Source organism: Nakamurella antarctica (assembly GCF_003860405.1).
GTDB lineage: Bacteria > Actinomycetota > Actinomycetes > Mycobacteriales > Nakamurellaceae > Nakamurella > Nakamurella antarctica.
Map to the genome: position 1 here is coordinate 114,460 of NZ_CP034170.1, position 57,122 is coordinate 171,581.

The window sequence follows — 57,122 nt, forward strand, 5'->3', positions numbered from 1 at the left end:
ACGGTGAGCTCGTCGACAGTGTCCGAAACCGACAAAAGCCAAGGTCGGTTCAATCCGGTGACCAGGTTGCCCTGCGTAAAGCGCTGCAACTGGGATTGGTCATCGACGACGAAGTCGAAAAAATGCGATTCAGGGTAGCGGGACACGTTGCCGTCTACGACGGTTCCCTGCCGCATCGAATGTGTAGCGCGAAAGTCGAGGTGTCGGCGGTCACACCCCAAGTATGTCGATCCCGGCCACATGTCGAGACCGAGCCGCGGCTAGGCCGTCCCGGGTTCCCTCTGACATCAGGGCATGTTCGAACTCGGCTATCGAGCCCAGTATTTGGAAGAACATTCGGCCGACGGAGGTGGAGGTGTCGATGCCTTGGTCCAGAACGACCAGGTCGATTCCGCGATTCTGGAGTTGTTTGGACAGTTCGAGCAAATGGTCTAGGGATCGGCCGAGCCGGTCGGGTTTGGTGATGACGATCTAGTCGCCGGCGCGATTGGCCGGCAGCAATGCTCTGTCCAAGTGCGGTCGGCGGGCGAGTTTACCGCTGGCTTTGTCGAGGTAGATCTCATTACAGCCGGCCGCGGAGAGGGCGTCATGTGGGGCTTCTGGGTGTTGGTCGCGGGTGGGAGACCCGTCCGTAGCCGATTCGCGGCTGTTTGATGTATCGCAGACGGGGGAGTGCGTGGCATAGGCGCGGACACGGGTTGGGTTACAACATCGACCTGCGGCGATGGCATGGCTTGAATGTTGTAACGGTAACGATCCAGTGCTTGCCAGTGTCCGCATGCCGTGTACGAATGGTCAAAAGTGGGGTCATGCGGACACGGGTTGTGAGACAACAATGGGCTGTCTGTTACGGCGTTGGGCAGGCCAGTAGTCCGAGCGGGGCTTGACCCCGGAAACCGAAGTGGCATGCTCTTGGGCATGATCAGACTTAGCTGGCCGCCACCAACGCTTGCCCCAGGCGAGACAGTCATGCTGCGCGTGCCAGCGAATTTTGTCCACCGCGGGATTGCGCGAGGGGGCAATCTGTTTCTGACCAACGGTCGCGTCGTGTTCCAGCCGAATAGTGTCGAGTCTTGGTTTGGCTTGAAAGCCCACTCATGGAGCTGCGACTCGGTCATGTCGGTGGGAGTTGCCAGACGGGGCGCAAACCTCTTTGGGGGCGCCGTCAGGTGTAGATTGCGGCTTGTCATGGCAGACGGCACCGTACTGCGCTTCGTAGTCCCGAAGGTCGATAAGGTCGCGGGCCAGGTAGCTTCCATGCTGCGTTTAGCAGGCGGGTAACTATGTGCTGCAGTCTCGCACGATCAGCCCGCTAGTTTCGACCATCGACGTGTGCAGGTCGCGTTCCTGAGCTGAATGGCTGCGGTGCGCAGGGTTGATGATCACGCCCCGAACAGTGGATGAGACATTGTTGGCTGACCGGGTGATCTGCGAGTTGAGAACTTCTCTGTAACGCCAGCGCTCCGAATATGCTGGATGTTCGTCTTAAGTTGTGATTTGTTCGGCGAGTGCTTCGGCTCCGACTCAGTGCTGCACTTTCGGGCCTGTTCCCTGGGCATCTCGCCTGGTCAAACTATCTCAGGTACTTCGGCCCGTTTTTATAGAAGGCAATCCAAAAACTAGCAAGTAGCGACGGAGAACTGAAGAGCTGTGGCGGAGATTTGTTCGGCCGTAGGTGGTTAATCAACGACCTCTTAGCAAGTGCTGCACAGAGGGGTTCGGTCATCCAATGCAAGGGGTCGGGTCGCGGGCTGACAGGGGGATAGCCACTTGCGGCGGTGGCTTCGTAACGTTGTACCTGCGCACCCGCGGGCTCGGGTGGTGTACCTGGTTGGCCTCGTTGCGTTTGTGCTGGGCCTGGTCAGTTCGATCATGGGTAACTGGCTTGTGTTCAGCTTTTTGGTAGCTGTCTCGATGCTTCTGGTTCTGACTGCGCGAAATATTGATCAGCACCAGAGGCTGAAGCAGAGGATGGGATCTAATCCTGTCTTGGGCACTGGAGCAGACGAGTAAGCGTGAAGAAGCCGGCCGCGTTGATAGTTGGTTTGGCCGCTGCGGCGGGTGTTGCGGTGGCTGCGGGTCCGCGAGAGCATGTCAAGTTGTTTGTGTAAGTGGTGGTGGGTTAGGTGGTTATAGGTAGGGGTTGATGCGGTCGGGGTAGGCGATGGCGAGTTGGGCCAGTGCCTGTTTCCAGTTGGTGGTTAGTTGTCCTTCGACGATGCGTCCTTCAGCTTTGCGTTTCTCTCCTCTCTTTCGTCCCTTCTCCTTTTGGCGGTCGCGGGCCCGTTTGTCTTCGATGTCGCAGATCGCTAGCCAGAGCAGTTTCACGGCGGCGTCATCGGAGGGGAAATGGCCACGGTTCTTAGTCACTTTCCGCAGTTGATAGTTCAATGACTCGATGGCGTTGGTGGTGTAAACGACGCGACGCAGCATCGGCGGGAACGCAAGGAATGGAATGAACTTTTCCCACGCATCGCTGAACACCCGAACCGTGTGCGGATTTGCCCGGCCCAGTTCAGAGGACCCGAATTCCTGTAACGCCAGCTTGGCGGCGTCGGCGTCGGCGGCTTGGTAGATCGGTTTCAAAGCGGCAGCGACGCTTTTGCGGTCTTTGTAGTTAACGAACCGCATTGCGGCCCTAATCAGGTGCACCACGCAGGTTTGGACCAGCGAATCCGGCCAGGTCGCCTCGATGGCCTCGGGGAAACCGGTGAGGCCATCGCAGCACACAATGAGGACATCACGAACACCGCGATTAGCCAGTTGTGCGCATACCCCGGCCCAGAACTTCGCGCCCTCGGTGGCTTGGACCCAAATCCCGAGGACGTGTTTCACCCCGTCCATGTCGACGCCGACCGCGATATGGGCCGCTTTGTTCCGGACGTGGGCGCCGTCGCGGATCTTCACTTGCAGGGCGTCGAGGTAGATCACTGGGTAGAACGAATCCAACGGCCGTTGCTGCCAGGCCAACACCTCGTCCAGGACCTCGTCGGTGATTTTGCTGATCGTTTCCCGGCTGATCTCAGTGCCAATCGTGGACACCAGGTGATGTTCAATGTCCCGCACCGTCATCCCGCCGGCATACAGGCTCACGATCATGTCATCGAGGCCCCCCACCCGGCGGGACCCTTTCGGGACCAACATCGGGGTGAATGTGCCGTCCCGGTCCCTCGGAATTGACAGCTCCACATCGCCGACGCTGGTAGCGACCGTTTTAGGGAAAGAGCCGTTACGTGAATTGGGGAACAAGCTGGCATCGGGATCACCCTTGTCATAGCCGACATGGCCACTGAGCTCCGCCTCCAACCCGCGTTCCAACCCAGCCTTAATCAGCTGCTGAATCAAACCATCGCGGCCATCAAATTGGACATCACCAGCATCGATGCGCGCATACAAGTCATCCAACGCGCCAGTGGCCTCCAAAGCAGCCACACCCTCACGCTGAGAACGCCGCCGGGACTCGCGTACTTCCTTGTCAATCATGGTCATCAGTGTCACCGCTTTCGATCAGGAACCCCACCCCCTTACACAAACCATCTGACACCCTCGTCCGCGATGATGAACCAGGTTTATCAACATGAAGAACGAACCGTCAATCGAATCGACTGCCCTCTTCTTTCTCATTTCTATCTTCCATCGAACTTCGGTTCTTCCACTTCCAAACAAATAAGACGCCGATACCGACGGACCACATAATTGCAAAGCTGATTACAGCTCCAGTTGTTTTATGTTGCAAAAAAAATGCAAAGGCCGCCGAAACAATAAGTCCTGCCGCCCATGCGGCTACTGCTCGGGCCCAGAACCTGGCGTTCGATTCATACATTTTCACCTTATTCTTGGAGGTAGTTATGGGCGCCTTCTGCTACCCGGCAAGAATACCCCCGGTAAATTCAGCGGCGCCACCCAGCAGGCAGCCGACCTCTACGGACGCAGGGCATCCGGTAACCGCTCCTCGTTTTGACCAGTCAATGGCTGAATCTATTACTTGGCCACTCGAGTCCAGAGAAGCATCCCGCGCATCGCTGGCTAGGTCGAAACACCCGTTAAATCCATAGACCCAATGAGACCCGAGCGCTCTGCAGTACGTTTCGCTTCTGCGAGGTGTGGTGGAATCGCAGTCTGGTCAGTCACAGGATGTAGCGAACCATATGAGTAGCCTTTTCGCTTGGTTCGGTTGAAAATCGGCTTCTGATGTTCTGTCCGAGTGCTATACGTGGCGGACCGCACCGAGCTCGCTCTACGAGACCTACTGGTTCCTGGCCAGACACGCCGAACGCCGTGACACGGTGTAAAGGAACTCGTGTCACGCGGACACTGTAACGAAACCTCCGGTGTCATGCGGACATGAGTTGTGTTACATCACAACGTGAATGGAACGTTTACGATCTTTTACGGACGATTTCACGGGGGTCAGGTGACTGTGCCAAATGTGGCCGAGCGGGGCCGGGTATCGGCGAGATTGACGAATCCCTGGCTCGCCAGGCCCTGCCCTTGACCGCCATCTGCCACATGGGGTGGGTGGGCGGGTTCTTTGATAATTAGTACGAGGCCCGTCCCATTCTCCGTGTTCAAGCTGGGACCCTTTCTGCCCGGGAGTTGCGGGTCAATGTTGGTCGTGAACGTGGTTAGGGGTTGAGGGCAATACATAGGTATGGGAGTTCGGGTGGAAAAGGGATTAGTGAATGGCGGTTCGCTGGTGGATGTGAGGGGCGGCGACCCGGTGGTGGTTTTTGCTGGCTTGTTCGATGCGTACGCGGAGGGGGTGCATCGATACTTATTTAGGCGGGTGGGTGCTGTTGCTGATGATTTGCTGTCTGAAACTTTTGCCGCTGCGATCGCTGGTCGTGCTGGTTATGACCCTGATTTGGCTGATCCACGGGCCTGGCTGTTCGGAATCGCATCGAACTTGTTGCGTAGGCATTGGCGCCAGGAGCAGCGCGAGTTGTCAGCGTTCGCCAGGGTCGCCTTCTTTGAGCGCGAGTTAGGTCCAGACCTGGGAGATGAGGCCGTTTCGCGGGTGGAGGCGGATCGACGTTGTCGTGAGCTGGCGGGGTCGTTGCTTGACCTTTCAGAAGGTGACCGGGATGTGTTGTTGCTGACCGCTTGGGCCGGTTTGGACAGCAACCAGGTAGCTGCAGCGCTGGATATTCCAGTGGGCACTGTTCGATCCAGGATGCATCGGGTACGGCGGCAACTCCGATCCGGGCATCACTTTGAAAAGTCACAAACATCAGTAGGGGAGAAGTCATGAGTCAGGATAATTCGGTCACCATGATTTGGAGTGAGTCGGAGTTGGATGAAGCTCTTCAGGATCTGAGCGCAGACAGAGTCCCGGATCGGCAAGTATTGGTTGCCGTCCGCGCCGCGGTGCTTCAAACCGCCCGGGATGCTTCGGTGGGATATTCGGCAGGAGGTCGGCTTACTGCAACTGAGCTCACGGAAACGGTGAGTCGCCGCCGGGCGAGCCGCGGTTGGCTTGTAGCGGCGGCAGCGGTGATTCTTGCGGTGGGGGGCGTGTTGGCTCCTGCTGTCAATTGGGGTGGCAGTTCGTTCGCAGCAAGCGCAGAAGCGCAGCAGGCTTTGAGTCAGACCAGTGATGCTGTGCTTCGTTCGGCCACCGAACCTGCTGCTGGACAGTTCAAACTTGTGCAGCAACGTGTGTGGTGGTCAGCGTTCAATGGTGCCTTTATCTTCCTCAATGAGAACCTTGAGCAGACGTGGATTCCGGCCGACACAAACGTGGAGTGGTTGCAAATCCGTCAGCAGACCAATAATCGAACGTGGCTGGTCGGCACCGAGGATGAGGCCAAAGCCGCGGGTGTGCCAGTGGACGGCACCTGGCCGACATCCACTATGCGGGCCCGTTGCGGTGATTTCGCCGCTGAAGGCGAAGGCCGCGCCGAGTGTACTGCGCCAGGGAGCTGGGCTAACCCGACCCAGGAGTTCATTGACTCACTGCCCTCCGATGCGGCAGCGATGTTTGCCCGGTTAAAAGCTGACATCCCGGACAACGGCAAGTCGTCGGGAACGATGTTGGCGTATGCAGCCGATGCTCTCGGGTCCGGGGCACTGCCTTCGAAAGTACAATCAGTGCTGTTTGAGGCCATGGCGATGATCCCGGGACTAGCAATAACAGAGCGCACGGCCAACTTGGACGGCCAGATCGGGACCGCACTCGGATATGACGACGGCGACGTTCGCCAAGACGTCATCGTCGACGTGGCATCTGGAACCTACATCGGCCAACGGCAAGTTCTAACCCAGGACCGAGACGGAGTGCCGGCCGGTTCCACCATCACTTACTCATCGGTCACAGCGCAGGTCGTCGGTAGCTCCGGGCAGGTACCGAATTGATCGAATATGCGAGGCCAACACGAATTGAGCCATACGCACCTAGCCCAGCGATCGTCCCTGCAACAGTTTCCAGGGCATGGCGCCCTACCCGCGGCGATGTCTTTGCCATGGCGATTGCAATTCTGGTTGGAGTGTTCGGGGCTATCAGCTATTACTCAACGGTGTTGCGGCCGCTTGCCCACACTCTCCAGCTGTGGACCTTGATGGTGGCACTGGTTTCGGCACGCCAATCTTTCAGGGCCGGTGCGATACGAGGCGCAGTGGCACTAACGCTGAGCGTTGTAGCGTTCTACGTGAGCAAAGTCGTAGTTTATCACCTGCTCTATCCCGGCACCAATGACGATTTCAGCCTGCTGGAAGTGTTGATGTGGTGCAGTGTCGGCGTAGTCGGAGGATTCTTCCTCGGCGCCGCCGGATCGCGTTTGGGCAGCGGTGGATGGCTGGCGGCGACGGCGGGGACACTCTTCATCTGCCTGCAAATAGTGGATGGTGTGCATCGACTCGACGAGTACTCCGATCAACTACCAATCATATTCGCCGCCGCCGCCGCGGTCCTTCTCGTTGCTCTCAACTGCCGAACCTGGAAGCAGTTGTCACAGACTCTGATCACCGCCGCCCCAATGGCACTCCTAGCGATTCTCATACTTGGCGTGTCAGACCAACTAACCAAATAATCACCTAACCGCAACGACAAGGGAAATGCGCATGGGCTTCATTTGTGCGCCGCCCGTTGGGGTTGTAGCGGGCGGCGACGTTCCAGGTGTTGGTGATCGTTTCGTATGCCTTTGCCTCAAACGTGCCCGTGGCGTCGGGGTGGTCTCGGTTCGCGTGGCGGCGGGACCGGAGAGTCAGCCAGACTTCTATGTCCCTTTCCCACCGGGTGTCCGCGTGCCGAGTCCCCGAGCTTTTCAACGTCACACCCGCCGCATGACCAAACGCCGCATCACGTGACCGATAGGTAAACCCCTTCCCGGAGAAACCTCGGCACCAACGGCTGAAGCAGAAGATGGCATCTAATCCTGCCTAGCGTGCAGGAGCGAACGAGTGGGTGTAAGCAAGCAGCGGTCCGGCCGCTGTGGTGCATGTTGCGATGGCGGCCAGTTGGTCCTCGGTCTGGTCTTCAACATCTAGTTTGCCCACAGGGCCGGGTTTCAGATCCAGCGACCAGCTAATTTTCGGAGACCCTTGGGACCGGGGAAGTTGACCCGCCGGCCGCTACGACACGACTTCCTTTACACCGTGTCGCCGGGCTTGGCGTGTCGGGCCGCGATCACTGGACCTAGTAGGTCTGGCCGAACGAGCGGAGCGCGGCCCCTCAGATATAGCAGCCGACGGAGTATCAGGAGCGGATTATCAGGCGAACCAAGTGAAAATCCTAAATATGTAGATCGCTCAGTGTTGTGCCTAACCAGCCGGCGGTTCCACCAGTTCTCACCAAATAGACACGGACCGCCACTGCGTCAGCGGCCCTCCCTGCAGCTCAATCAGACCGACCTTCCGCCCGCCTCGTCGGGATGAATGCCAAACAACCCCTCAGCGATCCCCTCGAACAATGCGGTCGTTGCGGGCACCGATGCCAGCCAGTTGCACACCGGCCATCGTCAAGGCAGCCAGACCACCAACACCAGCGGCAAGAACGAGCCGGCCAAGAACGATCAGCCCGGTCATGCCAACAACGGCCACTAGCAGGGCACCGCCGAAAATTGTCCACTGAACCGCCGTCAGCGGTAGCCCGCGTCCGACGGAATACCTGCGCTTCTCGCTCATCTGTCCAGCATCCTCCATCGGCCGCCTGAGCCGCTGTCCGGGTAGAGCCACTGTTTGGCAGGCTTGCTGGCAGACCGGCGTATTGCTTTCGAGCGTGGGAAGCTGTGCAAATGAAAACGTATCCCTCGCCACGGCGGTCTCCGCTACAAAGATGGATAGTTCGCTGGAACGGCCCAATCTGCGTAGCGCTCGGACTGATCTGGCTTGCTGTCACCCCGCTGACTGACGGCGCGAAACCCATACGCTGGGTTATCGGGGTCTTGTGGGTCGTTACTGGAGCAGCGATGTGGATCATGGCTTGGCGAAGCAAATCAGAAAATTGAACGTTGACGCGGTGGCGTCAAAGCTGAAATTTCGACGTGAAGGGAAATGCTGACGTGAACACCGAAGCCGGTGCGATTGGCCGGCGATCGTGGTGGCCGTGGTGGCTGGGATTGGGGATAGCAACTGCGAGCGGTCTGTGTGCATTGACAACCCAGACCACGCCAGATGCGTTACTGCTATCCCTCTGTGGAGCCCTCGGCGCAGGGATTTGGGCTATCGCAGCGTGGCCGCGAGAGGCCCGTCAATCGATGGAAGCCAGGTTCGCGCAGCCAAGGTCCTTTCGCTACCGCTTGCTCGTTATGGTGCCCGGCTTTTTGGCGTTAGCCCTGTCTGCCGTGCTGTTCTCGGATCAGGGGTTCCAACCGAGGTTCGGTGCGTTCTTCAGCATGTATGTAGCGTTCGGAGCTCTCGGGTTAATGATCGCCAGGGCGGTTGCAAAGAAGCAACGGCACGCCACCTTGCCGGCTGACCAATCGTGTTCAAGGGCTCTGGCTAACGTCACTCATCGGCACCAAAAGATGACAAGTACTGGATCGTTACCGTTCCATTCACGTTGTGATGTACAGGAACTCGTGTCCGCATGACTCCAGAGGTTCCTTTACAGTGTCCGCGAGACACGACTTCCTTTACAGGGTGTCGAACCCATCCCGCGTGTCGGCCCCTAGCGATAGCCGCAGCAATTTATCGGCTAGTCCCAGGGGCGAAGCTACGCACATGAGGGCTTTCGCGGCCAATCGTTTCCAGGAGCCTAGTTCCTGCGGTTGCGCTAGTCGCTTGAGTAGCTGACATCAATATCAGGGTGCAGACTGTCGCGGATCAGACCAACCTTTCGACCGTTATGAACACTTGCGCTTCAAGACCCCTCTTCGGGATCGTCCACGAGCGCGACCGGACGCTATACCTCTCACCTCGCAATTCAACTGTCTCACCCACTTCCGGGGCAGCGGGTATGCCAAATATTTGAATGGGCTTGCTCCCGGAAGAGGCATCGACGAAGTGCACTGCCAGACTCATGGTGTCAGTCTTCCATGGCACGCACCTGGGCTTCGAGCTCAACATCACCTGCGCCGAGCATTCGCAACGGGTTACCCCAAGGCGATTACACCACCGTGGTCATCACGCTCCACCACAACAACGACGACTGGTGCGGACGCGACAGCTTCAGACAACAGTGGAAGGGGCGACCCGGGGTACTACAACGATTACTACCGTTTCCAGCTCTGGCCACAACCCCATGCAATCAATGCTCGACGAATCAACCAGCGGGACCACCCACCAACCTTCTGACACATCCCGCCGCACAGCCTGATTGGTAGTGCCGACGGCACCTTGGGTAGGACTCCAGGGGACTAACCGCGGTTTCCTTGACCGGCTGACCAGGCAGCGTATGCGGTCCCAACGATTTCCTCTACTCCGATCGAAGTAACGTTTCCAGGCGGCGTCGGCAGCGCTTGGGGTGGCAGGCCCAATCAGGAGTCCTAAATGTTGTATGAAAACCCGTGTCCGCATGACCGTCTGTTTGAGCATCCGTACACGGCACGCGGACATAGACACGCATTGGATCCTTTGCTCGTCAATGCCCGTATGCCGTCTATGCATGAGCGTAGGGGGGCTCATGCGGGCAAAGGTCATGAGACAACAATCAGGGCCGGCATCTCAAAGTGCTGTTCACTTGCTATCTCAAGGACGTAGGAGAGATTTATCACGACAGTCTCCGCTAAATGCGGTCCTGAAACAGCCAGGTTCTCCAGGCGTTAACGAGTCCGGCAGCACCGGCTATCAGCATCAGGATGGGTGCGAATAGTGCAGTTGTGCCCCTACTCAGCCCGACGACGCCACCAAAAAGGAAGACAAGACCCGAGATCAGGAAGCATGCCGAGGCGAACTTGATTGTGTTGCAGGTGCGAATCGTGGTCTTTGAACCGCCTAGAACACCCCCGGCGATCAGGAATAGCGGTCCAAATATGTAAGCCACCAGCATTCTGTTGCCTCCGACAGTTTCCCAATGAAAACCCAAGATATAAACCAATTCTAAGGGCCAGCGCTGCGAGTCACGTCGTTCGACTGGCCATTCAATCGTTCTGCGCAAGGGTTTGAAGCTGCGGCGTCAATTCCTAGATGGCTACTGGCGTGGGGTCCAACCGATGATCCAGAAATGAGAATTTGAATCCGATTCGCCCACCTCCGGCTTTCAATGCGGAATCGCCGTGACAGGTGCTCGCCTCCTGGGGGGCAGTGTCGTCGCCTTGGGCGAGAAGCCCATTCCCTGGGACTAGCCGCGTAACCTGCGACGACATCTGCTGTCGAAGCACTATCGGACGCAGTGGTGATGGGGGTGGCGCTGAATTTCTTGAGCCGTTGGGAGCATCCCCGGCCGTTGCTAGTGTGAACAAGGTGAAGAGCCTCAGCCCGCACCTTTGTTCGCTTAAGTGGTGGATGCGCCTGCGGTTCAGCCGGCCGGGCCGACCTCTAGTAGCAGGCGATTCCGTGGGCTTGCCTGATGGCAGTCGGGTTGTCCTGGCAAAGGACTGGGATCAGATGACCATCCAGGACCTGCGTGAGTTAGGTGCGGGACCGGGGAGCCAGCCAGACTTCTATGTCCCATTCCCACCGGGTATCCGCGCGCCGAGTCGTCGAGCTTTTCAACGTCGCACCCGCCGCACGGCCAAACGCCGTACTACGTAACCGATAGGTAAAACCCGTTCCGGCGTAACCTCGGCACCAACGGCTGAAGCAGAAGATGGAAACTAATCCCGCCTAGCGTTCAGGAGCGAACGAGTGAGTGCGAGGCAGGGGAGGTCCGTCCGCTGTGGTGGGTGTTGTGATGGTGGCCAGTTGGTCCTCGGTCCGGTCTTCAACGTCTGATTTGCCCACAGGCCCGGGTTGCAGGTCCAGCGACCAGATAATTTTTGGAGACCCTTAGGTCCGGGGAAATCGACACGTAGAACGCGGCGGCACGGTGTAAAGGAAGTCGTGTCACGCGGACACTGTAAAGAAACCTCCAACATCATCCGGACACGAGTTCCCTTACAACACAAAGCGAATGGAACGGTAACGATTGTTCGAGGTCGTTATGCCCGGACACGGAGCAACTGGTCGCATGGTCCAGACTAGGTTTCGCCGGTTCGAATGGGCCTGCAGCAGCTTGTCGTTCTATGAATCGACACGCGTACCGTGGCTGTCGATGCTCGGGGTTGGCCGCACGGTGTTCGAAGTCGTATGCGCGGTGACCTACGCGTCCGGCAGCTGGCTTCGGATTAGCCGCGCTGCCACCGCTGATTCGTCAGCAGCGAACAGGATGGTGCGTACCTCTCCAACGACTTTCCCCGCGCGAATGGGGAATGGCGCCGAGAGGTTCAGTGCGACATGGACGCTACCGGCGACACCCAGGGTGAGGGTGTCGCCGACGATGATTGGTCCGTATCCAGCCCTTCGCAGACCGACGGACACCGACGTGACCTGATTGATCGGGACTGCTACATCTGCCAGTAATCCGCAGCGTAGGAGCAGTGAATCGCTGGTCAGGATATGTGGCCTGGTTCTGTTAGCGGCGACGAACCCGGCCATGATCAGGAGGCCGTAGACCCCTAGTACCAGCAGAATCATGCGCAGCGCAGTCCACGGCACGATGATCTCGACGACAGCGATTTCCAACACCGTCAGTGCCATGAAGATCCATACGAAAGCGACTTGATCCCGTCCGTAGGGAATTATGGTGATTGGCGCAGTATTCCCCGAGCCCGATGCGGCAGGTCGGATTGGGACACGCAGTAGCCACCTCACGACTGCCGCCATCAACTGAGCTTCTCGTGCCACCAATCGAAAAATCGGGCCTGGCAGAACCGCAGTCGCGGCATCCGCGGCCGAGGTCGACGATCTTTGGCCTGACCGTCGAGAACGACGGTACCGGGTGCTGGCCACACTCAGAACCGCTAGTGCGCAAATAATCTCAACGCACACCAGCATGAGAATCGCGTGACCGAGTGCGAGCCGGCCGGTGACCAGTAATGCCGCCTCGACCACCACGAGCACGACCGTGCACCACCGAATTCCTCTCATCACGACCATTTCCCAGCTGCGGCGGTCACCGCATGCTGTTGGGCCATGGTCAGTGATTGCAGGAAAAGCTCCCATCCAGCCGTGTTTTCGCCGCCGTCAGCGGTGTTGGAGGGAGTGAACGCTGCGCCTTGGCTGGCTATGAGCTCGGCGACTTCCAGGACCTCTGGGTGTTCCGGGCCCTGGTCGATCAAACGCTCGAACCGGGCGGCCAAGTCCCTGGACGTGGCGATAACCTGCGGGTCGGCAAGAAGGACGGCATACTTTTCGGCGAGTTCAGCGAACCGCTCGACGGGCATCGTGGCTTCAGCCACTTCCAAAAGCTCCTGCTCCCTGCGAACCAGGTCCTGATCGCCGACGACCCCACGCAAACGATCCAGCAAGCTGGCCATGGCTGGTGACGACACCAAGTCAACATCCCTGCTCAGGACCTCGGCGATAGACCGCCGTCGTCGCGTCAACTCGTTGATTTGCGCGTCGAGATCAGTCACGATCTCGATGAAGATATTGCGTATCTCATGCCCGGTCTGTTCGTCGAGCGCGTCGCGGATCTGGTCGAGCGTCAGCCCAAGCTGGGCGAGACGAACCAATCGGACGAGCGACAGCAGGTCCTTAGAGCCGTATTCGCGGTAGCCGTTCGAGCGTCGGGCCGGTTCCGGTAGTACCCCGACAGAGTGGTAGTGCCTGATCGCCCTCGTAGAAACGCCCGCGATCTTAGCCAACTCCCCGATGCGCAACATGCACAAATCATGAACCTTGACGCTGCGACAATGTCAACCGCCCAGCGCTGGGTCGCTCAGAGGTCGGCTGAAGCGGGTGCCGGCAGCGCGGGGTGTACCGATGCCGGCGTTGACCCGCTCCGCGATGAGCTCAGGTTCGTTTCCCGCGAGGTTGGCCAGCGTGTTCAGCATCCGCATCCCGTCGAGGTTGCTGGATCGATGCCGTCCGAGATAGACCGCACCGAGATCCCCGAGACCCGGGGGCTGCGCACCGTGTTGAACACGTCGATCGACGACCGGCCGAGACGGTCGATCTACCGGACCACGACGGTGTCATCAGCCTCGGCGTAGTCGAGCAGCCGCCGCATTCCCGGCCGGGTCGCGGCCGCCCCGCTACCGGAGGTGACGTCGGCGCTTCTGGGGTCTGCTGCACGGCGCGTTCCCGACTGCAGAAGTTCAAGCACAACGAAGACCCAGCTGACGAGCAGCGGCGTGAAGTAAGCGAGATCGTGCAAGGAAGTGGAAGGCGCCGGTCCTAACAGACAGTCAGTTCCTCTCCTGCCTGCGCGGACTCCATCTGCCATGGTTCGAGGAGATTTGCTGATGCAACCAACAATGGTCTGCGTAACGTCTATCGGGTCCGAGCAGGGTTAAACACTGGGGAATGCAGATGAACCGGATCTACCGTCTTGTGGGCACATCTCTTATCTGCTTTGGGTTGTGCGCTTTCACCGGATGCGCCAGAATTTCGTCGGCCAGCACCGCGCCTACGCCGGGAGATGCATCCGCCGGCGTGTCGGTGGAGCCGCTGCAGCCAATGATTCTGAGCGAGTCGATGCCCGTTGTCGCCGACCAGGCCTGCGCCGGGAACGCTGCCGGACCTGCTGTTCCGCTCCCGCCGGGAACTACGGCTACGGCGGTAACGATCTGTTCGCAGGGGTCGGGATACCTGAGGGGAAGCGGGTACTGGGGTACTGTTGAAACCCGGGTCGTGCCTGCTGAGAACTTGTCCGCGTTTGTCGCCGCGCTGGCGACTCCGCTTCCCCCCTTCCCTCCCGGAGCTATGTGCGCCGGGGTCGGTTGGCTTTTTCCCACCATCAAGGTTTCCCTCGCAGACGAGACCACTACGTGGGCGGAGGTCCCTTCAGACGGTTGCTCACCGTCGCAGCCCGTGCTGCAGCAACTTGACGACTTCAATAACACCGTGACGCCAACGATTGCGCGGACCGTCCTGCAAACCTCCGAAAAAACCTTGCTCTCAGGCTGCACAGGGGCGAAGCCGCGGCATCCCACCCGAGCGCCTGCCGGGAACGCAGCCATGCCCGCGCTCGAGGGCCCGGAGTTTTCGGTCTGCGTATATACGACGGACGCCGCTATGAGTACCACTCTGAGTGCATCCGGCACTGTCGCTCCATTCGGCCTGGAAAAGCTGACCGCCGACCTGACCCCCGACCCGCCCACCGGGTGCGCTTGGCCCAACGGGTCGGATACCGACATTGGATCATTCCTGACGCTGGTACCCCGACCTGCGTTCCCGGATCCATTGACCCAAGCGGACCCACAGCCGCTGCTCAACATCGCCAGCATCGGCTGCCACGTCGTGATCGACGACGCCTGGGAAATCGTAGGGTGGATCGACGACCCGACGTATTTGGTACTGGTCACATCGGTCGGGTGACGGGCACCTTGCCAATCTCACTGGAGCATGGTGAGGGAACCTGGTTACCTATTCCGCCCGGCCGTTCAGGCCCTTGGCTGGCAGCTGGAATGGAAGTACCCCGTCTATCCCGATGGGGACTACTTCGCGTGCTTGACACCGGATCTCACCCAAGGCATCCGGTCGGCGCCCTCCCGGGCTTCCAGAGACATCGTCTTCGGCGTTCAGTAGGGCCTGGTCCGGGCGCGGCACCGCCGGCAGGATCGGCATCAGCAGCGATCGAATATTCACCCGTCCGCATGCCGACCATCTGCGCTGAGGTTGAGGGTGCCTCGATGTGGCTGCAGCGCGAAATCGAGGTCCACCCTCCTCGACCCGGTCGATCCCGACCAGTTCAGCGCGGGCGGCGCGGTCTTGGCCCGGCTACAGGACGCGCTGGCGGCATACCCCGACGCCGATTGTTTCGCTGGCGCGCCGCTCGGTTCTGCGGGCATCCGTTGCAACAAAGAAGATCGGTCACCAATAGTTGACTCCCGCAGACTTCAGTTCGCGAACAGCTTGGTTAGCTGGAACCCGTCGGCGGTGATCGTGCCGCTAGCTACGACCTGGGTGGCGTCGGGGTTCGGGTAGTACTTCAGCAGCAGCGGGAAGTACGAGGCGTTGTCAACGCCGATCAGCTTGGATGTCTCTCCCGTGTAGTAGGGGAACGTCTGGGGTTTCAGAGTCCACTCGGCTGCCTTCGCGAACGCTTCCTGCAGTAGCTTCCCGCCGGGGGTGGCCCACACGGGGTATCCTGCGTCGGCGAGCAGCTTCGCCGTCATGCTCGCCGGCAGCAGCGTGTAATGGGTGTAGTCGATGCCCTTGATGCCCGTGTCCGGGCCACCCCGGTAGTCACTGGTGTCGCTACGCTCGGCCTCCTGTGGCATCGACCCATCGGCCGTGACCTCACCCTGCAGGATCTGACCCCACCGGTTCTCCGCTGACATCAGTTGGCTGCTGTCAGCGGTGAACGTCGCGGCGCTGGCCACCATCAGCACCGCCCACATCCCGTGGTTGTTTGGGTTGCTGGTCTCGGCGTTGGGCAGCACCACCGACTGCAGGAACGACGTGAACGGAGCATCGTTCCAGCCGTTGACCGCGCGTACCCAGGACGCGGCGTGGATCATGTACGGCATGTCGAAGTTGACCGCGTCCTTGCCTTGCAGGGTCGGCACACTCCCCAGCGTCTTGGCCCACGCATCGATGATCAACTGGGCGTGCGTGGCGTACCTAGGGTCACCCGTGACCAGATAGCAGAGCCCATCTGCGTAGGCCATCTGCGCGTCCGAGGCAAGAGTGTTGGATTTCACCGAATATGAAGCTTCGATGGTTCACCGGTCTGAGGGGACTCGGCGGGAAGGCCTGTGGCTGCTCGAATTCGTCTTCTCGTATTCGCGATCATGGATCGAACGATATGAGCGCTGTTCCCGATCTCGGACTCGCTTGGTGAATTGGTGTTCCGGTCTGCTAGTGATCTCGGCGGGTGCCTACCTGCAGAAGGTAACGACCCCAAATCATGGCTTTGCGGTACGGCCCATCGCCGTCTCGATCTAATTCAGGCTCGTTAAACCTCACGAAGTATGTGAACTCGCCAGGCTGGGCCTTCGGGCTAGCAATGAGCTCAGGTGGGGCCGTGTCATCAATTACTCCGAAAAATTCACGGGCCCAAGGTCCACCCCACTCGGGGTCCTGAATCACTCTGACCGGTGTGCCTAACGCCATCGCCTCCGATGGCCATAGACGGTCAGCCAGTGAGTGGCCGAGGATCTGCTCCAACGCAGCCCGGTCAGCTAGAGTCTTGCTCCGCGTCTTATCCGTTGAATCTGGGTCATCCACTAGGTAATTATGCCCAGCTATCACGTTGACGATCAGGGCGACTTCAACGGGCGCCGCTACGACCACAAGAAATAGGCCTTTCTCAACCTTTTGGCTCGTCGTTGTAGAAATCAAGCATCCGTTCTTCGGGAACAGCTAGGAGTCGGCCCATCAGAGCGCGGCTGACCTCGACAGCGTGCTCAGCGGCGTATGAACCGGCGTAACACCACCACCGAGCCCTGTACCCCAGGGCTGAGAGCTCCCACAGCTCATTCGAACGCGACTCAAGAATGCCCAGCAGCGTTTCTAGCTGAGTTGACAGTTCGACGTCGTCCTCGGGCTCCCCCGTGGGCAGAGACCAACTCGAACTGCGGGCAGTTTGCCTGGTGGTAGTCGGCTCACCCGACTCGCGGCTCTTAGTCGGAGCTATCCCATGAGCTCTGCTCACCCGATCAGCGGCGAGAGACGTTTGATCGCCGAAGATTTGATAAGTTACTCTCGTCCGCATTGGTGCCCATCTCGTGGCCGCTGTGTTTGTCTCCAGGCTCGCCGCTGGCGTGCCAACACAATGGCCACTACTACACACGTCGACAATACGAGCCCGACGGGCCGTCCCCCTCTGCACAAGCACAGTTTCGGCACAGCCACTGTTCCGGAAAAGGCCTGCATCACAACACTTGTCGGAGGCTGAGCGATGGTGATTGATCGGCAACGGGTTCCCGGTGCTTTACCGGTAGGAAAAGTCTGGACCCGCGATGAGGTTTCAGCTCAGCTTGCCAAGGCTGGTCTGCGTCGTGATTACGTGGTTCCGGTTCCGGTTTCTTTCGCTGATCTGGATCCGGTTGCAGCCCGCGGGCGGCAGAAACAGCGTCGTTGGATTGGCGTCGTGATGCTCGTTCTGGCATGCGCAGCATTGCTTGTCATCCTGCGCCCGGGTGGCGCGGGTTGGTCTGCACTCGTTGCGCCGCTTGGGTTCGGGGCGGTATGCGGCTCCCTGTCTTACTATTCGCAGCGTGAGCGAATCGCGTCGGCGGTGGCGCAGAACTCGCAAGCAGAGGGTTTCGTGCGGGCTCTGACGAATGCATCCACACAGCTCCGAGGGGTACGTCAGCGCTGGCTGGCTTTCAACGACCTCGGCGACGCAATCGTGGCGACTCAAGAGGAGCGATGGGGTTATCAGGGCGCCGCCCCGGTGCTGGAGGTCCCCTGGGATAGTGAATCTGGACCAATCGTATCGGTAATGGGAAAGTCAGGTCGCTTCAGGAGCCTTGTGACGCTGACGTTTGAAGACGGATCTACGGTGCGTCTTGATCTGGGGCGACGCAACAGCACTGCACTAACTGACTCGATAGGAAAACCGCGGTAGCTGTCCTCACCGGCGAGGCTGCCGAAGCGTTCGCTGATCGGGCTAAGGCCCTGCTGGTCACCACCCCATCGCCACGATGTCCGCGCCCGCCGGGTCTCATCAATGAAGAACGTCCGGAAGGACGTCTGGGGTAACCCAAGAACTCTCGGCTCCATCCTGGGCAACCGGGGACCTCCGCTCCACACCCAATCCTGGGCAGTCAACCCGCCCATGGTGAGGGGCCTTGCACCACTGGCTGTCGTCCCCACGGCTGAGGATGTGTCATTCCGGGTCGCTTCGTCAGGACGGCCTTGTCACATGCAGCTGCAGTCCGGGCGGGCCTCCTGCACGATCAGCAACTGTGCGCGGGTGACGTCGTCGCAGGACCACCCCACAGCCCGACATCCGCCTCAGCCTTGATTCTGGCGACCTCTGGGAGGAGCAGGTCACCCATCCCGGACCTGGGGGAACACGCACGCGTCGCTCGCCCGGCGCACAGCACGGCATCGGCGTGCACCACTTGCCTAACGGCACCGTCTCTGCGGCTTGCAAGGTTTCAAAGGATGGGAGCGCTGCCACTAAGAAACTCCTCGGGATCTGTCAGCTCTGAGCGTCCTCGCGCAGCTGGTCCGTCATGACGCGAAGCGACTTCGTGAGATCGGAAGGCTCTCGCAGCGACCGGCGAGCGTCACCGACCGCTCGCCGAGTGGCATCCCGCGCATCGCCGCGGTCGATGAGCGCAAGCGCAGGCGTGGTGGCGTCGGCGAGCGCGTCAGCCCAGTCCGCAGGTCGGACCTTCGTTCGCGAGACACGACGGAGCGCCCGAAATGCCGGAGCTACCTGCTCCACCAGCGCGACGGCGTCCACGAATTCCGCTGCGGTTCGAGAGGTAGGCGCCAGCTCGAGCGCGCGGGAGAGGGCGGCGAGAGCATCCGCGAGGCGCCTGCGCAGCACCGCGCGCGACCGGACAGGAAATACGAGCCACGCGGAGGCAACAGCGAGCGCCGCACCGATCACGATTTCTTCCAGGCGCGGTAGCAAGATGAGCGTGGCCGAAGTCCCTGCATACCCCTGTAGGAGTGCGAGCGCGAGCGTCACAAACAGCGCCCACCAGGCATAGCTGAGCGGGCGGAACCAGATTCCGAAAAAGACGGCTACCAGGATCAGCGCGACAGTGGCCGCGTCGTGTTTGCCCAGGTGGACGGCGAAGAGCAGCGCGATGGTTGTGCCCGCAGCAGCACCGCCGATGCGGAGCACGCTCTTGTACGCAACATCTAGCCTGCCTCGGTTGCCGGTGCCAACGATGAAGGCGGTGAGAACTATCCATGCCCACCGCTCCGGGAAGAGGAGATATCCGAGCACGAACGAGGCGATCAGCGCGGCAGCCATTTGCAGCGCCATCCGCGTGCTGGCGACGGGCCTGAGCGAACTCTGCTCAGGTGCTGATGCGGCGGGTACTTCGGGCTTCGCCTGCGGCGAAGGCGGCAGGATCCGCGTCCACCGCCCGATCTGATGAAACACCGTCACCCACACCAGCGCGAGCACAGCGATGATCAGCGGTATTAGGAGTTCCGGTACCGCAGTGGGACTGGGAGTCGGGACCCGCGGTGTCACCAGGATCGCGACAAACGGTAGGCCGATCAACGAGCCGACGCGGCTGGCGGTTGCCCCAAAACGCCGGACCCAAATCGAGACGAACATCCCGATGATGAAGGCAGCAGCGCCGAGCCATCGCGTGTGGGCGAGTAGGAAACTGACGCCAAACGCGGCCAGACCGACCGGCGGCAGCACGAAGAATGACTCGAGGCGTCCCCGCAGGTCGCGGTCTAAGTGAGTGCGCGAAAGCGACATGCACAGCACCACAGCCAGTACAGCGGACCCAGGTTGCGGATCGATCGCGCTCGCGCAGAACAAAGTCGCGAGAGCGGCGAGCATCGTCACCACTGCTTCTGCGAGTGAACGGACGATGCGCGCGCGGGTCACGCGATCATTCTGCCCGCGCCGGCAGCGCAACGGCGGCGTGGGGGAGAGGGAGGGGAAACGGCGGTCCGTGTGGGAACAGCGAGCAGCAGGATCGGCCATCTCGTTTGCACGGCCCACTGGGTCAAGTGATGTCCGATGTGATGAGATATGTCCGATACTCAAGCGGTGATGCATTCCTGTGTGGTCTTAATAGCTGGCGCTGAGCTTGCAGCCCAGAGAGCTGTACGGGGTCCCCGGGGCGACCTCGGCATCGCAGATGTCCGGCTCGAAGAGAGAAGAATGCGGCGATGACTGTTTTCCTACCGCGCGAGATGGAGCCCGGGAATGACGTCGTGGATTTCCTCGCGCTGGACGAAAGCGCCGACCTGACGACGTGCGACAGGGAGCCGATTCACCTGCCGGGAGCGATTCAGCCCCACGGTGTGCTGTTGGCCGTCAGCGAAGCTGACTTCACCGTCCGCCAGGCGAGCGCGAACACGATGACGCACATCGGAATCGAAGCGCGCACCTTGATCGGGGAGCACTTGTCCCGGGCGCTTGGCGCTGAACCGGTCGAACGGCTGCGCGCAGCGCTGGCACACCCTCGCGCCGATGGAAGCGATCCGCTCGTGGTCCACATGCCATCCGGCGGCGCTTTCGAGGTGACCTGGCATCGGGTCCAACGGATCGTCATCGTTGAGCTAGAGCCTGCAGACCAAGCGGCTTCCGTAGCGATGTCGACGCTGTTCGAGGACGTGCGGCATGCGCTGGAAGCGTTGCAGAGCTCCCATGGTGTCCAGCAGTTGTGTGAATCCGCGGCGCGGGAGATCAAGCTCCTCACAGGCTACGACCGCGTCATGGTCTATCGCTTCCATTCCGACGAGCACGGCGAAGTGGTTGCCGAGGAGCGCGAGCCCGGCCTGGAGCCCTTCCTCGGTTTGCACTACCCCGCGTCCGATATCCCGCGTCAGGCGCGCAAGCTTTACCTCCTCAACCACTTGCGCGTCATTGTCGACGTCGACTATCAGCCGGTCCCGCTGCTCGGCCGCGCACAGGACGCCGATGCCGCGCCGCTGGATTTGAGCCTCGCCGGGTTGCGCAGCGTCTCGCCATTCCATCTGGCCTACCTGCGCAACATGGGCGTACGGGCCACACTGACCATCTCGCTGCTCCGCGGCACCCGGTTGTGGGGGATGATCGCCTGCCACCACCATCAACCCAAGCGGATTGGTGCGCAGCAACGCGCCGCAGGTCGGTTGCTGGGGAAGATGTTCTCGCTACTCGCCGTGGCCGAGGAGAGCCACGAACGGGATCGTGAGCAAATGCGCCTCACGCAGCTTCAGTCCCGGCTGGTAACCCACATGTCCGGCAGCGACAGCCTGGCTGATGCGCTCATCGACGGAGCGGTCTGCCCGCTGGACCTGACCGCGGCAGACGGCTTAGTCGCCCGGATAGACGGACGAACTGTCACTCTGGGCGCCGTACCGCCGGCCGAATCAGTCGACGTGCTGCTGGCTCGCCTCCGCTCGCGCGATGATGACGCGGACTACTTCGTCAGCGACGCCCTGCACGGGGAGATTCCGGATTTGGCGCCCTACCCAGAGCTCGCCGCAGGCGTGCTGGCAGTGCCACTATCTGCGGGCTACCAAGACTTCGTCATGTGGTTTCGCGGTGAACTGAGACACACCACGACCTGGGGTGGAAACCCGGACAAGCCGATGGTCGGCGATCCCACCGCGGCGCCCGACCAGGCCGGGTTAGCGCGACTCGGCCCTCGTGAGTCGTTCGCTGCTTGGACGCAGGAGGTTCGCGGCCGCTGCGGCCCCTGGCGCAAAGCGGAGATAGCAACGGCGCGAACTTTTGGGCGGGCAGTCCCAGAGTTATTGCTGGCCAGCGCCCGCGACCGGCTCGCGCACTTTGCGCTGCACGACGAGCTGACCGGCCTGCCCAACCGTGCCCTGTTGACCAACCGCCTGGAGCAGGCCCTCGCTCGGCCGCGTGAACAGGGTGAACAGGTCGCGCTGCTATTCGTCGACCTCGACCACTTTAAGCTGGTGAACGACTCGCTCGGGCACGCCACCGGCGACTCCCTCCTGCGCCAAGCTGCGCAGAGGCTGGGCGCAGCCACCCGTGGCACGGACACTGTCGCCCGCATCGGGGGTGACGAGTTCGTCGTGCTCTGCGAGAGCATCAGCGGCCCCTTGGCCGAGCAGCTTGCCGAACGCGTAGTTCTCGCTTTCCGCGTTCCGTTTTCGCTCGCTGGCACCGAAGCACTGATCACCGCAAGTGTGGGGGTCGCCGTTGCTGATTCGGATACAACGCCGGCTGAATTACTGCGAGACGCCGACACGGCGATGTACCGCGCGAAAAATGCTGGCCGCAATGCTGCCGCCGCCTTCACACCCGAGCTACGCGCCATCAACCTGCGACGTGTGGAGATCGAGACCCGACTGCGGCCAGCGCTGGAACGCGGTGAGCTGGAATTACACTTCCAGCCTATTCACACGATCGCGGGGGAGCTCTGCGGATTCGAAGCACTGTCCCGGTGGCCACTTGCCGGACGCGGTCTGGTCCCCCCCTCTGAGTTCATCCCGGTCGCTGAGGCTACGGGGCTCCTGAGTACCCTCACCGACTGGGCGCTGGACACCGGGCTCGCCGCGCTTGCTCGTTGGCGGGCGCTCCGCCCGGACCTCGATCTCACTCTCTCCGTCAACATCGCGCCCACTCGGGGCACCACTACCTACCTGCAACAAGCGATCGCCTCAGCGCTCGCCCGGCACCACATCCCCGCCCACGCACTGTGTTTGGAAATTACGGAGAGTGCCCTGATTGTCGACGATGCCCCCGCCCGGCATTTCTTCATGGCACTGCGCGATCTCGGAGTCCGACTTTCGATCGATGATTTTGGCACCGGCTATTCATCCTTCGCCTACCTCACCCAGCTGCCCGTCGATGAAGTCAAGATCGATCAGACATTCATCAGTGCGCTTGCCGACCGCACCGCGTCCGCCACCGTGGTGGCTTCCATTGTGGGTTTAGCTCACCAGCTCGGGCTGCAAGCGCTCGCCGAGGGCGTCGAGACCGCCGAGCAGCTCGCGGCAGTCCGCCGCTTGGGCTGCGACCTGGTGCAGGGCTATCTGTTGGGACGCCCGATGCCAGCCCAGGAAGTAGATCGCCTGATCGGCCGCGAGGCTTTCGCCGACGCGGACTGAGATCGTTTCGTTCTTGCCTCAGCCCTCGAGCAGGCCGAATTGTTCCGCCCGCTCTAGTCCCGGGGGCAGTGGTGCGGGGCCGAGTAGATCCGAAAAGGTCGTGGGAGCAGCCGATTTACTGACAGCCGGATCGTATATTCCTGGTATGTACGTTTCAATGTCGCGACTTCGCGTTGATGCCGACCGTTCCAACGAGTTGGTTGCTGCTTTCGCCGACCGCATGACCCTGGTGGACTCGCATGAGGGTTTCATCGACTTGCAGGTATGGCGATCAGACAGCGACCACACCGAAGTCATCATGGTCAGCCGATGGCGCGACCGGGAGACCTTTAAGGCCTACATGCGAAGTAGCGACCATCGCGCTTCGCACGACAGGTTAGATCCGTCGCTGCGGTCGGCCATCAAGATGGAGAAATTGGAGCACCTGCACAGCACCTATGACGTGGTTTCTGACTGACGGCGCGGGACCGATCAGCCCGGGACTGCCATCGCGGCGTCTGAATCAGCGGGGGAGCTGGTTTCGGCGGCGCCGTTTCTGCTCGTACATTGCGGCGTCGGCGTCGCGCCATGCTCCGGGGAATCCGGAGATAATGGTGAAGGGGGCGTGCCCGATGGATCCGGGTGTGCCAGCCTGGGACAGATGCTGGGACAACCGATCGACGAGATGCTCGGCCTGCGCGGAGGCGACCTGAACGGCCGATGCGCCACCGAACCCCGAATGGGTTTCTGAGAGGTGTTCGCGACAGTGAATATCTCGGATGGTAGCTCGGCAGCGACCACAATGAGCCTGAACTCAGACAGGGAGGCCCACTCCCCCCCACCAGAAACCGGTTGTACTATCAGCCGGTGAATTTGCTCCCCAGCCTGCCGTTCTGGGCGGATCTGTTGATCTTCATCGCGAGCGCTGCCGTCATCTGGGTAGCGGGGAGCTCGCTGGCCAACTACACGGACATCTTGTCCGATCGGTTGCATCTGGGACAGGCCCTGGGCGGACTGATACTGCTTGCAGTTGCCACGAATCTTCCAGAAATAGCGATCACTTATAGCGCGGCGTCCAGCGGCCACCTGGACGTTGCAGTCAGCAACATCCTGGGCGGCATCGCCATCCAGACGGTCGTCCTCGTGGCTCTGGACGCCTTCGGTGTGCGAGAAAGACGCCCGCTGACCTACCAAGCCGCGAGCTTGGTGCTGGTGATCGAGGGCGCTGTTGTCCTCGCCGTTCTGGTTGTAGTAGTGATGGGTACTCAATTGCCTGAAAACCTGGTCTTCGCCCGGCTCAGCCCGGATGTCGTCCTTATCGCCGTGGTGTGGGTGGCCGGGTTGCTCCTGACGCAGCGGGCGGCCAAAAAGCTGCCGTGGACAGACAGCGGGGAAGCCCCCGACTCCCAACCGAAACCGCGCGGCCACTCCCAGAAGACCCGCGCTGTCGAAGCCACCCGCCGCGGCGTGAGCACTGCCCGCGCGGTATTGATCTTCTCTGCGGCCGCCGCCGCGACACTGGTGGCCGGCGCACTGGCCGAAGAGAGCGGGACCGCCGCCGCAGACCACATCGGTCTGTCCGGAGTGTTGTTCGGGGCGACGGTCCTGGCCGCAGCAACGTCTCTGCCGGAGCTGTCGTCGGGCCTGACCTCGGTCAAGCAGGGCGATTACAAGCTGGCATTCGGCGACATCTTCGGTGGCAACGCGTTTCTGCCGGTCCTCTTCCTGCTCGCCGCAGTGGTATCGGGCCAGGCGGTCCTACCGAACGCCCACGCCTCCGACATCTATCTCACTGGCCTGGGCGGCCTGTTGACAATCGTCTATATGGCCGGTTTGTTGTTCCGACCCGCCAAGCAGCACGCCCGCCTGGGTATCGACAGCATCGCGGTGCTCGTCTTGTACGTCATCGGAGTTGTCGGCCTGGTAGCTCTGCCGCAGTAGTCCACCTGTCGGACCTTGAGGATTGTGAAGCAGCCTGGCCACTAGCGATATTTACCGATCCAGGCCCGACCGGATTGCCCACGACCGGATTGCCCACGACCGTTGCGCCGCCCGTGGACAGCGGTCGGCCCTGCTCCGAATTCGTCGGCCAAGTCGTGAAGTTGAGATGCACAAAGCCTCAATGAGGATTAGAAGGAACGAATTCTCGCGCAATAGTCGATGGGATTTTCCTCACCCCGGTGTAGCGGTCACCCTGAATTGTTGTATATTCCTTGCGATATCTAGAAATGAGCCGTTGAAGGCTTCATAAGGTTTTTATCTGGGGGGGGGGGGGTGTGGAATGCAGAGTTTTATCATCTTTGTCCTAATTGCGTCGATTGTTGCATTTATCCTGTTCAAGGGTGGGGAAACGCTGCGTTTCGAAACTCGTGCGAGCGCACGACAAATATTGATGCAGGCTAATTCCGAGGTGGGAACCAAGAAGAGGTGGACAATAGTGGCTCATCTCGTCAGTGCTAGTCAGAGCTAGCGGCGCTTTTCGGTTGGCACCACTGGGGATTTTTATTGGTTGATTGGTTCTCATTCTCGCCGTCGGCCTGGCTAAGATCTGAGGATCATAAGTTGCTGTGAGTGATGAGAGAGAAGGGGCGGTTCCTCTAGTGCAGAGAAACACCCGCCTAGAGTGTCTCAAAATCTCGGCAGGCATGTGGACGAATGTACGGCGCAACAATTCGAAGTGGTAGCCTCGCCCCTGGCGTGGCTTTGAAGGTCTCACTCCCATACCCTGAAAGGCTGAACATGGCTCGTTTGAATGCTGCCCCCGGAGAAAACAATGTGGTTACAGAAAGGTTCAGTCCTTCTCTGCTCTTATTTTGGCTTCGCACGGAGGTGAGTGTGTCAAGTATGCGCATTGTCGGTAGCTCACCGAACACGGTACTTGGACTAATTCCATTGGGGTCCGACGACTTTCAAGTGCCTCTAAATAACGTGGCTAATGTTGGCGTCAACTCGCGATGGAGTATTTTTCGAGCACTGTTTGGAATTATTTTCATGGTAGCAGGACTGCAGATCGGCGATGCGGGATTAATCCTTGCTCTCTTAGGCTTGAGTATGCTGCTAAATTCGGCAAGCGCTGCTTTGACTATTGATAATAATGGTGGTGGTAGGTCGACTGTCACAGTTTCGTTTCTGGAAAAGAAAAAGTTAGAGAAGTTTCGCGAAACGGTCAATCAGCGACTATTCAACGACCACCAGCTGGGGCGTCACGAGGACGTCATGAAAATTCAGCACAGTCAGCTCATGATGCAAACCATGCAACTCGAGGCTCAACTGCGTGCTGCTCCGCAGTCGGGGAGCTATGTCCCGGCAGGTTTGAGCCATCAGTCGCCTCAAGCTAATCCGAGTAACCAAGTGTTCCAAGGAGCCGACGCAGAAACCTCACCGCCCGTTCCATCTGCGCAGTCGGGAATGTGGGCCAAAGACCCCGCCGAACGATACGAAATGCGTTATTTTGATGGTTCGAAGTGGACTCATCACGTATCGACCAATGGCAGTACTAGTATCGACCCACTATAGCCCCCGGTGGTGCTCAGGTCAGGAATGCCACGGGTTATTCGGAGGCAACGGAACACCACATGGCAGTGAAGCGGACAACTCATCCACCGTTTTGTTGGAGAACGTGGAGCCTCCGGACTTCATAAACTTTGGCAATCCTGGTCAATGGTTCTGTGGCCGATCACACCGCGTTCGGGGAAACGATCGCGGTGTGATCGGCTACGGTGACGGTTCGACTCAGGAATGTGGCGGTGCGCGCTCTGCGGCGGATGGCTCCGTACGTTATTTGCGGTATCCATGGGGAGTCGACGGTGGAAAACTTGAATACATCCCACATTATCTTTTTGGACGGCAGAGGTGATGAGGGTATCGAAAAGGGCGCGAGATCCGCCAAGCCAACCTGGGCGGCTGTCTATCCAGGCTCCGGCATGCACCGGTATTAGTCGAACGGGCGGTGCCATGGCTGTATTAGGTAGGTGTCGCGCGGAGGGTCGATAAGTGGCGTAAGAAAAAGGATAGCGGGTGACGAGAATCAAACTCGCGCTATCAGCTTGGGAAGCTGAAGTTCTGCCACTGAAATACACCCGCATGGTGTGCAACATCGGTGACTATTCCTGCAGTGGCCCGCCGGGAGTGTTGCCGCGGAAAGGGGCTCTTCGCAAAGCAGGGTGTAGGTGGGGCGGGTCGGTGCTGGGGTGAGGACATGGCTGACTCTACTTTAGTTGACCCCGATCTGACTAAGTTTTGCCGGCTCGATGAGCTTGGTTTGCGGGTGGTACGCCAGTTCGTGGAACCCGACCGGGCGATCCTTGCGAGGCAAACTCGCCGGACGTTCCCTCAGGACGGCGATTGCGGGCGGATACGGCGTGGTAACCGTAGAGCAATCAGCACCAACGCAAATGCCGCCAACATGGTCGGCACCGATTTCGGGAAGTCCACACTCCGGCCAGCAGTGGCTGACGACCGATAGTCCAGCGCAACTTGAGTCCGACCGCTCCATGCCCCACACCGGGATGGACACCACACCTTCAGCAGATTATGCGGGCATGGCAGCGCCGGCGGCATCGTCAGGGGTGTGGCAACCGGGTTGGTATCCCGATAGTGAAAATTCCGGCTATCAAAGATATTTCGATGGTTCACAATGGACTGAGCACCGATCTCCCGTTCAGTAACGTGCGGCAGTTAGGTCCCACCTAGTGGGCGCGCCACGACTCCTGCAGCTTCCCGGTTCTGTGCCGCCGCCGAAGGGATGCCAGGCCGCTGGAGGGGCGGGTCGGATCTGACCCCCTGCTTCGGTCTTGTGGACCGTCATCAATCTCGCCTCCGGCGCCTGACCATCGCCCACGCTGGTTAACTGGAAACATGCCGGCGAAGACGACGTACCTTCAACAGACGGATTCGCTCGCCCTGAAGTTTTCCAAAGCTCCGCAGAAACCGGTGCGCATCGAGCGCGTCATTTGTATGACACCCGAGTTCGGGGCCTACCTCTACACCGCCGTGGGTGGTGCGTGGCAGTGGACAGAGCGGCAAAGCTGGACCGACGATAAGTGGCGCGATTGGTATGGCATGCCCGGGTCCGAGACATGGGTCGCCTACGCCGACGGTGCCCCGACCGGATTCCTGGAGTTGGCGCCGCAGCCCTGCGACGGCGGCACACTCGTAGAGATCGCCAACTTCGGTCTGGTGCCAGGGTTTATCGGCCAAGGAATCGGCGGACATCTACTGTCAGTGGGAATCCACAAAGCGTGGTCATTTCGCCGCCGCTGGCCCGAATTCCCTGCGGTGCAACGGGTGTGGCTGCACACCAGCACTGACGACAGCCCCGTCGCGCTGCCAAACTTCGAGGCCCGCGGGTTTCAGATCTACCACACCGAAGAACCGGGGCGCGGCCGCTAATGTTCGGCTGCGACACTGGGCTCGCACTGAAAACAGAGCGGCATCGGGGAGAGCGCGGATGACGAAGAACGACCGCCCCGTTCCGCCGCCACCGGGGCTGGCTCTTGCTGGGATTGTTCTTGGCCTGTTCCTCCTGGGGTTTTTCGGTATGCAACTGGTCCGCTCCACGCCGACCCAGTGGTCGGCCCTGGCGGGCATTGTCTTCGGCGTGGTGCTGATCGTCGTGGCACTGCGGCGCATTGTTGCCAGGCACCCGCGGCGGTAGGAACCCGGTCCGAAGTAGGACGCCACGGAAGCACCAGGGGCCAGACGAGATAAAGGAGTGGATCATGGTTATTGCATTCATCGCGAAGAGAGCTATCGGGGCAGCGCTCACGGGCGCCGTCGGTCTTGCTCTTGTCGAAGCTGCCAAGGGCGCGAATGTGGGCGCGATCGCCAAGCAAGCCGCGGTGGGCGTCACAGAGGCAGGGCTGCGGGGCTACAAGTTCGCCGAGGCCGGGGTCGAGAAGGTATGGGCCACAGCGACGGACGTGTTCCACGAGGCGAAGCAGAACACTGATGACGCCGGGACAGCAGGTGCACCCGAAGACCGTGCTGGTGCGGCCGCCGGCGATCAGCCAGTCGTCATTCCCGTCGTTGTTGCTGGGCCGGATGTTGTTGCTGGGCCGGATGTTGTTGCTGGGCCGGCGTCTACTCGCGAAGATAACGCCAACGAGAACTGAACCGAAAGCCGATTTTCGGTCCTGCTGATTCAGGGACTGGGGAGGTTTACTAGGATACAGTGACGACTTAGATTCCACAATCGATGGGTGCGTAATGAGCGCAGAATCAGCACTTGCCGGTGGCCCGCGATCGAAAGACACCGGGCCACCTGCTGTCCGATTGTCCGGCGTGCACAAGCACTTTGGCCAAGTCCACGCGGTCCGTGGCATCGATCTCGAGGTCCCCTCCGGTCAGATCGTGGCAGTTCTAGGCCCGAACGGGGCGGGAAAGACGACGACGATCGACATGATCCTGGGTTTGTCGCAGCCGAGCCAAGGCGAGATTTCGGTCTACGGTATGGAACCGCAGCAAGCCATCGCCAAAGGGCTGGTATCTGCTGTGATGCAGACCGGGGGACTGCTGAAAGATCTCACGGTCGCCGAGACCGCCCGCTACATGGCGAGCCTGTTTACCCACTCCAGGCCGGTAGCAGAGGTGCTCGAACGGGCCGGCATCGAGGGGATCGGCGACCGGAAGGTAGGCAAGTGCTCCGGGGGTGAACAGCAGCGGTTGCGGTTTGCGCTGGCGCTGCTGTCCGATCCGGAGTTGTTGATCCTGGACGAGCCCACCACGGGGATGGATGTGGAGGGCCGCCGCGATTTCTGGGCCGCCATCCGGCAGGACGCCGCGCAGGGCCGCACCGTCTTATTCGCGACCCACTACTTGGAGGAAGCGGACGCCTACGCCGAACGCATTGTGTTGGTGCGTCATGGGGAGGTAGTCGCCGACGGCACCGCCGCGCAGATCAAAGCACTGGCATCCGGCCGGATCGTCCGGGCGACACTGCCGGCAGCTGACGCCGACAAACTCCGCGCGATCCCCGGCGTGGAGCGGGTGGAGATCAACGCGAATACCGTGCTGGTCCACTCGAGCGACTCCGACGCGGTGGCCCGCTACCTGTTGAACAACACCCCGGCGCGCGATGTAGAGATCACCGCGCAGGGTCTGGAGGAGGCATTTATCGCGCTCACCGGCGATGCCGGGGCGGACCGTGGTGACCGGGAAGTTCAGCCGAAGGTGGCCTCATGACCAGAGATGACGCTTTGTCGCCCACGATCGCCGCCCGGCGCCCGCCAGGGATGGGTGGGTTCAACTTGACCGTTCTCGGCCTGGAGGTGCGGAGGCTCCTGCGCAACCCGCGGACGCTGATCTTCTCGATGGTGCTGCCCGTGGTCTTCTTCTTGATTTTCGGGCTGAACAGCGACTACGCGAGTCTGAGCAGCGGCAAAGGCAACGTCTCGGCGTTCGTCATGATCAGCATGGCGCTGTACGGCGCGGTGTTGGCGACGACCAGCGGTGGGACCATGGTGTCGATCGAGCGAGCAGCGGGCTGGAGCAGATCCCTTCGACTCACGCCGCTTTCGCCGGCGGCGTATGTGGTGATCAAGATGCTGACAGCGTTGGTGCTCGGCGCCGGTTCGGTGATTGCCGTGTACGCGGTGGGCGCGATCACCAGGACGCCTTCGATGCCCTTGTACCTCTGGGTGCTCACGGGCCTCGCCGTGTGGGCGGGCTCGCTGGTGTTCGCGGCATTCGGACTGTTTATGGGATACCTGCTGCCGACCGAGAACGTCATGCAAATCCTGTCGTTCGCGTTGGTGCTGTTCGCCTTTGGCGGCGGACTGTTCATCCCGTTGAGCCAGATGAGCCAGACCTTCCAAGACATCGCCAGCTACACGCCGCTCTACGGGCTCAACGAGTTGGTGCACGCGCCGCTGGTTGGCGAGGCTCCGAGCTTGGGCGCCGTCGTCAACGTGCTGGCCTGGCTGGCGATCTTCACGGGCGGAGCAGTCTGGCGGTTCCGGCGCGACACGGTTCGGGTGTAGCTGGCTATCCGGGGACGCAGGAGCTGAGTTTTCACGGATGTGGGACCATTTACCCGCTCAGCGCGGGTAAATGGTCCCACATCCTGAAATCGGAGCCGGCTCCAGAACCACGGGGCCCAAATCCACCACCACCCCTAAGCCGCAGCACCCTTCTTGCGAGTGCTGAAGCGGCGCAACACCACCGTGAGGAACGCGTACAGCGTCGCGGTCCGCGGCCACTGGGTGACAACCTTCCCCGATGCAGACTGGAAGTAGTTGTCGGTGGCGGTGAAAGCGGTGCCAATCATCTTTTTCTGCAACCACTCGTTGTAGCGGCGCGTCACGCTGGCACTGACTTCAATTTCCCGAACTCCCGGCTTGCGCAGCCGAGCGATCTCCTTGGCCGCGAAGGCCGCCTGACGTTCCAGGTTGGGAATGATGAAGCCGCCGTTGGTGTTTGGCCCGTACAATATGAAGAAGTTGGGGAACCCGGGCACGGTGATGCCGAGGAATGCCGACGGCTCCCCGTCCCAGAATTCGTGCAGGTCGATGCCGCCGCGGCCTTCGACTTTGAGACCGTTGAGGTAGCTGGCGGCCTGGAAGCCGGTGGCCATTACGAGGACGTCCACGGGGCGCTCTTCGCCCGTGGAGTCGACGACACCGGTTTTGGTGCAGCTCACCACGGGGAACGGGACCAGGTCCACGTCATCGCGCAGCAGGCTTTGATAGAACGCGCTGCTCAACACGGCTCGCTTGCCGCCGAATGGGTAGTTCGGGGTTACCAGCTCCTTGAGGTCGGGGCGGGTGGCAAACACTTCGTCAATCGTCGCCAACGCGGTGGCGTGAGCGCGCTTGTTCGCCGGCGTGCCGGGCCGGAAGAAGGCTCCGCGGAACTCACGCCGCTCCTGACGGAAGTACAGGCGGAGACGGTTGAGGCGCCAGAAGGCTGGCAACCGGTAGATGCGCCGCTCCAGATCCGTGAGGTCGCGGTCGCCCTTGGGCAGCAGCCACCCCGGTTGACGCTGGAAGACGTACACCTGGTCGGCGTGGCCAGCCAGCGTAGAAACGACCTGGGTGGCGCTCGAACCGGTGCCCATCACGGCGACTCGCTTGCCGGGGAAGGTCAAATTGTCGTCCCACGTAGCGGTGTGCACCGCGACGCCGGCGAAGTCGTCAAGGCCGGGCAGGTCGGGCAGACGCGGCGCACTGAACATCCCCACGGCGCTGATCACGGCCTCGAACTGGTGAACCTCCCCGGCGTGCGTGGTGACCACATAGTGCTGCCGCTGCTCGTTCCACACCACGGACTCGATGCTCTGCTTGAGCGAGAAGTGCGGACGCAGCCCGAAGCGGTCGACCACGTGCTCCATGTAATCGCGCAATTCGGAGTGGCCGACGTGGGTGCGGGACCAGTCGTACCGCGCGAAGGAGTAGCAATACATGTGCGAGGCCGCGTCGGTCTCGGCGCCCGGATACCGGTTATCCCACCAGGTGCCACCGATACCAGCGGACCGTTCGAAGATGACGAAATCTTCCTGGCCGCTTTGCTTCAGTTTCACCGCGGCAGCAATCCCGCCAAAACCACCCCCGATGATGGCGACTCGGATCGCGCGTTTGCCGACTTTATGGGCGGGTGGCTCTGCGGCAACGCGAGCATTGGCATTCGAGGGTGAAGAGGTGTTCACGACTTGCCTTTCCAGATCAGAAGCGGCGTGATTGTCGCCGCGGCGACCATAACGACGGGAAGCAGTGCTGCGAAGGAGTTGGCGTGGAACGCGAGTAGCGCTCCGGTCCCGGCTCCGACGATCAAACCAAGCAGAATGGTGATGCTGTGACCGACTTCGCGGACCGGCTCCCGCAACACCAACCGGGAAACCACGGTTGTGAGAGTTCCGGTCAAATAAGTAGTGGAAAGGCCCGAAACGCCGAACTTCTGCATCCCACTGCTCTGCAAGCCCAACGCCAGCGCGTTCGCGCCCAGCATGGCCAGTTTCACCCCGTTCGACCGGTCGGGGCCGCTGATCAACCAGACGATAAGGACAGCGACCACCAGCGCGAGTTCCACGGCCAAGACGCGCCGGATTTCCGTCGGCCAGATGCTGTCGGTGGGCTTCGGCTTACCCACGATGCGGGCCCCGGCGGCGCATCCACACATGAAGCACACCAGGGACAACAGGACGGTAATCGCCAGCGCGCCGTTGGCTTCAGCGGCGGAAATACCGATCAACACCATGTTGCCCGTCATGACGCTGCTGAAAGCGCCGCCGAGGGCGATGAAGCCGATGGCGTCGATGGCGCCGCTGTTCACCGCCAGTAGGACGATCAGCAGCTGACGCACCCAGCGCGTGCTGTCCTCGTGGGTCTGCGCAGCGGACAGCCGGCCGGGCCTAGCGCCTTGGGATGCCGCGCCCTGGGATGCCGCGCCTTGGGATGCCGCGCCTTGGGATGCCGCGCCCCGCGCCGAGGCAGGCCGGCTCACCCCACACTCCAGCCGCCGTCAACGGTGATGTCTTGGCCGGTGACGTAGGCGCTGAGGTCGCTTGCCAGATACAGGAACGTATCGGCCACGTCGCCCGGGCTTCCGAGCCGGCCCACTGGGATGCGGCTCGTGAAGATGTCGCGCTCATGCTCGGGGGTGGTCGAGTTGTCGCGTGCCCGATCGTCAAATAGTTGGCTGAGCATGTCGGAGTCGATCTGGCCGGGGCACACCACGTTGACCCGGATACCTGCGGGCGCCAGCTCGGCGGCCATGCTCTGCGCCAATCCGATCAGGCCGAACTTCGAGGCCGAATAGGCGCCGTTGCCGCGGCCGCCCCTCTTGCCAAACAGCGATGACGTGAAGATGATGCTGCCCGGGCGGTTCGCTTGGACCATCGCCTGGCCGAAAACTTTGGCCGTGAGGAACGACCCGGTCAGGTTGATCCGCAAAACCCTGTCGAACTCTTCAACCGTGATGTCGAGGGCGTCCTTTAACACCAGGATGCCCGCGTTGGGGACCACGATGTCGGATGTCCCCAAGGTTTCCTGCACGAGGGCCAAGGCTCGCTGCATGCTTTTCTCGTCCGAAACATCCGCTGCAATCCCGATGGTGCGTGCGCCCGTGCGCCGCGAGATGCTCTCTGCTGCAGCGGTTGTCCGGTCCTGATTCAGGTCGATCAGAGCGAGGGAGGCGCTCTGTTCTGCATACCGGTTCGCGATGGCGAGCCCGATTCCGGAGGCCGCTCCGGTGATGACGGCGATGCGACCGGCCAATAGGTTTGCCGAAGGGGCGCTCATGACGCGGTACCGGCGGCCAAGACGGCGGCGTAGTTCTCGGGGTCGGTAGCGCCTTCGGTGTTGATCAACAGCACGCGGCTCTCGCCCGTCAATCCAGCGGCAGCGGCGGCGGCCGGATCGCGGGACAACGCCAGCAGGCCAGCCAGTGACGCGGCGCCCGATTCCCCGGACTCGATGCCGATATCGGCGAACAGCCGCATGGCCTCGCTGGCTTCGTCGTCGCTGACGCCGACGAAGGTGTCGGAACCGGCCGCGATAATCGGCCAGACCAGCTCGGACGGCAGCCCGCAGTTGAGCCCCGCCATGGTCGACAGGTGCGGGCCGGGGACCATCGTCATTGCGCCAGCTTCCGCGGATGCCATCAGGCAATTGGCCGACTGGGGTTCCACAATTGCGGTGCGAACGAATTCGGCATCGCCGCGCTCGGAACGGTAGTGGCGCAGGCCCGCGGCGGCGAAGGCGCCGACCCCTGCTTGCAAGGCGATGAAGTTCGGGTCTTGCTCGCCCTGACGGGCCAGCTCGTCATCCACCTCAAAGAACATCGTGGAGTACCCGTCGACCACGGCACGGGGGGTGGCCTCGTAACCGGGCCACGAGGTGTCCGAGACGACCAGCGTGTTATCGCCGGCAAGTAAGGCGGCGGCTGCGACGGCGTCGTCATAGGTGCCTGCGACCACTTCGACCTCAGCTCCTTCGCTGGCGATCGCGCTGATGCGGGCGGCGGCGGTTCCTTCCGGCACCAGGATCTTGCACGTCAAGCCGAGAAGGCGGGCCATCCGGGCGACTCCGCGTCCGTGGTTTCCGTCGGTGGCCGCAGCCAATCCCAATCCGGGCCGTGACGCGAGCAGGGATCGCAGTTGCGCGACGTCGAGTGTCTCAGATTCGGGGTCGAGCCAGTGGGTGCGGATCGATTCGAGTGTGGCCCAAGAGGCTCCGAGGATCTTGAATGACGGCAATTCCATGCGGCTGGACTCGTCCTTGACCCACACACGCGCGACGCCGAGCCGGGAGGCGATGCTGGGGCAATCGTGCAGCGGGGTGGCTTCATACCCGGGGAGGGTTTGGTGAGTCGTCATCGGGCGTCGCGACTCCGGTGAGAAGCCGGCCAACGGTACGACGGGGACAGCTGCGGGATTGTGGAACACCTGCGAAGAGTGAGTTGCTTGAGACATGAGGGAATCTTCCGTTCAGACCGCGGTGTAGCCGCCGTCGATGACCAAGGGTTGACCGGTGATATATGCCGAACCGGGGGAAGCTAAGAACAACAACAAGCCTGTGACATCTGCCGCCTCGGCCTGGCGCCCAAGCGGGATCTGTGCCGTCAATGCTGACAGTGCCGCTGCCGGGTCTGCCTGATGCCCCCAGAAAGCGTCGTTGAATGCGGTGTCGATCCACCCGGGACATAGCGCATTGACCGTGATGCCATCGGGGCCCAGCTCGTCGGCGAGTGAGCGCACCAACCCCAACAACCCGGCTTTGGTGGCGTGATAGGCGGGCATTCCGGCGTGCCCGCGGAAGGCGCCGGTCGACGAGGTCAGGATCACCCGGCCGTGATCTGAGGTGCGCAAATACGGTGCGGCGGCCTGCACCAAGAAGAAGGGTGCCGTCAGGTTTACCGCCAGCGACTTATTCCACTGAGCCGGGGTCCATTCCGCGAGCGGGGATGCCTGCAGGATCCCCGCGTTGTAGAAGACCACGTCTATGCCGCCGCCGAAGCTGGCTGTCGCCTCGACCGCGTCGTGCACTGCAGCTGGATCTGCGAAGTCGCATTGGAAAAACTTTGCGGCGCCGTTGCCTGCTTCGGCTACCAGGGCAGAACCGTGGGGTTCATTGAGATCGGCCAGGAGCACGCGGTCTCCGCGCTCGCGGAATGCCCGTACTGCGGCGGCGCCAATGCCGGTGGCGCCGCCAGCGACCAAAACGGTGCTCACGCTCGCGCCGTGGCCAAACCGAGTGATGTCACGGCATTCTCGGCGCAGGCTTGGTCAACCGATGATGCGGCGCCGCTGACACCGACGGCGCCGATGAGGTCGCTTCCGTGGAAGACGGGAACTCCGCCGGGGAAGACAATGCAGCGGCCTTCGAGCGAGCCGGCCATGCCCCAATCGGCGCCAGCCGGCGCGGAGGATTCCGCCCACTTGGCGGTGGGGTGGCCGAATGCAACTGCGGTGTAAGCCTTGTCGGAGGCAATGGACGTGGCGCCCAACTGGGCGCCGTCCATCCGGCAAGTGGCCACATGTTGGCCACCGCGGTCAACCACCACTACGGATAGCGCGCACCCCGCCGATGTCGCTTCCTTCTTGACGCCATCGAGCAACGCCTCCGCCACGGCTAGGGACATATCCGGCCCCACGATAAATTCCATCTCCGACACCCTTCATCGAACTGCGCTGATTCGTAGAACTGCTCTGAAGTCACATCCCAGCGGTGCGTGACGCATCGCTCGTCTCGGTCGCTGCGTTCTGGACATCCGTGCTGGTAAGTCGTATTCTTTATAAAGAATAGCTGATACGGATGGATTCGGCTACCAGCAATAATCGGGGAAACGAAATGAGAGTGAGCGCCATGACGCTGTCCGCAGATCGAGATACGCACTGCGCGCCCGTTGCCGGGGAATACGGCGCGGTCTCTGCCGGGCATCCGCTCGCGGTTGCCGCCGGTACGTCCGTGCTGGCCGAGGGTGGTAGCGCGGTCGATGCAGCCATCGCCGCCCAAGCCGTGACGTGTGTGTGCATGCCCCATTCCGCGGGACTCGGCGGCGACATGCTCGCCCTGGTCCGTGAAGCCGGTGGCGAGGTGTTCTCCGTCAACGGCACCGGCCGCAGCGGACTGGCAGCGGAAGCCATTACCTCGACAGGCGGCGCATCCGTCACGGTTCCGGGGCTGGTCGCCGGCTGGGTGCACGCCCACCGACGCTGGGGACGCCTGACTCTCGCGCGGGTTTTGAGCGATGCCATTCGGATCGCGAGGCAGGGTTTCGATATCGACAGCTCGCTTGTCCTTGCTCGCGATCAGCAACGGGAACGCCTCGTTGCAGGCGGCGCGGAAAACTGGCCGCTGCTGCGCCTTGACGCAGGGGATCTGTGGCGCCAGGAAGAACTAGCCCGATTTCTGACAGATATCGCAGACTCCAAGGGCGAGAGCTTCTATACCGGCAGCGCCGTGGCGGCCATGACGGACGCGGTGCAACGAAGCGGTGGATCTCTCACCGCGCGGGACTTCGAACTGCACACCACGCAGGCCAGCACACCCGTTACCGTCGACTTCGATGGCGGCCGGCTCTCAGTTCAGCCGCCGTCATCGCAGGGCGTGCTGCTCGCACTCGCCGCTACCGCTGCCGAACGTCTGATACCCACAGTGCCGGAAAACTCCAGGGACCACCTGCTGGTAGAGATTACCGAGGCGGTGTTTGCGCATCGGTCGGAATGCGGGGACGCGGAATCGGTGTTGGCGCAGCAGATTTCGGTTGATCCGGAACGAGCCGCACACCGCGGTGGTCCCCGCGCCTATTTGCACACGGCCGGCGTCGCGGCCGCCGACGCTTCCGGCATGGTTGTCTCGTCGTTGGTGAGTGTGTTCGATGATTTCGGCTCCTGCGTATTCGTCCCCGAATTGGGCATCTCGTTGAATAATCGGGCGGCCGGATTTACCGACGGAGCGAACGCAGCCGGCCCCGGCAAGCGTCCCGTCCACACCCTCGCTCCGGCGCTACTCCAGCGGTCCGACGGGAGCGTACTCGCGATGGCCACTCCCGGCGCCGACGGCCAAGTGCAAACGCTGCTTCAGATTTTGGTGGCGCTCGGCGATGGCGAACCCCTCGGCGCAGCCATTGCGGCGCCCCGCTGGCGCAGCGAAAACAACCAGTTGATGATCGAGCGGGACCACCTGCAGCGCGGTGATCTAGGGAGCCGGGGCCACCACCTGAAAGAGCTACAGCCGGGTAATGACCTGTTCGGCGCCGTCGTAGCCGCCGGTTTCAGCGACGGCAAGCCCTTTGCTGCGGCGGACTGGCGGCGCCAGGTTTCCGCAGCAGGAATTTGACCCTCCAGCACGCCAGTGCCTCAGCGCAGCGCCTCGCGATTACGGCCATTTACGGACAGGAACCGAGCACGATGACAGCATCAGACCTCACCCAGCAAATCCGCACCCGTATTGAGGAGCAGCGAGAGCAGCTCGTCGCGCTCTGCGCCGAGCTGGTCGCCGCGCCGAGCGTCAATCCCGTCGGTGACACCAGGCAGGCGGCGGAAGTGGTCGCGCGCGCACTGACAGTGCGTGGCCTCGACGCCCATATGGAGTTCACCGACCCGACGATGCCGTCGGTGCTTGCCGCCGTCGATTCGGGGCGCCCCGGCCCGCATTTGGTGCTCAACGTGCACCTGGACACCATGCCGCCCGGCGACGAGTCGGACTGGTCGGTCCCGGTGTGGGAGATGACCCGTCGAGACGGACGGCTTTACGGCCTCGGCATGGGCAACATGAAGGGCGCTGTTGCGGCGATGATCACCGCTGTTGCCCTGCTCAACGAATTGCGCGAGACCTGGTGCGGGCGAATCAGTTTCACCGCCGTCAGCGACGAAGTCGTGTTCGGCGACAACGGTGCCGCGTTCCTGCTTCGCGAACATCCGGATCTGTATGGCGACGCGTTGATCTGCGGTGAGGGCCCGGGCTTCAAGCGCCTCGCCGTGGGGGAGAAGGGGGTCCTGTGGCTCAACATCGAGACCTCCGGCATTGCGGGGCACTCGTCCGCAGTGCAGTTGGGCAGCTCGGCCGCGGCTCGTATCGCTGCGGCGGTCGGCCGTATTGACAGGCTTTCCGGTTATCAAGGAACGCTCCCGCCGGAGCTCGCCAGTTTGGGTATCGGGAATGACGACCCCGGGCTGACCCTCACCGCGAACGTGGGCACCATCGCTGCAGGAACCTTTATCGGGCAGATAGCTACAGCTGCCCAAGCGGGAGTTGATCTGCGACTGCCCCCGGGGTTGTCGATGGAAGAGGCCGAATCGATGGTGAACGCCGCTGTGGCAGATATCGACTCGGCGACGGTGTCCCGAATCAAAGGCTGGGACGCGAACTGGACCTCCCCGCACACCCCGCTCGTGCAGGCTTTCGCTGCGGCGTCGGTCGCCGTCACCGGGGCGGACCCGCAGTACGCGGTCCGACTGCCAGCCAGCGATGCGAGCCGGTGGCGCCGGGAAGGAATCCCCGCCCTGTGTTACGGCCCGCAACCCACGCTGTCGGCGGGGATTGACGACTATGCGGAGGAGCAAGAGGTGCTGGACTGCGCCGCCCTCTATGCGGTTGCCGCGCTGAATTATCTGGTTCAGGAGTAACAGCCGCCGACGCTAGACTCCGTACAAAATATATGTTATACAAAACACAAGAGTGGTCATGTGGACCACGCGTCGAGGAGTGAAAACACTATGGCTGGTACGCACGAGATCGCGCCCTTCCTGGGCACTCCAATGCCCGTGGAATTCGTGGCCAAGCTGGCGTCTTTCGAGGTCGTCGGGTCCAGCGTCATCATCGCCTGCGACACCGAGCGGCATATGCCCGAAATGCAGGACTACTACGGAACGCTGTGCGAAACCGTCCTATCCGCACCCACGGCGGGCACCCCGTCCACGGTGCGGCTGGATTTCTGGACCCCGTCCGTTATGCGGCTTCGATACAGCGCTGGATCCGACGTTCCCGCTACGCCAGTACCGCCCCTGATCGGAGGGGAGGGCGCCATCAGCCCGATGCTGATCGGCGCGCCGGACAAGCAGGTAGCGCTGGAAATGACCGAAACCGACGACGAAGTGACGATCACAACGTCGGCAGTCGTCCTCACCATTACCAAAGATCCGTGGCAGCTGACCCTGCGCGATAGAGCCGGCAAGATGCTGTGGTCCACCAAGCCCGTTGATATCGACGGATTGAGCCGCCCCCGGAACCAATGGAACCCGCCCGAGCAGCGCTGGATCTTCCTGCACCGGTACGCCTACCCCCTGGGTCGCGTGTGCGGCAAAGACCGGAACACCGTCTTCGCGTCCTTCGAACTGCGGCATGACGAGAAAATCGTCGGCTTCGGCGAGGCCTTCGGCCGGTTCGACAAGGTCGGCACCTCGCAGATGCTCTGGCTGCAGGAAGCGTTCGGCAACGCCAGCCCCGCCTCCTATAAGCAGGTTCCGTTCTATATCTCGAACCACGGACACGCCGCCTTCGTGCACACCTCCAACGCGGTGCGCTTCGACGTCGGAAGCCGCGAGCACACCGCGATGTCGGTGATGATCGAAGACACCGACGCTCTCGACATGTTCGTCATCGCCGGAAAGCCCGCCGAGATTCTGCCGCGCTACACGTCTTTGACGGGCGCGCCAGCAGTGCCGCCGCCGTGGTCGTTCGGGTTCTGGCTGGGCCGGATCACCTACGACTCGCAAGAGCAGGTCGAGGCCGTCGCCAAGGAACTGCGCGAGAGACGCATCCCCACCGACGTCATCCACATCGACACCGGTTGGTTCAAAAAGGACTACACCTGCGACCTCACGTTCTCGCCCACCCGGTTCCCCGACCCGGCCGGAATGATGGCCCGTCTTCGCGAACAGGGCATCCGGGTGTGTCTTTGGCAGTGGCCGAACTACAACGTCGCCAGCCCGCTCTTCGATGAGGGGCTGGAAGGCGGTTACCTCGCCAAGCGCACCAGCGGCCATGCTTTCACCTTCCCCGGCGGTTATGGGCAGGACGCCGGAATGATCGACTTCTCCAACCCCGAAGCCGTCGAGTGGTACCAGGGAAAGCTTGCTGCCCTGTTCGAATTAGGGGTTTCGTCGATCAAGGTGGACTACGGCGAAGGTGCCGTCCCGTCCGCGAGCTACGCGAATATTCCGTCGGAGTCGATGCGCAACCTCTACCCGCTGCTCTACCAAGACGCGGTCTGGCAAGCGTCAGTGCGGGCCGGCGGGGAAGATGCCGTCATTTGGGCACGTGCGGGGTGGGCCGGGTCGCAGCGGTATCCGATCCACTGGAGCGGCGACGGCATCGCCCGTTTCGAGGACCTGCCGTGCGTGCTGCGCGGGATGTTGTCGATGGGTCTGTCCGGTTTCTGTTTCTACAGCCACGACGTCGGGGGCTTCTCCGGCAATCCCAGCCCGGAGCTCTACATCAGGTGGCTGCAGTTGGGCGTCTTCTCCTCACACGTCCGCGCGCACGGATCCCCGCCGCGAGAACCGTGGGAATACGGTTCGCACGCCGAAGAGGTCACCCGCCGCTACCTGGATCTTCGCTACCGGTTGATGCCATACCTGTTCACCGCCGCGGTCGAGGGGGCGCGCCGATCGCTGCCCGTTGCGCGTCCGCTGATCCTGGATTCCCCGGAGGACCCGATCAGCTGGAACATCGATGATGTCTACCTCTTCGGCCCGGATATCTTGGTGGCTCCGATCCTGCAGGAGGGCGCTACCAGTCGTACCGCTTACCTGCCTTCGGGTGCCTGGTTGAACTTCTGGACCGGCGAATCGGTGACAGGCGGCGCGTTCGTCACCGTCGAGGCCGACTTGGAAACGCTGCCACTGTTCGTGCGCAGCGGCTCGATGATCCCGATGGGACCCGAGCAGCAATACGTCGGGGAGCACCCGTGCGACCCGCTCGAACTGCACTTCTGGGGGCCCACGACCAGCGGCGAACAGGCTGTACATATCGCCCAGGGCAAGGTCGTAAAGGTTGCGTGGCAGACCGTCGACGGCAAGTTGGAGGTCGACGCGGTCGGTGCACCCGGGCTTGTAGAGATCGTTATGCACCACGGCGGGGTAGTCCCATCCGGATACCGGAGTATCGAGCGCTAAATCCCCGAGCTTGAACGGGCTGAGTTTCGTCATCGCGTCTGGAATGTGTCAGCGCGTCTGGCGAAACCCAGCCCGTTTTTGTGTTCCGTATCGACCCGGCCTTGCCGCCACCCTGTGCGCCAACGCCGCCACCCTGTGCGCCAGCACCGCCATGGCTCCGGACCGGCCGAGTGCAGCTTTACCACGCATATTCTGTCGATTTGCGGCAAAATTGCGTGGTGAACCTTCACTCGGCGATAACGCAGCGCTCAATGGGGCAAAGAGTCAGCGCCAATGAGCGGTCACGGCGGGTTCGGGTAAATATTCTCGCTGACGGGGCTCCTCCCACGACCGCCTGCTGCACTCCGCCCTTTTTGCTCCACTAGTAGGAGGGAGCTCCACCTCGAACTGGAGCCGCCTCCACAAAATGGCGCAGGTAAGGCGCAAGAACCGCCGTGTGTGCCGCGCGGCTGCGAGGCCGCCCCGGTGCGCCGGCCCGACAGCGAGGCCGCCCCGGTGCGCCGGCCCGACAGCGAGGCCGCCCCGGTGCGCCGGCCAGACAGCGAGGCCGCCCCGGTGCGCCGGCCCGAAAGTAAGGCCGCCCCGGTGCGCCGGCCAGACAGAGAGGCCGCCCCGGGTGTTCGCGGTAACGAAAACGCGGGTACTTCGGTCTCAGGTCAATAACTTCGCAGATTTAACTTGTGGTGCCGGTCATACTGTGTATTGTATAAGATATTATTCATTCAACGATGGGGGTTTTACATGAAGTACGCAAGCGCATCAGTGCTGATCGTCAGCATGTTGGTGGCCGTCGCTGGGTGCGGCAGTAGTTCCGACACCGCCGGCACCACCGCGGCGAGCAAGAGCTCTAGCTCGGCAGCAGCAACAAGCGCAGGAGCAAGCGCAGGAGCAAGCGCTACCTCAAGCGAGGCCCCCAGCGCAGCAACGAGCGCGAGCGGTTCGGGTACAGCAGCGTCGGGCGATGCCACCTGCGAGTCGATTGCTGCGAAGTACCCTGCACTCAAAGGCACCACGGTGAAAGTGGGTACCTCGCCGGGCGCTGGGAATTATGACGCTGTCGACGAGCAGGACCCGAACAAAATTGTGGGGGTCGAGCCAGATCTTTACGACGCAGTGAGCAAATGTGTCGGATTCTCGTGGGAGCTTCAGAAGCAAGACTTCAGTGGACTGATTCCGGCTATGCAGGCTGGCCAGATCAACATGATTTCGTCCGGAATGTATGCCTCTGACGAACGTGCGCAGCAGATCAACTTCGTCCAGTACATGAAGGCGGGGGAGGCGTCGATGGTCGCCAAGGGCAACCCGAAGGGCCTGACGTCGATCGAATCCACCTGCGGAATGACTGCCGCTCAGGTGACGGGGACTGTCGAGAACGCAATTTTCGACAAGCAGAGTGCTGCCTGCGAAGCCGCAGGAAAGCCTGCAATCGTGGCTTTGTCGTTCCAGGACAACAGTCAAGCGGTGAGCGCTGTTGCTCAGGGTCGCGCTGACATCTTTCTGACCGACAGCGGGGTGGCTGCCTACCTCGCGGCGAAATTCCCGAAGCTCGAGATTGGATTCCCAATCGTGTCAGACTTCGTGTTTGGTTTCGGATTCGCCAAGGATAATGCAGATTTAACGAATGCGTTCCAAGACGCTCTCACCCTGTTCTACAAAAATGGCGATCTGGAAAAAATGATTGTCAAGTGGGGTTTCGATGCGTCGCAGATTTTCGAACCGGCAATCAAGTCTTAATTAAGCAAGTCGTAGGCTATCAAGTCTTTCTGAATTAAAAAGTGGTGGGAAGCGATGATGGACGCTTCCCGCCACAAATTCGGCTATACATCTCGCACGTGTTACACCCTCCGTAAATAATCCGCCGGGCATCAGGAGCTTGACATGACGCTTTTTTGGCACTATCTCACCTCCTCCTTTTTGTGGGAGGGATTACTATCGGCAGTCCAAGTAGCCGCGATTGCTATGGTGCTAGCGTTAGTCTTGGGATTGATCTTGGCCACTATGCGCGAATCAAAGCACTGGTGGATTCGCCTTCCAGCAACGATTTATGTCTGGATTATGCGCGGTACACCGCTGCTCCTCCAGTTAATCTACATTTACAACGTATTGCCTGAGTTTGGTATAACGTTAAACACTTTCCAGGCGGCAGTTATTGGGTTTGCTTTGAATGAAGCGGCTTTTTCAGGGGAGATTATTCGCGGCGGTATCCGGTCGGTAGCTCGTACACAAATTGTCGCGGCGCAATCTTTAGGCATGTCATCGTCGTTGACTTTGGTCAGGGTAGTGTTACCGCAGGCTCTACGAGCCATTGTTCCCGCTTTATCAAACAACGCAATCTCGCTGCTGAAATCAACCTCGCTGGCCTATGTTATCGCGTTAAGTGAAGTGATGTCCAGAGCAGTATCAGTCGCTTCGCAGAATTTTGAATACATTCCAGTACTTTCGGCCGCAGGTGTCGTTTACTTAGCTGCCACTACGATATTGACCGGAGGGCAGATGTTGCTTGAACGCAAGTTCTCCCTCGACCGCGACACTACCTCCGGCCCCATGCAGCGCATGTTTGGCAGCGGCATTCGCCAGATTCGCTCGAAAATGCGTACAGAGCGGGCCGAAGACATGGCTACGCACGAGGTGAAGAACGATGCAGGGGAGGTTCTGAGCTCGAACAGCGAAGTTCCGCTGACGAAGCCTGCAACCGGCGGCGTCGCCGAAATGGTCAAGACCAGCTCGAAACCTGAGCAAAAGACTAGCGGCGAAGTTTTTGTGACCTGCCGCAATATTTCCAAGTCCTACGGCCCTCGCCCCATCCTTCGCAGCGTCGACCTCGACGTGAAAGCCGGCGAGGTCGTCGTCATCATGGGACCCAGTGGCTCGGGCAAGAGCACCCTGCTGCGGCTGATCAACCACCTCGAGCCGATGGACGGCGGCGAAATTCTCGTCGACGGCAAGCACGTTGGATATCGCCGGGTCAAGGGCGAACTGAAGCCGGTCGGCAATCTTGCCAAGGCCCGCGCGGATGCTCGGATCGGAATGGTATTCCAGCACTTCAACCTGTTCGACCATCTTCCGGTGATCGACAACGTGACGATTGCACCGACGCGCGTTTACAAGGAGAACCCGGCCGATGTGAAGCGCCGGGCGATCGGCCTTCTCACGGATGTGGGGCTGCACCGTCATATCGACCACCTGCCGCATCGCCTTTCCGGCGGTCAGCAGCAACGTGTGGCTATTGCGCGAGCCCTGGCGATTACCCCGAATTTGATGCTCTTCGATGAGCCAACATCGGCACTCGACCCGGAGCTGGTTGGCGAAGTGTTATCCGTCATCCGCAAGCTGGCCGACGCTGGTATGACGATGATTATCGTGACCCACGAAGTGCGTTTCGCTCGCGACGTTGCCGACAAGGTCGTCTTTATGGACGAGGGTGTCGTTGTCGAGCAGGGCACCCCGCAAGAGGTTCTGGAGAACCCGCAGAACCCGCGCACCCGGCAATTCTTGAACATGGTGGCCCGCGAAGAAGCCGTGTGACCCCACGCTCAATTCAGCTGAGCGCGGCTTGTATACGATATTATTTTATTTCAACTAGGAGGTGCGAGATGACTACAGCGACGCAAAATACAGGTCGACGATCGTTGCCGCTGACTCTGCCCGCACTCCTTGGAGCGACCACGCTTCCAGGCCGGCTCTACAGTGAGCTCGAGTCAGCCATCATTCGGGGCACACTGCAACCGGGCGAGCGGCTGCACGCCGACGACCTCGCAAAGCATTTTGGTGTGAGCCGGATTCCGATTCGGGAGGCGCTCAGCTCGCTGGGTCAAGCCGGATGGGTGGAGATCAAGCCGCGGCACGGAGTGCACGTCCGCGAGAGAACCGTTGTCGAGTTGAACGAACTGTTCGATTTTCGGGCCGACGTCGAAGCACTCGTCGCTCGTTGGGCCGCGGAGCGCCGGACCGATTCTGACCTGGTCAATTTGAAGCTGGCGGTTGAGCGGACCCGAGACGCCGGGGCAACCGTGGCCGACGATGACGGCAATGGGTTTATCGGGTTCCGCGAGGCGCTACGCCAGGCGGCACATAACAGCGTGTTGGCCGCCACTTCGGCGAGCTTGGAAAAGCGGGCCCGTTTCTACTTCTCCACCGTGCAGGACCAGCTCGGAAGCGATTGGGTCCAACTGGAGCAGCAGGTCCTCGACTACGTGGTTGCGGGTGACGGCGAGAAAGCTGCCGCGCTCACCGGCGAACACATCCGCGACACCGGGGTGGCAGTTCATCAGATCCTGTTCGGAAATTCTGTCTGACGCTGGTGTTGACGCCATCGGTCAGGGTGGGTTGCTCTCTGAGGAGATGCGGACCCTGGTCACGAGGTGGCACTAATGACGCGATTTAAAATATCCCTCAGGTGCTCAAGTTCTTCGGCAGTCATCTCGAGTTGCTTCATCACGGCGGGCGGAATCTGCAGAGCTTGTTTTCGCAGCTCTGTGCCCGCATCGGTGAGACTCACCGCGAGAAGCCGCTCATCATGCTGATCGCGCGCGCGCCGCAACAGGCCGGCGGTCTCAAGGCGCTTGAGCAAGGGCGATAGCGTTCCGGGGTCCAACTGCAGGAGGCTGCTGAGGTCTTTCACCGACAGTCGATCGTGCTGCCAGAGGGCCAACATCACTAAGTACTGCGGATGCGTCAGGCCCAAAGGCTCCAAGATGGGCTTGTAGAGCGAGACAATGCCGCGAGCTGCCACGACCAATCCGAAGCACACCTGCTTATCTAGCTCAAGCAACGTTGTGGCGTGATCTAGCGAATTGGGATGGGTCATAATTCACACTGTACCAATGATTGGTGCACCAATCATTGGTGTACGGTAAAAATATGAAGAGCACGTTGATGGTGGCGGCGACGAGCGCGCTGCTTCTCCTGCTGGGCGCCGGAGTGGCGGCAGCAACCCCCGTGGCGGGCACCCCAGAATCGGGGTTTTCCACCCAAACGGTGATATTTGTCGTCCTAGGGTTCTTAGGTCTGATCATTGTGTCCGCGCTGGGTCCCCTGTCGCGAATGCACGAGCATCGCGAAGAGCGGCGCTTGGAAGCCGCCGAAGCGGAGCTGGCGGCCAAAAGTACCGTGGCCTCGGGGGTCGCAGAGACGGGTTCGCTGTCAGCAGGGGACGCGCCAGTAGGAGCTGCTCAGACTTCAGAAACCGCCGGTGGCGCAGACCATTAACGGCCAGTGGGGATTCGCCCCAACATCTTCTGGGTGGTGTTCTCTCATTCATGCCATTTCGGACAAACCGAAGTGCTAATTTTCGATTGATGAGCGCTGGATTCGCCAGCGAACTCGGCAGCCGGGAGTAGCCATGCGTGACGTTAAACCTCAATTCTCCCTCACGCCTGGCCGCCGACGCCCGCTGGCGCTTGCTATAGCTGCGGCGGTCGCCGGAGCGTTACTGCTGCAAGGAGTGAATGCCGCTGCTTCCACAGTGGTGTCTTCACCAGGGGTTCCGCTTCCGGCTGCAGCTTCGCGCGGCACACTGACGGACTTTTCCGCAAAAATGTTGCTAGTGCCGACGAGCGAAACGACGCCGACCAGCACGAATCCCTTGACGGATGAGACGACGCCGACCAGCACGAATCCCTTGACGGATGAGACGACGCCGACCAGCACGAATCCCTTGACGGACGACACGACGCCGACCAGCACGAATAGCACGCCCAGCACATCCAGCACGAGTGCTTCGACGACCGAGACGACGCCGCCCAGCACATCCAGCACGAGTGCTTCGACGACCGAGACGACGCCGCCCAGCACATCCAGCACGACACCAAGCCCGACAAGTTCAACGTCCTCGGCGAGCACCGCAACTCCCACCAGCGCGTCCTCCTCGACGACCGCTGTCCTGCCCGATGCTGCGGACCTAGTCGATTCCGCCACCGGTGGCGTCCGGATCGACCCTGTTCTCGCTTATCCCGGCCAAGCGGTCACAGTCGCGTTAGGCGTCGAAAATGCAGGAGTCGCTGTCACTGTCTGGGTGTTTTCCACCCCTACGTCTCTGGGTGGTCGGACTGTTTCCGGCGACGGCACCATCGGCATTGACGTTCCAGCAGACCTTCCGCTCGGTCCCCACAAAATCGCCGTCTACCGCTCGGGTGGTGCGCTGATGGGATGGGCTCCGCTGACTGTTACTGCGCGTCCTGAGCTTCCGCAGTCAACTCTCGGGCCTCGCCCGGCAGCTGCAGCCGCACCCATCGCGCCTGCCGCAAAAGGTGCGACTCCGGCCCGAGCTGCGACTGCGACGTTGCCCAATACCGGAGTCAACGTCAACGCGATTCTGGGTTTTGCCATCATTTTGCTCCTCGTGGGTTCGGCGGCGCTGGTGTGGGCGGGTCGCCGCCCCGCTCGCGCGGCGGGTTCCGGTGCGCATTCCCACTAACGCACCCCGGTGCACGCGGGGAGGAATGGTTTCAGGAACGACGGCGCAGCGTCGCCTGCCACGGACGGTGTGCCGCTGAGTGGCTCACGCATCTTTGACGCTTGTGCCTCTAGCCTTAATGAGCGGTTACGCGCTCGGCGTGCCGCGCAGGCCTGAAAGGTTCCCGCCATGAAAAAGCTGATGACGGCTGTCGTCATCACTGCAGCGATGTTGGTAGCGGGATGTTCGGGAAGTTCTGGCGCGCTCGTCAGCACCAGTAGTGTTTCGACTTTGACTGCTGAGGGATCAACAGCCAGTACCGCAGAATCCAGCGCTGCAGAACCGAGCGCTGCAGAACCGAGCGCTGCAGAATCCAGCACCGCAGAACCGAGCGCCGCAGAACCGAGCGCCGCAGAACCGAGCGCCGCAGAATCCAGCGCCGCAGAATCCAGCACCGCAGAATCCAGCGCCGCAGAACCCAGCGCTGCAGAACCGAGCACTGCACCAACGACTCCCGCCGCGCCAGCGAGCTATACCCCGCCGCCGGACGCCCAGACCATCGTCGGCGATTGTCCGTATTTGACCGACGAGCAGGTAGAGAGCGCGACCGGCCAGCGCAAGGGTGCCGACATGGTGCGACCGATGAGCCCGCAGCCAACGTGCGAATTTGTCCGTTCTGACGGCACATATCTCGCCACTGTCCGGGTGCTGCAGTTCGCGACCGACGCCGAGGCTGTCGCAGCGGTCGACTACTACGTCCCGCGCGAGACTTCGCAGCCTGCCACGCAGCCCGAAGGGTGGGCGGGCGGGCTGAAGTCTACCCCCGACGGAAATGTCGTGAGCTCCAACCCTCTGGCCCTAGCCGTCTATGGCGTCTCCAAAGGTGGGGCCGCGGTGATTGCCACAACGAACGAGCCGCGAACTTTTAAGGCGCGCGAGCTCGTGAAAGACGCGATTAGCACCCTCGGATTCTGACTATCGGCAACGGGCCACCACCAATATCTGTAAGGATGGACGACATGAGCGATCTCTATGCGACCCTGCACACCACCCTCGGCGACGTGAAAATCCAGCTGTTCCCGGACCACGCGCCGGCGACCGTTGCGAACTTCGTCGGCCTCGCCGACGGCACCGGCACCTACTCCACGGCTAATGCGTCCGGCACGAAGGAAGGCCCCTTTTACGACGGCGCCGTCTTCCACCGCGTTATCGACGGCTTCATGATCCAAGGCGGCGACCCCACGGGCACCGGACGTGGCGGCCCGGGCTACACGTTCAAAGACGAGTTCCACTCCGAATTGGTGTTCAACAAGCCATACCTGCTGGCCATGGCCAACGCTGGCCCCGGCACCAACGGCAGCCAATTCTTCATCACCACGGGTAAGACCCCGCACCTCAATCGCAAGCACACCATTTTCGGTGAAGTTGCGGACGCCGCTTCGCGGGCAATCGTTGACGCGATCGGCACCACCAAGGTGGATCGATCCGACAAGCCGTTGACCGATATCGCGATTAACTCCATCACTATCGAATCCGCTGACGCAGCATCTGCTAGCAGCTGAGCCTTTTCGTACTGCTGACAGGCGATTCAACCCATGACGTACCCCCCACAGCCCGGAAATCCGAGCGGGCCGCCCGTTGGCCCGTCGGCGGGGAACTTTGGGTATCACCCGGTCCGGGCAGTCCAGGTATGTTCCTGGCACCCGGATCGAGTGACCGCACTGTCCTGCACCCGATGCGGCCGCCCATCGTGCCCGGAGTGCTTGCAGCCTGCCTCCGTCGGCTTTCATTGCCGCGCGTGCCAGGCTGAGTCGAAGCAGAACCAGGTAGTTCCGAAAACGGTGGCCGGCTCGATCCTCGGCCAGCAGCCGCTGATCACGTACGTGCTGATCGCCGTCAACGTGCTTGTCTTCGTCATCACGATGATCCAAGCGGGCGGCGAATCTCGACTGCCCACCTCAGAGTGGCTCAGTGGTGGCTGGTTGGTGCCGGGGTTAGCTGCTAACGGTGATTACTGGCAGTACATCACCTCGGGATTCCTGCACCTTTCGCTCATCCACGTGGCGCTCAACATGTTGTCGCTGTATTTCTTGGGCATCGCACTTGAGCGGATGGTCGGACGCGGCCGGTTCTTGGCCATCTACGTTCTAGCGTTGCTCGGCGGGTCCGTAGCCGTCATGTACTTGAGCGCCGAATACTCTGCGACCGCAGGGGCCTCCGGCGCGATCTTCGGCTTGATGGGTGCGCTTGTCGTGACATTCCGCCGGCTCAAGTTCAACCTTCGCCCTCTCGCGGGCATCCTTGTGCTCAACATCGGGATCACCGTCTTCAATAACACCACCATTTCCTGGCAGGGGCACCTAGGCGGCCTTCTTGTTGGCGCGGCCGTGGGCGCGGTTATGGTCTATCTGCCCGCCAAAGACCGGACGCGGAACCAAGTTCTTGCCTGCGCGGGGATTTTTGCCGTCATCGTGTTGCTGATCCTCATCCGCGCCGCTCAGCTCAGCTAAACCCGCACCTGCCGGACCGACATCTATCAAACTCGTACCTTCCGAAATCCGATCAGTAGAGCCAGTATTTCCACACCCGTCGAACCGAGCGATTGGAGAGCACCGATGGACCAGCGACGGGCCGGAATGCTGGTACTTGTAGCCGCGCTCCTCTCGGTGGCCGCCATTGCATTGGTAGGCCAAGCGATTCGCCCATTGCCCGGAAAAGCCTTGGCGCTCCCGTTGGGCGGAGCGCCGAGTGTCGGGGACTGCGCGCTCGCACCGTCTCCAGCCGCGTTCCCGTACCCCGTCGCGAAGGCCGGGCAGTACCGGGTGCCCAATGTGGCGCCGTTGGCACCGTGTGTGGGCACCCGGTTTGGCGAGGTTTTCGAGGTGGTGGACGCACTTACCAAGTCTGATCAACAGGCTTCGATGTGTTTGCGATTGGATGACTACTTGGAGATGTACACGGATCCGTCGGGAATATTTGTACATTCGTATTCTGTCTCCACCACGCTGGTGGGGCCGAACGACCGACAGTTCGCGTCGGGACAGCGGTGGGTTGCCTGCGTGGTTATTGCTGGTCATCAAGGGCAGTTCGATCGACCGGTAAAACAGAGCTGGTCTGCGATGCCTTCCGCTTTCGCCACCTGCTGGGCAGACGCCGGTCCCACGCAGGGGGTGCCAGACATCGCCTGCGATAGCCCTCATCGAATGGAACTGCTTGGGGTGATGTTTAACTTCAGCCCAGACCTGACACAGTCGGGACTGGATGCACGCTGTAAAGAATGGGCGCGCACGGTCACGAATATGGCGGACGTGACGGCTGGTGACCAGTTGTTGATCCGAGCTGTGATGGAGGCTTCGCCGAAGGGGCAATTGGTGCCAGCCCTTGCTGGCGGGGATGGTGCATCCGATCGGGAATCCGATGGGTTTTACACCGTTTTTTCGGCGAACTGTGTTGCGGTACCTGCTGACGAAAACCGAGTGTTGATCGGCCCGCTGACATCGCTGGGAAACGGTCCGGTTCCATTCGGCTAGAGTGCGGTATCGCCGGGGCCGGGACCCCGCCAGCGCGAAGGGTTTGTGACCAACCGCCGCAGCCCTGAGGTGTTTGGGGTGCCCGCGGCGGGCCGCGGATAAACTCGGATGCATGCCGCCAAGCGAGGATTCCCAGCGTTGGAACACCGCCAACACGTCTCCCGGCCGGCGCCGGTGCAATCGATGAACCAGCGACGCGCCGGTGGCCTGGTATTGGTGGCTGCCCTTCTGGCGGTGGCAGCGATTTCGCTGATCGGTCAGGCTCTGCGACCCGTACCCGGAACCGCCTCCCCGGTGCCCGTCGCCGGCCCACCCAGTGTGGGGGACTGCCTGCTCGCCGCCCCGGTCCATCAAGAGGTTCCCACCCAGGCCTCCGACTCAGCAGAGCTGAGGGTCGACCGGGTACTGCAGCTGTCGGCGTGCTCGGGTTCCCGGTTTGGCGAGGTCTATCGGGTGGTGGAGTCGTTCACGAGCGTCAATCAACAACTGGATTTGTGCGCTGGCCTGACCGATTACACGGGGTGGCCTCTGCAGCGGTCGTCCGAGTTTTGGTCACCTGCCCCCTCGGTGTCGGTGACGTCCTCTGGGCCAGATGATCGGCAATGGGCGGCTGGCCAGCGGTGGGTGGCCTGCGTCGTGATGGCCGGGTTCTATGGATCCATCGCCTCCCCGGTGGGGCGGAGCCTCCCCGAAATGCCCGCCGCCTTTGCCACGTGTTACGGCACGGTCGAGGTACCTCGTTTTTCGCCGCAGGTCGATTGCGGCGGGGTCCATCGGATGGAGCTGTTCGGTACCAAATCTGTCATCGGAGCTCAGCAGTCGCAGGCGCAGCTGGACGCGAGCTGCCAAACGTGGGCCGGCATGGTGACGGGAATGCCGGAGGTGACCGCTGGTGGGCAACTCACCGTGCATGCGGTCGTCATTGACCCGATGGATTCGCAGGCAAGCGTCGATCCGTCGTCGCTGGCGGATGGCCAGATCACGTTCTCAATGTGCACTGCGACGCCGGCTAGTGACAAGCAGGTGCTTCTAGGCCCGTTGGCGTCACTGGGAAGCGCCCCGGTCCCGTTCGGCTGATGACGAATCAGCGGCGATGGGGCATAACGGTTTTGATCGCGGCTCTAGTGGGGCTCGCGACCATTTCGGTTGTTGGCCACGCACTACGGCCCGTTCCGGGGACCGCGTCGGCAGTTTCCCCGCCCGGCCCGCCCTCGGTGGGGGACTGTCTGTCCACCCCGGACTTTGCGGAGGGAATTGCGTTTTCTGAGTCAACTGCAGGACCCATTCGCGTTACTCAGGTGCTGCCGCTGGCCCCCTGCTCCGGTCCCCGCTTCGGAGAAGTGTTCGAGCTTCTCCCTGTTCTCACAGGCGCTGATCGGCAACGGGCAGTGTGTTCGGGACTCGATGCATTCGCCGGGCGGTCACCAGCGGTGCCCGGCCAAGAGTGGTCACCCGCGTCAGCGGTTTCGGTGGTGGCGACAGGTCCGAACGATCGGCAGTTCGCAGCTGGCCAGCGGTGGGTTGCCTGCGTCATTACTGCTGCGCTGCGGGGCCAATGGGACGGCCCGTCCCGGCAGCACTTCCCCGCGATACCGTCCGCGTTCGCCGCGTGTTTTGGGCGAGTGGGACCCCTACGATTTGCGCCTCTGGTTGACTGCAACAGCCCGCACCGGATGGAGGTGCTGGGCAGGATGCCTATCATTCACACTGGTCAGACCCAAAAAGACCTGGACACGACCTGTCAGCGATGGGCCAGCAAGGTCACCCTGATGCCGGAGGTGACGGCAGGTGGCCTGCTGTCGGTGCGTGCGCTGGTCATTGATCCGCAGGATTCGCAGGAGGTGATCGATCCAGCATCACTTGCTGAGGGTGAGAAGACTTTTGCGATGTGTATCGGTTTCCCGTCCGCTGAAGATCGCATGCTGGTGGGACCTCTCGCCTCGCTGGGCAGCGCGCCGGTCCCGATCGGCTGAGGAACAGACTTCCGGTCCCCCGCGGCCGCTGCGGATAAACTTGGACCATGCCCCCACGCGACCTCCCGGCGCCCCCGGATGGCAGCTGCCGGTCTGGCTTACAGGACCGGAGCGGCAGATGAATCAGCGTCGGACCGGGGCGTTGATTCTCGCGGCTGCCTTGCTGGCGTTGGTGGTGCTCTCAGCGGTGCAACAAGCAACCAAGCCCCTCCCCGGCGCAGCATCCGCGATTCCTATTGCGGCCCCGCCTTCGGTGGGTGACTGCCTACTCGAGCCAGCGGGGGGGCAAGGCGTCCAGCTCACCCCCACCAGCACCGTGCTGCGGCCGGATCAAGTGTTGTCCGTAGGTCCCTGTGTAGGGCTGCGCTACGGCGAGGTGGTCAAGGTGACGCCAGCTATTACCCGCACAGATGAGCAGGACTCTCTCTGCGTCAACTTGTACGACTATGTCGGGGTGAAGTTCAGCGGCGCCGGCTGGCGAACTCCGCTGTATCTGTCCAGCACCGTGATCGGACCTGACGACAGGCAGTTTGCAACCGGCCAAACGTGGGCTGCGTGCGTGGTGATTCCTTCCTTCGGCCAACCCTACGACGGGTCGGTGAAGGGTGCTGGCTCCGCGCTTCCGCCCAGTTTCGCCACTTGTTTTCCGGGGGCGCGAACAGCCGATTCGCTCCGAAGCGACTGCTACGGCCCGCATCGCAGGGAATTGCTGGGGGTGCGCTCGCTCCTCGCGCCCGGGATGACCCAAGCCGAACTCGACCAAACCTGCCAGGAGTGGGGGAGCAAGGTAACGGGTTTGCAGGACTTCACGGTGAGCGGTCAACTTCGACCTGCGACGGCAGTTTACGATTCCACCAACCTGTCCAGCACACTGTCGCCAGCCAACCTTCCGGGCGGACAGCCGTATTACGCAGAGTGTTTTGCCGAGCCCACGTCGCTGTCGCGATTGTTGACGGGACCGCTGTTATCGCTGGGCGACGGACCGCTACCGCTCAGTTAGGCGCGTTTGTTGGCCGCCCACAGGCTGAGCAGCGCTGCGGCGACCTCCGTGGGATCGGCCCCCAAATCGACCTTGCCAAAGACCAGCAGGCCATCGTCATCGAGGTCGATTTCTAGCGTCCTTGAGCTGACGCCCAAGCGGCTCCGTTGGGGTGTGCTGATGGCCGCGACCTGCGCCCATGTGACGGTGACCCGTCCCAGTGCGGTACCAATCACAAGACCGGACGCAGAAACTGTCAGCCGCTGCCGCATCATCAGGCCGACGCCCGTCATCAGCGCAAATATCAGGACCGCGGCCCCTGTGACGAGTTTGTCCACCGAGTTCACTGCTAAGAGCGACCACACGATGGCGCCTGCGGTGAGCGCGCCACCAGCTACGAGAAGCACGGTTTGCGGGCCCCAGATGTGCTGCGAATTCCCGGGGGGAGCCGCGATCGGTTCACTCACGTTTAGTCACCCACTATCGGAGTTGGTTCTTCGTCGGCGGCGAGAAGGTTGTCCACAGGAGTTATCAACATTGGGGATGAACTACACGCTTGTCATTAGGTGTCCGGCGGGCGAAGGCACTGAGATCACTAGGGGTGATTCACTTGAAGATAAGGTGAACCACCACGTCATCTGTGATTGGTTAGCGCCAGCGCATCGTCATCAGCAAACCGCTCACCATGAGGCCGAAGGCGATCGCGAAGTTCCAACTGCCCATCGAGTTCATAAACGGGATGTGTTCGCGCCAGAGGTAATACACCACGAGCCAGATCAGACCCACTAGCATTAGCCCGAGCATCACACTCATGTAAACAGGGCCGGAGGGGGTCGCGACCTTCGCGCGAAGCGCTGCGGCTTCGGAGGTCGACACCGAGGAAGTAGACCCGGAACCGGTGGTCTTCTTCCGAACCTTGGACTTAGGCATTGTGATTTCCTTTGAATTCGCAGGGGCTCGGCGCCGCAGTCAAGGCCACGGCTACGGGCACCTGAGAGTGGCTACAACGCGGACCACACTGCATGGCCGCGCAGGGCCCGCATCACTGGGACCGAACATTCTGTGCCCTAGCCTACGGGGTGCGGGTGACTAGATCAGTCCAATGCTGTTCCGCTGCGACACCGGTGACAACAACAGGGAGAACAGGGCGGGTGAAAAACGGCTGGGCCAGGCTTCGTGCGCGGGGTGCAACGGCAACCGACCACGCCGGCGACCTCGATGCAGGCCCCACCCCCGACCCAGTTTCCAGCCTTAGTTCTGCACGGACTACCGCTTGGCGGGTGGGGAGCGTGGTCGTGTGCGTGGCAGCGGGATTCATGCTGGGTACCGCTCACTCGTATTCTGGCGGCAAAGATATCAGGCCAAGAAATGTGGAGCTTGCCTCGCTGATCCGCAACGCTCAATCACAGGTGGCGCAGGGCGAAGCTGCCGCGAAATTTCTACAGACCGAGATCGACGGCGCTGCTGGGCAAGATGTGTCCCCGCAGGTAGATACCGAGCGGGCTCGCGCGGAGTCCCTCGCTGCGGCGGTCGGGCTGACCGAGGTGAGCGGCCCCGGCCTGGTCGTCACAATGACGGATGCGCCGCGAGACTCGAACGGCAACTACCCTCAGGGCGTCAACCCTGACGATTTAGTGGTGCACCAACAGGATGTGCAGTCCGTGGTCAATGCGATGTGGGCGGGTGGAGCCGAAGCAATGATGATTATGGACCAGCGGGTGATCGCAACGTCTGCTGTCCGCTGCATCGGCAATACTTTGCTTCTGCAGGGCAGGACGTATTCACCGCCGTTCGTGATCACTGCCATCGGTCCTGGTCCCGACATGAGGGCAGCCATTGAAGCGGAGCCCGGCGTCCGGTTATTTGAGCAATACGTGAAGGAATTCCAATTGGGTTTTGAAATTGAATCGTCGGCTGGCGTGACACTTCCCGCCTTCGACGGTCTCGTACGTATGACGTCTGC

General features: G+C 61.5%; 55 protein-coding genes, 1 tRNA gene and 2 pseudogenes (2 of these 58 only partly in view). 32 read left to right on the top strand and 26 right to left on the bottom strand.

Going from position 1 to position 57,122, the window contains the following annotated elements:
- The 4 genes from EH165_RS00525 to EH165_RS00540 form a co-directional block, all read right to left on the bottom strand.
- Positions 1-176, bottom strand: partial view of a hypothetical protein gene (locus EH165_RS00525; protein ID WP_124797562.1) — the beginning only. It extends 316 nt beyond the left edge of the window; the window shows 176 of its 492 coding nt (coding positions 1-176); its start codon is at positions 174-176; its stop codon lies off the left edge, out of view.
- Between the two features lie 34 nt (positions 177-210).
- Positions 211-426: a recombinase family protein gene (locus tag EH165_RS15585; RefSeq protein WP_239020631.1), complete on the bottom strand. Its 216-nt coding sequence runs from the start codon at positions 424-426 to the stop codon at positions 211-213.
- A gap of 1,704 nt (positions 427-2,130) precedes the next feature.
- Complete coding sequence (locus tag EH165_RS00535; protein WP_206426162.1) at positions 2,131-3,483, bottom strand: IS256 family transposase; 1,353 nt, start codon at positions 3,481-3,483, stop codon at positions 2,131-2,133.
- 109 nt (positions 3,484-3,592) lie between these two features.
- Positions 3,593-3,823, bottom strand: a complete 231-nt coding sequence (locus EH165_RS00540; RefSeq protein WP_124797564.1) for a hypothetical protein — start codon at positions 3,821-3,823, stop codon at positions 3,593-3,595.
- A gap of 840 nt (positions 3,824-4,663) precedes the next feature.
- Between EH165_RS00540 and EH165_RS00545 the strand changes: the two genes are divergently transcribed.
- The 3 genes from EH165_RS00545 (at position 4,664) to EH165_RS00555 (ending at position 7,028) form a co-directional block, all read left to right on the top strand.
- A complete protein-coding gene (locus EH165_RS00545) occupies positions 4,664-5,251 on the top strand; it encodes an RNA polymerase sigma factor (RefSeq protein ID WP_206426025.1) in 588 nt (195 codons plus the stop codon).
- Positions 5,248-6,354, top strand: coding sequence for a hypothetical protein (locus EH165_RS00550; protein WP_124797566.1), 1,107 nt, complete (start codon positions 5,248-5,250; stop codon positions 6,352-6,354). Before EH165_RS00545 ends, EH165_RS00550 begins: the two co-directional genes overlap by 4 nt.
- 107 nt (positions 6,355-6,461) lie before the next feature.
- The gene (locus tag EH165_RS00555; RefSeq protein ID WP_124797567.1) at positions 6,462-7,028 is read left to right on the top strand and encodes a DUF6518 family protein; all 567 of its coding nucleotides are present in this window, start codon (positions 6,462-6,464) and stop codon (positions 7,026-7,028) included.
- Between the two features lie 859 nt (positions 7,029-7,887).
- Here EH165_RS00555 and EH165_RS00560 read toward each other — a convergent pair.
- From EH165_RS00560 to EH165_RS16700, 5 genes and pseudogenes are all read right to left on the bottom strand, one after another.
- A complete protein-coding gene (locus EH165_RS00560; RefSeq protein WP_124797568.1) occupies positions 7,888-8,121 on the bottom strand; it encodes a hypothetical protein in 234 nt (77 codons plus the stop codon).
- Positions 8,122-10,162: 2,041 nt separating this feature from the next.
- Positions 10,163-10,426, bottom strand: a complete 264-nt coding sequence (locus tag EH165_RS00565; protein WP_124797569.1) for a hypothetical protein — start codon at positions 10,424-10,426, stop codon at positions 10,163-10,165.
- 1,250 nt (positions 10,427-11,676) lie between these two features.
- A complete protein-coding gene (locus EH165_RS00570) occupies positions 11,677-12,114 on the bottom strand; it encodes a hypothetical protein (RefSeq protein ID WP_124797570.1) in 438 nt (145 codons plus the stop codon).
- Between the two features lie 389 nt (positions 12,115-12,503).
- Positions 12,504-13,241: a MerR family transcriptional regulator gene (locus tag EH165_RS00575; RefSeq protein WP_206426026.1), complete on the bottom strand. Its 738-nt coding sequence runs from the start codon at positions 13,239-13,241 to the stop codon at positions 12,504-12,506.
- A gap of 42 nt (positions 13,242-13,283) precedes the next feature.
- Positions 13,284-13,684: pseudogene (locus EH165_RS16700) on the bottom strand (recombinase family protein); the annotation flags it as partial.
- A gap of 206 nt (positions 13,685-13,890) precedes the next feature.
- Between EH165_RS16700 and EH165_RS00585 the strand changes: the two are divergent.
- Both EH165_RS00585 and EH165_RS00590 read left to right on the top strand, forming a co-directional pair.
- Positions 13,891-14,898 (top strand): hypothetical protein, encoded by a 1,008-nt coding sequence (locus tag EH165_RS00585; RefSeq protein ID WP_124797571.1) that lies wholly within the window; start codon positions 13,891-13,893, stop codon positions 14,896-14,898.
- Between the two features lie 27 nt (positions 14,899-14,925).
- The gene (locus EH165_RS00590; RefSeq protein WP_124797572.1) at positions 14,926-15,108 is read left to right on the top strand and encodes a DUF2716 domain-containing protein; all 183 of its coding nucleotides are present in this window, start codon (positions 14,926-14,928) and stop codon (positions 15,106-15,108) included.
- A gap of 311 nt (positions 15,109-15,419) precedes the next feature.
- Here the strand turns inward: EH165_RS00590 and EH165_RS00595 are convergent, their stop codons facing one another.
- From EH165_RS00595 to EH165_RS00605, 3 genes are all read right to left on the bottom strand, one after another.
- Positions 15,420-16,226 carry an alginate lyase family protein gene (locus EH165_RS00595; protein WP_124797573.1) on the bottom strand — a complete coding sequence of 269 codons (807 nt, stop codon included), beginning with the start codon at positions 16,224-16,226 and terminating at the stop codon, positions 15,420-15,422.
- Between the two features lie 157 nt (positions 16,227-16,383).
- Positions 16,384-16,866: a hypothetical protein gene (locus tag EH165_RS00600; RefSeq protein ID WP_206426029.1), complete on the bottom strand. Its 483-nt coding sequence runs from the start codon at positions 16,864-16,866 to the stop codon at positions 16,384-16,386.
- Positions 16,835-17,239 carry a DUF4279 domain-containing protein gene (locus EH165_RS00605; protein WP_124797574.1) on the bottom strand — a complete coding sequence of 135 codons (405 nt, stop codon included), beginning with the start codon at positions 17,237-17,239 and terminating at the stop codon, positions 16,835-16,837. The genes EH165_RS00600 and EH165_RS00605 overlap by 32 nt, the downstream gene beginning before the upstream one ends.
- 186 nt (positions 17,240-17,425) lie before the next feature.
- On the opposite strand from EH165_RS00605, the gene EH165_RS00610 reads away from it, so the two are divergent.
- Entirely contained in the window at positions 17,426-18,097 is a 672-nt protein-coding gene (locus tag EH165_RS00610; protein WP_124797575.1) for a hypothetical protein, read from the top strand.
- A 579-nt stretch (positions 18,098-18,676) separates the two neighbouring features.
- On the opposite strand, the gene EH165_RS00615 is transcribed toward EH165_RS00610, so the two are convergent.
- A complete protein-coding gene (locus EH165_RS00615; RefSeq protein WP_164479036.1) occupies positions 18,677-20,059 on the bottom strand; it encodes an FUSC family protein in 1,383 nt (460 codons plus the stop codon).
- 287 nt (positions 20,060-20,346) lie between these two features.
- Here EH165_RS00615 and EH165_RS00620 point away from each other — a divergent pair, with 287 nt between their 5' ends.
- The 4 genes from EH165_RS00620 (at position 20,347) to EH165_RS00635 (ending at position 26,745) form a co-directional block, all read left to right on the top strand.
- Complete coding sequence (locus EH165_RS00620) at positions 20,347-23,250, top strand: bifunctional diguanylate cyclase/phosphodiesterase (RefSeq protein ID WP_124797577.1); 2,904 nt, start codon at positions 20,347-20,349, stop codon at positions 23,248-23,250.
- A 145-nt stretch (positions 23,251-23,395) separates the two neighbouring features.
- Entirely contained in the window at positions 23,396-23,707 is a 312-nt protein-coding gene (locus tag EH165_RS00625; protein ID WP_124797578.1) for an antibiotic biosynthesis monooxygenase family protein, read from the top strand.
- 395 nt (positions 23,708-24,102) lie between these two features.
- Complete coding sequence (locus EH165_RS00630) at positions 24,103-25,170, top strand: sodium:calcium antiporter (RefSeq protein WP_124800208.1); 1,068 nt, start codon at positions 24,103-24,105, stop codon at positions 25,168-25,170.
- Between the two features lie 894 nt (positions 25,171-26,064).
- On the top strand, positions 26,065-26,745 hold the full coding sequence (locus EH165_RS00635; RefSeq protein ID WP_164479037.1) for a DUF2510 domain-containing protein: 681 nt from the start codon (positions 26,065-26,067) through the stop codon (positions 26,743-26,745).
- Between the two features lie 496 nt (positions 26,746-27,241).
- On the opposite strand, the gene EH165_RS00640 is transcribed toward EH165_RS00635, so the two are convergent.
- Positions 27,242-27,312, bottom strand: a tRNA-Gly gene (locus EH165_RS00640).
- A 458-nt stretch (positions 27,313-27,770) separates the two neighbouring features.
- On the opposite strand from EH165_RS00640, the gene EH165_RS16705 reads away from it, so the two are divergent.
- From EH165_RS16705 to EH165_RS00670, 6 genes are all read left to right on the top strand, one after another.
- The gene (locus EH165_RS16705) at positions 27,771-27,896 is read left to right on the top strand and encodes a DUF2510 domain-containing protein (RefSeq protein ID WP_422392165.1); all 126 of its coding nucleotides are present in this window, start codon (positions 27,771-27,773) and stop codon (positions 27,894-27,896) included.
- Positions 27,897-28,086: 190 nt separating this feature from the next.
- Positions 28,087-28,620 carry a GNAT family N-acetyltransferase gene (locus EH165_RS00650; RefSeq protein WP_124797581.1) on the top strand — a complete coding sequence of 178 codons (534 nt, stop codon included), beginning with the start codon at positions 28,087-28,089 and terminating at the stop codon, positions 28,618-28,620.
- A 58-nt stretch (positions 28,621-28,678) separates the two neighbouring features.
- Positions 28,679-28,885, top strand: coding sequence for a hypothetical protein (locus tag EH165_RS00655; RefSeq protein WP_124797582.1), 207 nt, complete (start codon positions 28,679-28,681; stop codon positions 28,883-28,885).
- A 64-nt stretch (positions 28,886-28,949) separates the two neighbouring features.
- A complete protein-coding gene (locus tag EH165_RS00660) occupies positions 28,950-29,342 on the top strand; it encodes a DUF1490 family protein (RefSeq protein WP_124797583.1) in 393 nt (130 codons plus the stop codon).
- Positions 29,343-29,436: 94 nt separating this feature from the next.
- On the top strand, positions 29,437-30,411 hold the full coding sequence (locus EH165_RS00665) for an ABC transporter ATP-binding protein (protein ID WP_124797584.1): 975 nt from the start codon (positions 29,437-29,439) through the stop codon (positions 30,409-30,411).
- Positions 30,408-31,208, top strand: coding sequence for an ABC transporter permease (locus tag EH165_RS00670; RefSeq protein WP_206426031.1), 801 nt, complete (start codon positions 30,408-30,410; stop codon positions 31,206-31,208). Before EH165_RS00665 ends, EH165_RS00670 begins: the two co-directional genes overlap by 4 nt.
- 134 nt (positions 31,209-31,342) lie before the next feature.
- Here the strand turns inward: EH165_RS00670 and EH165_RS00675 are convergent, their stop codons facing one another.
- The 6 genes from EH165_RS00675 to EH165_RS00700 are packed head-to-tail and all read right to left on the bottom strand — an operon-like array spanning position 31,343 to position 36,828.
- The gene (locus EH165_RS00675; RefSeq protein WP_164479039.1) at positions 31,343-32,872 is read right to left on the bottom strand and encodes a flavin-containing monooxygenase; all 1,530 of its coding nucleotides are present in this window, start codon (positions 32,870-32,872) and stop codon (positions 31,343-31,345) included.
- Entirely contained in the window at positions 32,869-33,666 is a 798-nt protein-coding gene (locus EH165_RS00680; protein ID WP_164479040.1) for a YoaK family protein, read from the bottom strand. The genes EH165_RS00675 and EH165_RS00680 overlap by 4 nt, the downstream gene beginning before the upstream one ends.
- Positions 33,663-34,463 (bottom strand): SDR family NAD(P)-dependent oxidoreductase, encoded by an 801-nt coding sequence (locus EH165_RS00685; protein ID WP_124797587.1) that lies wholly within the window; start codon positions 34,461-34,463, stop codon positions 33,663-33,665. Before EH165_RS00685 ends, EH165_RS00680 begins: the two co-directional genes overlap by 4 nt.
- The gene (locus tag EH165_RS00690) at positions 34,460-35,635 is read right to left on the bottom strand and encodes a diaminopropionate ammonia-lyase (RefSeq protein WP_124797588.1); all 1,176 of its coding nucleotides are present in this window, start codon (positions 35,633-35,635) and stop codon (positions 34,460-34,462) included. The genes EH165_RS00685 and EH165_RS00690 overlap by 4 nt, the downstream gene beginning before the upstream one ends.
- 15 nt (positions 35,636-35,650) lie before the next feature.
- Complete coding sequence (locus tag EH165_RS00695; RefSeq protein ID WP_124797589.1) at positions 35,651-36,394, bottom strand: SDR family NAD(P)-dependent oxidoreductase; 744 nt, start codon at positions 36,392-36,394, stop codon at positions 35,651-35,653.
- Positions 36,391-36,828 carry a GlcG/HbpS family heme-binding protein gene (locus EH165_RS00700; protein WP_124797590.1) on the bottom strand — a complete coding sequence of 146 codons (438 nt, stop codon included), beginning with the start codon at positions 36,826-36,828 and terminating at the stop codon, positions 36,391-36,393. Before EH165_RS00700 ends, EH165_RS00695 begins: the two co-directional genes overlap by 4 nt.
- A gap of 185 nt (positions 36,829-37,013) precedes the next feature.
- On the opposite strand from EH165_RS00700, the gene EH165_RS00705 reads away from it, so the two are divergent.
- The 3 genes from EH165_RS00705 to EH165_RS00715 all read left to right on the top strand — a co-directional run bounded on the left by EH165_RS00705 (position 37,014) and on the right by EH165_RS00715 (position 42,283).
- Positions 37,014-38,504 (top strand): gamma-glutamyltransferase, encoded by a 1,491-nt coding sequence (locus tag EH165_RS00705; RefSeq protein WP_124797591.1) that lies wholly within the window; start codon positions 37,014-37,016, stop codon positions 38,502-38,504.
- 71 nt (positions 38,505-38,575) lie between these two features.
- Complete coding sequence (locus EH165_RS00710) at positions 38,576-39,793, top strand: M20 family metallopeptidase (protein WP_124797592.1); 1,218 nt, start codon at positions 38,576-38,578, stop codon at positions 39,791-39,793.
- 90 nt (positions 39,794-39,883) lie between these two features.
- Positions 39,884-42,283 carry a glycoside hydrolase family 31 protein gene (locus EH165_RS00715; RefSeq protein ID WP_124797593.1) on the top strand — a complete coding sequence of 800 codons (2,400 nt, stop codon included), beginning with the start codon at positions 39,884-39,886 and terminating at the stop codon, positions 42,281-42,283.
- 737 nt (positions 42,284-43,020) lie between these two features.
- Here EH165_RS00715 and EH165_RS15235 read toward each other — a convergent pair.
- Entirely contained in the window at positions 43,021-43,293 is a 273-nt protein-coding gene (locus tag EH165_RS15235) for a hypothetical protein (protein ID WP_164479041.1), read from the bottom strand.
- Between the two features lie 4 nt (positions 43,294-43,297).
- Between EH165_RS15235 and EH165_RS00720 the strand changes: the two genes are divergently transcribed.
- The 3 genes from EH165_RS00720 to EH165_RS00730 all read left to right on the top strand — a co-directional run bounded on the left by EH165_RS00720 (position 43,298) and on the right by EH165_RS00730 (position 46,578).
- A complete protein-coding gene (locus EH165_RS00720) occupies positions 43,298-44,017 on the top strand; it encodes an ABC transporter substrate-binding protein (RefSeq protein ID WP_164479042.1) in 720 nt (239 codons plus the stop codon).
- 144 nt (positions 44,018-44,161) lie between these two features.
- Positions 44,162-45,808, top strand: coding sequence for an amino acid ABC transporter permease/ATP-binding protein (locus EH165_RS16710; RefSeq protein ID WP_124797595.1), 1,647 nt, complete (start codon positions 44,162-44,164; stop codon positions 45,806-45,808).
- A gap of 68 nt (positions 45,809-45,876) precedes the next feature.
- A complete protein-coding gene (locus tag EH165_RS00730; RefSeq protein WP_124797596.1) occupies positions 45,877-46,578 on the top strand; it encodes a GntR family transcriptional regulator in 702 nt (233 codons plus the stop codon).
- Positions 46,579-46,637: 59 nt separating this feature from the next.
- Here EH165_RS00730 and EH165_RS00735 read toward each other — a convergent pair whose 3' ends face one another.
- Complete coding sequence (locus EH165_RS00735; protein ID WP_124797597.1) at positions 46,638-47,090, bottom strand: MarR family winged helix-turn-helix transcriptional regulator; 453 nt, start codon at positions 47,088-47,090, stop codon at positions 46,638-46,640.
- Between the two features lie 53 nt (positions 47,091-47,143).
- Here EH165_RS00735 and EH165_RS00740 point away from each other — a divergent pair, with 53 nt between their 5' ends.
- Complete coding sequence (locus EH165_RS00740; protein WP_124797598.1) at positions 47,144-47,491, top strand: hypothetical protein; 348 nt, start codon at positions 47,144-47,146, stop codon at positions 47,489-47,491.
- A 150-nt stretch (positions 47,492-47,641) separates the two neighbouring features.
- Here the strand turns inward: EH165_RS00740 and EH165_RS00745 are convergent, their stop codons facing one another.
- Positions 47,642-48,199, bottom strand: a complete 558-nt coding sequence (locus tag EH165_RS00745; protein WP_124797599.1) for a hypothetical protein — start codon at positions 48,197-48,199, stop codon at positions 47,642-47,644.
- Positions 48,200-48,296: 97 nt separating this feature from the next.
- Here EH165_RS00745 and EH165_RS00750 point away from each other — a divergent pair, with 97 nt between their 5' ends.
- The gene (locus EH165_RS00750) at positions 48,297-48,698 is read left to right on the top strand and encodes an LPXTG cell wall anchor domain-containing protein (RefSeq protein ID WP_124797600.1); all 402 of its coding nucleotides are present in this window, start codon (positions 48,297-48,299) and stop codon (positions 48,696-48,698) included.
- On the opposite strand, the gene EH165_RS15960 is transcribed toward EH165_RS00750, so the two are convergent.
- On the bottom strand, positions 48,695-49,177 hold the full coding sequence (locus tag EH165_RS15960; RefSeq protein ID WP_239020632.1) for a hypothetical protein: 483 nt from the start codon (positions 49,175-49,177) through the stop codon (positions 48,695-48,697). The genes EH165_RS00750 and EH165_RS15960 overlap by 4 nt on opposite strands.
- Positions 49,178-49,229: 52 nt before the next feature.
- Here EH165_RS15960 and EH165_RS15965 point away from each other — a divergent pair.
- From EH165_RS15965 to EH165_RS00785, 7 genes and pseudogenes are all read left to right on the top strand, one after another.
- Positions 49,230-49,652: pseudogene (locus EH165_RS15965) on the top strand (DUF2020 domain-containing protein); the annotation flags it as partial.
- A 44-nt stretch (positions 49,653-49,696) separates the two neighbouring features.
- On the top strand, positions 49,697-50,239 hold the full coding sequence (locus EH165_RS00760) for a peptidylprolyl isomerase (protein WP_124797602.1): 543 nt from the start codon (positions 49,697-49,699) through the stop codon (positions 50,237-50,239).
- A 279-nt stretch (positions 50,240-50,518) separates the two neighbouring features.
- The gene (locus tag EH165_RS00765) at positions 50,519-51,187 is read left to right on the top strand and encodes a rhomboid family intramembrane serine protease (RefSeq protein ID WP_164479043.1); all 669 of its coding nucleotides are present in this window, start codon (positions 50,519-50,521) and stop codon (positions 51,185-51,187) included.
- Between the two features lie 105 nt (positions 51,188-51,292).
- Positions 51,293-52,207, top strand: coding sequence for a septum formation family protein (locus EH165_RS00770; protein WP_124797604.1), 915 nt, complete (start codon positions 51,293-51,295; stop codon positions 52,205-52,207).
- Positions 52,208-52,390: 183 nt separating this feature from the next.
- Positions 52,391-53,284, top strand: a complete 894-nt coding sequence (locus EH165_RS00775) for a septum formation family protein (RefSeq protein ID WP_124797605.1) — start codon at positions 52,391-52,393, stop codon at positions 53,282-53,284.
- Complete coding sequence (locus EH165_RS00780; RefSeq protein ID WP_124797606.1) at positions 53,284-54,180, top strand: septum formation family protein; 897 nt, start codon at positions 53,284-53,286, stop codon at positions 54,178-54,180. The genes EH165_RS00775 and EH165_RS00780 overlap by 1 nt, the downstream gene beginning before the upstream one ends.
- A 118-nt stretch (positions 54,181-54,298) precedes the next feature.
- Positions 54,299-55,180, top strand: a complete 882-nt coding sequence (locus EH165_RS00785; RefSeq protein ID WP_124797607.1) for a hypothetical protein — start codon at positions 54,299-54,301, stop codon at positions 55,178-55,180.
- On the opposite strand, the gene EH165_RS00790 is transcribed toward EH165_RS00785, so the two are convergent.
- Together EH165_RS00790 and crgA are read right to left on the bottom strand one after the other, a co-directional pair.
- The gene (locus EH165_RS00790) at positions 55,177-55,626 is read right to left on the bottom strand and encodes a PH domain-containing protein (protein WP_124797608.1); all 450 of its coding nucleotides are present in this window, start codon (positions 55,624-55,626) and stop codon (positions 55,177-55,179) included. The genes EH165_RS00785 and EH165_RS00790 overlap by 4 nt on opposite strands.
- A gap of 181 nt (positions 55,627-55,807) precedes the next feature.
- A complete protein-coding gene (gene crgA / locus EH165_RS00795) occupies positions 55,808-56,089 on the bottom strand; it encodes a cell division protein CrgA (RefSeq protein ID WP_124797609.1) in 282 nt (93 codons plus the stop codon).
- Between the two features lie 221 nt (positions 56,090-56,310).
- On the opposite strand from crgA, the gene EH165_RS00800 reads away from it, so the two are divergent.
- Positions 56,311-57,122, top strand: partial view of a DUF881 domain-containing protein gene (locus tag EH165_RS00800; RefSeq protein ID WP_239020634.1) — the 5' portion only. It continues 19 nt past the right edge of the window; 812 of the gene's 831 nt are visible here — the first part of the coding sequence; it begins with the start codon at positions 56,311-56,313; its stop codon lies off the right edge, out of view.

Coding starts and splice junctions, on each gene's coding strand:
- EH165_RS00535 (WP_206426162.1), bottom strand. CDS start 3,483: ATGATTGACAAGGAAGTACGCGAGTCCCGGCGGCGTTCTCAGCGTGAG.
- EH165_RS00540 (WP_124797564.1), bottom strand. CDS start 3,823: ATGTATGAATCGAACGCCAGGTTCTGGGCCCGAGCAGTAGCCGCATGG.
- EH165_RS00550 (WP_124797566.1), top strand. CDS start 5,248: ATGAGTCAGGATAATTCGGTCACCATGATTTGGAGTGAGTCGGAGTTG.
- EH165_RS00555 (WP_124797567.1), top strand. CDS start 6,462: ATGGCGATTGCAATTCTGGTTGGAGTGTTCGGGGCTATCAGCTATTAC.
- EH165_RS00560 (WP_124797568.1), bottom strand. CDS start 8,121: ATGAGCGAGAAGCGCAGGTATTCCGTCGGACGCGGGCTACCGCTGACG.
- EH165_RS00565 (WP_124797569.1), bottom strand. CDS start 10,426: ATGCTGGTGGCTTACATATTTGGACCGCTATTCCTGATCGCCGGGGGT.
- EH165_RS00570 (WP_124797570.1), bottom strand. CDS start 12,114: ATGGCACTGACGGTGTTGGAAATCGCTGTCGTCGAGATCATCGTGCCG.
- EH165_RS00575 (WP_206426026.1), bottom strand. CDS start 13,241: ATGTTGCGCATCGGGGAGTTGGCTAAGATCGCGGGCGTTTCTACGAGG.
- EH165_RS00585 (WP_124797571.1), top strand. CDS start 13,891: ATGAACCGGATCTACCGTCTTGTGGGCACATCTCTTATCTGCTTTGGG.
- EH165_RS00590 (WP_124797572.1), top strand. CDS start 14,926: ATGGTGAGGGAACCTGGTTACCTATTCCGCCCGGCCGTTCAGGCCCTT.
- EH165_RS00605 (WP_124797574.1), bottom strand. CDS start 17,239: ATGCGGACGAGAGTAACTTATCAAATCTTCGGCGATCAAACGTCTCTC.
- EH165_RS00610 (WP_124797575.1), top strand. CDS start 17,426: ATGGTGATTGATCGGCAACGGGTTCCCGGTGCTTTACCGGTAGGAAAA.
- EH165_RS00620 (WP_124797577.1), top strand. CDS start 20,347: ATGACTGTTTTCCTACCGCGCGAGATGGAGCCCGGGAATGACGTCGTG.
- EH165_RS00625 (WP_124797578.1), top strand. CDS start 23,396: ATGTACGTTTCAATGTCGCGACTTCGCGTTGATGCCGACCGTTCCAAC.
- EH165_RS16705 (WP_422392165.1), top strand. CDS start 27,771: ATGGCAGCGCCGGCGGCATCGTCAGGGGTGTGGCAACCGGGTTGGTAT.
- EH165_RS00650 (WP_124797581.1), top strand. CDS start 28,087: ATGCCGGCGAAGACGACGTACCTTCAACAGACGGATTCGCTCGCCCTG.
- EH165_RS00655 (WP_124797582.1), top strand. CDS start 28,679: ATGACGAAGAACGACCGCCCCGTTCCGCCGCCACCGGGGCTGGCTCTT.
- EH165_RS00660 (WP_124797583.1), top strand. CDS start 28,950: ATGGTTATTGCATTCATCGCGAAGAGAGCTATCGGGGCAGCGCTCACG.
- EH165_RS00665 (WP_124797584.1), top strand. CDS start 29,437: ATGAGCGCAGAATCAGCACTTGCCGGTGGCCCGCGATCGAAAGACACC.
- EH165_RS00670 (WP_206426031.1), top strand. CDS start 30,408: ATGACCAGAGATGACGCTTTGTCGCCCACGATCGCCGCCCGGCGCCCG.
- EH165_RS00685 (WP_124797587.1), bottom strand. CDS start 34,463: ATGAGCGCCCCTTCGGCAAACCTATTGGCCGGTCGCATCGCCGTCATC.
- EH165_RS00690 (WP_124797588.1), bottom strand. CDS start 35,635: ATGTCTCAAGCAACTCACTCTTCGCAGGTGTTCCACAATCCCGCAGCT.
- EH165_RS00700 (WP_124797590.1), bottom strand. CDS start 36,828: ATGGAATTTATCGTGGGGCCGGATATGTCCCTAGCCGTGGCGGAGGCG.
- EH165_RS00705 (WP_124797591.1), top strand. CDS start 37,014: ATGAGAGTGAGCGCCATGACGCTGTCCGCAGATCGAGATACGCACTGC.
- EH165_RS00710 (WP_124797592.1), top strand. CDS start 38,576: ATGACAGCATCAGACCTCACCCAGCAAATCCGCACCCGTATTGAGGAG.
- EH165_RS00715 (WP_124797593.1), top strand. CDS start 39,884: ATGGCTGGTACGCACGAGATCGCGCCCTTCCTGGGCACTCCAATGCCC.
- EH165_RS16710 (WP_124797595.1), top strand. CDS start 44,162: ATGACGCTTTTTTGGCACTATCTCACCTCCTCCTTTTTGTGGGAGGGA.
- EH165_RS00730 (WP_124797596.1), top strand. CDS start 45,877: ATGACTACAGCGACGCAAAATACAGGTCGACGATCGTTGCCGCTGACT.
- EH165_RS00735 (WP_124797597.1), bottom strand. CDS start 47,090: ATGACCCATCCCAATTCGCTAGATCACGCCACAACGTTGCTTGAGCTA.
- EH165_RS00740 (WP_124797598.1), top strand. CDS start 47,144: ATGAAGAGCACGTTGATGGTGGCGGCGACGAGCGCGCTGCTTCTCCTG.
- EH165_RS00760 (WP_124797602.1), top strand. CDS start 49,697: ATGAGCGATCTCTATGCGACCCTGCACACCACCCTCGGCGACGTGAAA.
- EH165_RS00770 (WP_124797604.1), top strand. CDS start 51,293: ATGGACCAGCGACGGGCCGGAATGCTGGTACTTGTAGCCGCGCTCCTC.
- EH165_RS00775 (WP_124797605.1), top strand. CDS start 52,391: ATGAACCAGCGACGCGCCGGTGGCCTGGTATTGGTGGCTGCCCTTCTG.
- EH165_RS00780 (WP_124797606.1), top strand. CDS start 53,284: ATGACGAATCAGCGGCGATGGGGCATAACGGTTTTGATCGCGGCTCTA.
- EH165_RS00785 (WP_124797607.1), top strand. CDS start 54,299: ATGAATCAGCGTCGGACCGGGGCGTTGATTCTCGCGGCTGCCTTGCTG.
- crgA (WP_124797609.1), bottom strand. CDS start 56,089: ATGCCTAAGTCCAAGGTTCGGAAGAAGACCACCGGTTCCGGGTCTACT.